The sequence below is a fragment of the Streptomyces sp. NPDC107581 genome (genome assembly GCF_055657175.1).
Window position 1 is genome coordinate 636,651 of the sequence record NZ_JBVKBH010000003.1, and the last position, 56,709, is coordinate 693,359.

Annotated in this window: 47 protein-coding genes (2 of these 47 running past the window's edge); 18 read left to right on the forward strand and 29 right to left on the reverse strand. The window is 72.3% G+C overall.

The window, feature by feature from the left end; genetic code table 11:
• Positions 1 to 774, forward strand: partial view of a glycoside hydrolase family 26 protein gene (locus ACZ7P3_RS09560; protein WP_472080181.1) — the 3' portion only. It extends 561 nt beyond the left edge of the window; only the last 774 of its 1,335 coding nucleotides appear in the window; its start codon lies off the left edge, out of view; it ends in the stop codon at positions 772 to 774.
• Positions 775 to 971: 197 nt separating this feature from the next.
• Here ACZ7P3_RS09560 and ACZ7P3_RS09565 read toward each other — a convergent pair whose 3' ends face one another.
• From ACZ7P3_RS09565 to ACZ7P3_RS09600, 8 genes are all read right to left on the reverse strand, one after another.
• Positions 972 to 2,084, reverse strand: a complete 1,113-nt coding sequence (locus tag ACZ7P3_RS09565; RefSeq protein ID WP_472080183.1) for a GNAT family N-acetyltransferase — start codon at positions 2,082 to 2,084, stop codon at positions 972 to 974.
• Positions 2,081 to 2,746, reverse strand: a complete 666-nt coding sequence (locus ACZ7P3_RS09570) for a YveK family protein (protein ID WP_472080185.1) — start codon at positions 2,744 to 2,746, stop codon at positions 2,081 to 2,083. Before ACZ7P3_RS09570 ends, ACZ7P3_RS09565 begins: the two co-directional genes overlap by 4 nt.
• A gap of 7 nt (positions 2,747 to 2,753) precedes the next feature.
• Positions 2,754 to 3,884, reverse strand: a complete 1,131-nt coding sequence (locus tag ACZ7P3_RS09575; RefSeq protein WP_472080187.1) for a glycosyltransferase — start codon at positions 3,882 to 3,884, stop codon at positions 2,754 to 2,756.
• Positions 3,881 to 4,672, reverse strand: coding sequence for a polysaccharide deacetylase family protein (locus ACZ7P3_RS09580; protein WP_472080189.1), 792 nt, complete (start codon positions 4,670 to 4,672; stop codon positions 3,881 to 3,883). Before ACZ7P3_RS09580 ends, ACZ7P3_RS09575 begins: the two co-directional genes overlap by 4 nt.
• A complete protein-coding gene (gene murJ, locus ACZ7P3_RS09585; protein WP_472080191.1) occupies positions 4,662 to 6,434 on the reverse strand; it encodes a murein biosynthesis integral membrane protein MurJ in 1,773 nt (590 codons plus the stop codon). The genes ACZ7P3_RS09580 and murJ overlap by 11 nt, the downstream gene beginning before the upstream one ends.
• 314 nt (positions 6,435 to 6,748) lie before the next feature.
• Positions 6,749 to 8,053: an O-antigen ligase family protein gene (locus ACZ7P3_RS09590; protein ID WP_472080338.1), complete on the reverse strand. Its 1,305-nt coding sequence runs from the start codon at positions 8,051 to 8,053 to the stop codon at positions 6,749 to 6,751.
• Positions 8,054 to 8,092: 39 nt separating this feature from the next.
• Complete coding sequence (locus ACZ7P3_RS09595; RefSeq protein ID WP_472080193.1) at positions 8,093 to 9,562, reverse strand: exopolysaccharide biosynthesis polyprenyl glycosylphosphotransferase; 1,470 nt, start codon at positions 9,560 to 9,562, stop codon at positions 8,093 to 8,095.
• Positions 9,559 to 10,743 carry a glycosyltransferase family 4 protein gene (locus tag ACZ7P3_RS09600; RefSeq protein WP_472080195.1) on the reverse strand — a complete coding sequence of 395 codons (1,185 nt, stop codon included), beginning with the start codon at positions 10,741 to 10,743 and terminating at the stop codon, positions 9,559 to 9,561. The genes ACZ7P3_RS09595 and ACZ7P3_RS09600 overlap by 4 nt, the downstream gene beginning before the upstream one ends.
• A gap of 450 nt (positions 10,744 to 11,193) precedes the next feature.
• Between ACZ7P3_RS09600 and ACZ7P3_RS09605 the strand changes: the two genes are divergently transcribed.
• Positions 11,194 to 11,493 (forward strand): hypothetical protein, encoded by a 300-nt coding sequence (locus tag ACZ7P3_RS09605; RefSeq protein WP_472080196.1) that lies wholly within the window; start codon positions 11,194 to 11,196, stop codon positions 11,491 to 11,493.
• Positions 11,494 to 11,806: 313 nt separating this feature from the next.
• Here the strand turns inward: ACZ7P3_RS09605 and ACZ7P3_RS09610 are convergent, their stop codons facing one another.
• The 6 genes from ACZ7P3_RS09610 to ACZ7P3_RS09635 form a co-directional block, all read right to left on the reverse strand.
• Entirely contained in the window at positions 11,807 to 12,124 is a 318-nt protein-coding gene (locus tag ACZ7P3_RS09610) for a hypothetical protein (RefSeq protein ID WP_472080197.1), read from the reverse strand.
• Positions 12,125 to 12,208: 84 nt separating this feature from the next.
• Positions 12,209 to 12,526: a hypothetical protein gene (locus ACZ7P3_RS09615; RefSeq protein WP_472080199.1), complete on the reverse strand. Its 318-nt coding sequence runs from the start codon at positions 12,524 to 12,526 to the stop codon at positions 12,209 to 12,211.
• Between the two features lie 65 nt (positions 12,527 to 12,591).
• The gene (locus tag ACZ7P3_RS09620; protein WP_472080201.1) at positions 12,592 to 12,780 is read right to left on the reverse strand and encodes a hypothetical protein; all 189 of its coding nucleotides are present in this window, start codon (positions 12,778 to 12,780) and stop codon (positions 12,592 to 12,594) included.
• 570 nt (positions 12,781 to 13,350) lie between these two features.
• Positions 13,351 to 13,770 (reverse strand): hypothetical protein, encoded by a 420-nt coding sequence (locus ACZ7P3_RS09625; RefSeq protein ID WP_472080202.1) that lies wholly within the window; start codon positions 13,768 to 13,770, stop codon positions 13,351 to 13,353.
• A gap of 244 nt (positions 13,771 to 14,014) precedes the next feature.
• The gene (locus ACZ7P3_RS09630) at positions 14,015 to 14,878 is read right to left on the reverse strand and encodes an ABC transporter permease (protein ID WP_472080203.1); all 864 of its coding nucleotides are present in this window, start codon (positions 14,876 to 14,878) and stop codon (positions 14,015 to 14,017) included.
• Positions 14,875 to 17,472, reverse strand: a complete 2,598-nt coding sequence (locus tag ACZ7P3_RS09635; RefSeq protein ID WP_472080340.1) for a CocE/NonD family hydrolase — start codon at positions 17,470 to 17,472, stop codon at positions 14,875 to 14,877. Before ACZ7P3_RS09635 ends, ACZ7P3_RS09630 begins: the two co-directional genes overlap by 4 nt.
• A 232-nt stretch (positions 17,473 to 17,704) precedes the next feature.
• Between ACZ7P3_RS09635 and ACZ7P3_RS09640 the strand changes: the two genes are divergently transcribed.
• Complete coding sequence (locus tag ACZ7P3_RS09640; RefSeq protein ID WP_472080204.1) at positions 17,705 to 18,121, forward strand: GNAT family N-acetyltransferase; 417 nt, start codon at positions 17,705 to 17,707, stop codon at positions 18,119 to 18,121.
• 3 nt (positions 18,122 to 18,124) lie between these two features.
• Here ACZ7P3_RS09640 and ACZ7P3_RS09645 read toward each other — a convergent pair whose 3' ends face one another.
• A complete protein-coding gene (locus ACZ7P3_RS09645) occupies positions 18,125 to 19,531 on the reverse strand; it encodes an APC family permease (protein ID WP_472080205.1) in 1,407 nt (468 codons plus the stop codon).
• A 430-nt stretch (positions 19,532 to 19,961) separates the two neighbouring features.
• Here ACZ7P3_RS09645 and ACZ7P3_RS09650 point away from each other — a divergent pair, with 430 nt between their 5' ends.
• Positions 19,962 to 20,795, forward strand: coding sequence for an SCO4651 family lipoprotein (locus tag ACZ7P3_RS09650; RefSeq protein ID WP_472080206.1), 834 nt, complete (start codon positions 19,962 to 19,964; stop codon positions 20,793 to 20,795).
• A gap of 54 nt (positions 20,796 to 20,849) precedes the next feature.
• Here ACZ7P3_RS09650 and mmsA read toward each other — a convergent pair whose 3' ends face one another.
• From mmsA to iolC, 5 genes are read right to left on the reverse strand one after another with little or no spacing between them, the layout of a single operon-like run.
• Complete coding sequence (mmsA, locus tag ACZ7P3_RS09655) at positions 20,850 to 22,352, reverse strand: CoA-acylating methylmalonate-semialdehyde dehydrogenase (protein ID WP_472080207.1); 1,503 nt, start codon at positions 22,350 to 22,352, stop codon at positions 20,850 to 20,852.
• A gap of 16 nt (positions 22,353 to 22,368) precedes the next feature.
• Positions 22,369 to 24,255 carry a 3D-(3,5/4)-trihydroxycyclohexane-1,2-dione acylhydrolase (decyclizing) gene (iolD, locus tag ACZ7P3_RS09660; RefSeq protein WP_472080208.1) on the reverse strand — a complete coding sequence of 629 codons (1,887 nt, stop codon included), beginning with the start codon at positions 24,253 to 24,255 and terminating at the stop codon, positions 22,369 to 22,371.
• Positions 24,252 to 25,076 carry a 5-deoxy-glucuronate isomerase gene (gene iolB / locus ACZ7P3_RS09665; RefSeq protein ID WP_472080210.1) on the reverse strand — a complete coding sequence of 275 codons (825 nt, stop codon included), beginning with the start codon at positions 25,074 to 25,076 and terminating at the stop codon, positions 24,252 to 24,254. The genes iolD and iolB overlap by 4 nt, the downstream gene beginning before the upstream one ends.
• 7 nt (positions 25,077 to 25,083) lie before the next feature.
• Complete coding sequence (locus ACZ7P3_RS09670; protein WP_472080342.1) at positions 25,084 to 25,968, reverse strand: Cgl0159 family (beta/alpha)8-fold protein; 885 nt, start codon at positions 25,966 to 25,968, stop codon at positions 25,084 to 25,086.
• A 59-nt stretch (positions 25,969 to 26,027) separates the two neighbouring features.
• Positions 26,028 to 26,978, reverse strand: a complete 951-nt coding sequence (iolC, locus tag ACZ7P3_RS09675) for a 5-dehydro-2-deoxygluconokinase (RefSeq protein ID WP_472080211.1) — start codon at positions 26,976 to 26,978, stop codon at positions 26,028 to 26,030.
• A gap of 124 nt (positions 26,979 to 27,102) precedes the next feature.
• Here iolC and ACZ7P3_RS09680 point away from each other — a divergent pair, with 124 nt between their 5' ends.
• Positions 27,103 to 28,017, forward strand: a complete 915-nt coding sequence (locus ACZ7P3_RS09680) for a sugar phosphate isomerase/epimerase family protein (protein WP_472080213.1) — start codon at positions 27,103 to 27,105, stop codon at positions 28,015 to 28,017.
• A gap of 509 nt (positions 28,018 to 28,526) precedes the next feature.
• Positions 28,527 to 28,727, forward strand: coding sequence for a helix-turn-helix transcriptional regulator (locus tag ACZ7P3_RS09685; protein WP_472080215.1), 201 nt, complete (start codon positions 28,527 to 28,529; stop codon positions 28,725 to 28,727).
• Positions 28,728 to 28,764: 37 nt separating this feature from the next.
• On the opposite strand, the gene ACZ7P3_RS09690 is transcribed toward ACZ7P3_RS09685, so the two are convergent.
• Both ACZ7P3_RS09690 and ACZ7P3_RS09695 read right to left on the reverse strand, forming a co-directional pair.
• Entirely contained in the window at positions 28,765 to 29,808 is a 1,044-nt protein-coding gene (locus ACZ7P3_RS09690; RefSeq protein ID WP_472080216.1) for a zinc-dependent alcohol dehydrogenase family protein, read from the reverse strand.
• A gap of 30 nt (positions 29,809 to 29,838) precedes the next feature.
• Entirely contained in the window at positions 29,839 to 32,055 is a 2,217-nt protein-coding gene (locus ACZ7P3_RS09695) for an MMPL family transporter (protein ID WP_472080217.1), read from the reverse strand.
• Between the two features lie 169 nt (positions 32,056 to 32,224).
• On the opposite strand from ACZ7P3_RS09695, the gene ACZ7P3_RS09700 reads away from it, so the two are divergent.
• The 4 genes from ACZ7P3_RS09700 to ACZ7P3_RS09715 all read left to right on the forward strand — a co-directional run bounded on the left by ACZ7P3_RS09700 (position 32,225) and on the right by ACZ7P3_RS09715 (position 36,815).
• Positions 32,225 to 32,968, forward strand: a complete 744-nt coding sequence (locus ACZ7P3_RS09700) for a TetR/AcrR family transcriptional regulator (protein WP_472080218.1) — start codon at positions 32,225 to 32,227, stop codon at positions 32,966 to 32,968.
• A gap of 89 nt (positions 32,969 to 33,057) precedes the next feature.
• Positions 33,058 to 34,008 carry a PrsW family glutamic-type intramembrane protease gene (locus ACZ7P3_RS09705; protein WP_472080219.1) on the forward strand — a complete coding sequence of 317 codons (951 nt, stop codon included), beginning with the start codon at positions 33,058 to 33,060 and terminating at the stop codon, positions 34,006 to 34,008.
• A gap of 74 nt (positions 34,009 to 34,082) precedes the next feature.
• The gene (locus ACZ7P3_RS09710; RefSeq protein ID WP_472080220.1) at positions 34,083 to 34,322 is read left to right on the forward strand and encodes a heavy-metal-associated domain-containing protein; all 240 of its coding nucleotides are present in this window, start codon (positions 34,083 to 34,085) and stop codon (positions 34,320 to 34,322) included.
• Between the two features lie 231 nt (positions 34,323 to 34,553).
• Positions 34,554 to 36,815 (forward strand): heavy metal translocating P-type ATPase, encoded by a 2,262-nt coding sequence (locus ACZ7P3_RS09715; protein ID WP_472080222.1) that lies wholly within the window; start codon positions 34,554 to 34,556, stop codon positions 36,813 to 36,815.
• 572 nt (positions 36,816 to 37,387) lie between these two features.
• On the opposite strand, the gene ACZ7P3_RS09720 is transcribed toward ACZ7P3_RS09715, so the two are convergent.
• Positions 37,388 to 38,677: a citrate synthase gene (locus tag ACZ7P3_RS09720; RefSeq protein ID WP_472080224.1), complete on the reverse strand. Its 1,290-nt coding sequence runs from the start codon at positions 38,675 to 38,677 to the stop codon at positions 37,388 to 37,390.
• 240 nt (positions 38,678 to 38,917) lie between these two features.
• On the reverse strand, positions 38,918 to 41,173 hold the full coding sequence (recD2, locus tag ACZ7P3_RS09725) for an SF1B family DNA helicase RecD2 (protein ID WP_472080226.1): 2,256 nt from the start codon (positions 41,171 to 41,173) through the stop codon (positions 38,918 to 38,920).
• A 168-nt stretch (positions 41,174 to 41,341) separates the two neighbouring features.
• Here recD2 and ACZ7P3_RS09730 point away from each other — a divergent pair, with 168 nt between their 5' ends.
• From ACZ7P3_RS09730 to rbsD, 5 genes are all read left to right on the forward strand, one after another.
• Positions 41,342 to 42,379 (forward strand): LacI family DNA-binding transcriptional regulator, encoded by a 1,038-nt coding sequence (locus ACZ7P3_RS09730; RefSeq protein WP_472080227.1) that lies wholly within the window; start codon positions 41,342 to 41,344, stop codon positions 42,377 to 42,379.
• On the forward strand, positions 42,376 to 43,896 hold the full coding sequence (locus ACZ7P3_RS09735; RefSeq protein ID WP_472080228.1) for a sugar ABC transporter ATP-binding protein: 1,521 nt from the start codon (positions 42,376 to 42,378) through the stop codon (positions 43,894 to 43,896). The genes ACZ7P3_RS09730 and ACZ7P3_RS09735 overlap by 4 nt, the downstream gene beginning before the upstream one ends.
• The gene (locus ACZ7P3_RS09740; RefSeq protein WP_472080229.1) at positions 43,886 to 45,835 is read left to right on the forward strand and encodes an ABC transporter permease/substrate-binding protein; all 1,950 of its coding nucleotides are present in this window, start codon (positions 43,886 to 43,888) and stop codon (positions 45,833 to 45,835) included. Before ACZ7P3_RS09735 ends, ACZ7P3_RS09740 begins: the two co-directional genes overlap by 11 nt.
• 221 nt (positions 45,836 to 46,056) lie before the next feature.
• Positions 46,057 to 46,959, forward strand: a complete 903-nt coding sequence (locus tag ACZ7P3_RS09745; protein WP_472080230.1) for a ribokinase — start codon at positions 46,057 to 46,059, stop codon at positions 46,957 to 46,959.
• Positions 46,956 to 47,345: a D-ribose pyranase gene (gene rbsD, locus ACZ7P3_RS09750; RefSeq protein ID WP_472080231.1), complete on the forward strand. Its 390-nt coding sequence runs from the start codon at positions 46,956 to 46,958 to the stop codon at positions 47,343 to 47,345. Before ACZ7P3_RS09745 ends, rbsD begins: the two co-directional genes overlap by 4 nt.
• 195 nt (positions 47,346 to 47,540) lie before the next feature.
• Here rbsD and ACZ7P3_RS09755 read toward each other — a convergent pair whose 3' ends face one another.
• Genes ACZ7P3_RS09755 through ACZ7P3_RS09765 form a run of 3 tightly spaced genes read right to left on the reverse strand, consistent with a single transcriptional unit; the run spans position 47,541 to position 50,772 of the window.
• A complete protein-coding gene (locus ACZ7P3_RS09755; protein ID WP_472080344.1) occupies positions 47,541 to 48,341 on the reverse strand; it encodes a sugar phosphate isomerase/epimerase family protein in 801 nt (266 codons plus the stop codon).
• Positions 48,342 to 48,373: 32 nt separating this feature from the next.
• Complete coding sequence (locus tag ACZ7P3_RS09760; RefSeq protein WP_472080232.1) at positions 48,374 to 49,624, reverse strand: dihydrodipicolinate synthase family protein; 1,251 nt, start codon at positions 49,622 to 49,624, stop codon at positions 48,374 to 48,376.
• Complete coding sequence (locus ACZ7P3_RS09765) at positions 49,621 to 50,772, reverse strand: Gfo/Idh/MocA family protein (RefSeq protein WP_472080233.1); 1,152 nt, start codon at positions 50,770 to 50,772, stop codon at positions 49,621 to 49,623. The genes ACZ7P3_RS09760 and ACZ7P3_RS09765 overlap by 4 nt, the downstream gene beginning before the upstream one ends.
• Positions 50,773 to 51,015: 243 nt before the next feature.
• Between ACZ7P3_RS09765 and ACZ7P3_RS09770 the strand changes: the two genes are divergently transcribed.
• Entirely contained in the window at positions 51,016 to 52,062 is a 1,047-nt protein-coding gene (locus ACZ7P3_RS09770) for a LacI family DNA-binding transcriptional regulator (protein WP_472080234.1), read from the forward strand.
• A gap of 375 nt (positions 52,063 to 52,437) precedes the next feature.
• On the opposite strand, the gene ACZ7P3_RS09775 is transcribed toward ACZ7P3_RS09770, so the two are convergent.
• Positions 52,438 to 53,862, reverse strand: coding sequence for an alkaline phosphatase family protein (locus ACZ7P3_RS09775; protein WP_472080235.1), 1,425 nt, complete (start codon positions 53,860 to 53,862; stop codon positions 52,438 to 52,440).
• Between the two features lie 237 nt (positions 53,863 to 54,099).
• Between ACZ7P3_RS09775 and ACZ7P3_RS09780 the strand changes: the two genes are divergently transcribed.
• Positions 54,100 to 55,032 carry a bifunctional helix-turn-helix transcriptional regulator/GNAT family N-acetyltransferase gene (locus ACZ7P3_RS09780; protein ID WP_472080236.1) on the forward strand — a complete coding sequence of 311 codons (933 nt, stop codon included), beginning with the start codon at positions 54,100 to 54,102 and terminating at the stop codon, positions 55,030 to 55,032.
• A gap of 17 nt (positions 55,033 to 55,049) precedes the next feature.
• On the forward strand, positions 55,050 to 55,850 hold the full coding sequence (locus ACZ7P3_RS09785; RefSeq protein ID WP_472080237.1) for a sugar phosphate isomerase/epimerase family protein: 801 nt from the start codon (positions 55,050 to 55,052) through the stop codon (positions 55,848 to 55,850).
• 351 nt (positions 55,851 to 56,201) lie between these two features.
• Here ACZ7P3_RS09785 and ACZ7P3_RS09790 read toward each other — a convergent pair whose 3' ends face one another.
• Positions 56,202 to 56,709, reverse strand: the 3' portion of a protein-coding gene (locus ACZ7P3_RS09790) for a hypothetical protein (protein ID WP_472080238.1). The gene runs 146 nt beyond the window's last position; the window shows 508 of its 654 coding nt (coding positions 147–654); its start codon lies off the right edge, out of view; the stop codon is at positions 56,202 to 56,204.

Here is a 56,709-nt window from a genome sequence, read left to right on the forward strand (position 1 = left end):
GCCCTGGCCCAGCACCTCGTCGACCTGGGGGCGCCGGACACGATCCTCGTGCTCGGCTGGGAGATGAACGGCGTCACGTACACCCACCGCTGCGGCCCCGATCCGGAGAGCTGGAAGACGTACTGGCGGCGCATCGTCACCGTCATGCGCGAGGTGCCCGGGCAGAAGTTCAGGTTCGACTTCGCCCCCAACCGGGGCGCGGACGCGGTGCCGTGGCCCGAGTGCTATCCCGGTGACGACGTCGTCGACATCATCGGGATGGACTCCTACGACCAGCCGCACGGAATCACCTTCGACAAGCAGGTGTCCGAGCGCTACGGCCTCCAGTACCAGGTCGACTTCGCGAAGGAGCACGGCAAGCCGACCTCGTACCCCGAATGGGGCCTGTACCGCAACGGCGACAACGTCCCGTACATGCTGCGGATGCTCGCATGGATGGACGAACACCCGCCGCTGTACAACTCGATCACCGACTACTGCCCGCACGGCGTGTGGCTGTGCTCCGACAACCCCCGGGCGTCCGCCCTCTACCACGCGGCACTGGCCGGCCGTCAGGCGCCGGACCCGCAAGCGGATCCACAACCGGTTCCGTCCCTTCCGACGCCGCCGACGCTTCCGTCGGACCCGTCGGACCCGTCCCCGCCCGCGCCCACGACCCCCCTCGCGCCGCAGCCGACGCCCAATCCGACACCGGCACCCACGCCCCCGGCAACGGCCACGCCCGCCCAGCCGGCCCGCTGTCCGTGCGGCACGCCGCACGGACTCCCCCGCTAGGCGCACCGCTCGGGCCGAGGGCAGGTTCGCCCTCGGCCCGAGCGGGGACAGCACAGCGGGACGACGACACAACGGGAGGACAGCGCGAACGGAGGACAGCGCCACCGGAGGACAGCGCGTTCGGGAGCCGGCGCTGGCGGGACCCGGCGCGCGCGGGAGCCGGCGCTAGTGGGAGTCGGCGCTAGTGGGAGTCGGCGCTAGTGGGAGTCGGTGGTGGCGCCCCGGCGCAGGACCTTCTTGGCGCAGCCGCGCGCGGCGGCCTCGCCGACGGCGGCCGCCAGCAGCGGCGCGGTGCGGCGACGGGCCAGCAGAAGACGCTGGTTGACGACGCTCTGCGGGCACCACCGGTACTTGTACGGCTCGGTGCCGCGCAGCAGGCTCAGGGTCTGGCGCTCGCCCTCGGCCGCGAGATGCTCGGTGGAGGCCCGCAGCAGCATCGCCGCCACATCCGCCTTGCGCTCCCGCAGCTGCGGGTCGACGCCGTACAGATACAGGCCCGCCACCCTCCTCGACATCAGCGTCAGATCGAGCGCGACCACCGCTCCGTCGAGCACGAACTCCCTGACGACCGCCTCGCCGGAGCGGACCATCGGGCCCGCCGAGCGGACCAGGTGCTCCAGGAACCGCGGCCGCAGGTGCTCCGCCGTCACCTTCCGGCCCTGCCACTGCAGCCGGTGCAGTTCAAGGAGGCGGCGCAGCGCGTCGTCGGTCTCGTCGTGGCCCACGAGGTGCCACTCGACGCCGAGCCGGGTGAGCTTGTTCATCTTGTTGCGGATCCGCTGGGCGCGCGCCGTCGGCAGCCGCCCGATCAGCTGGTCCATGGGGAGGGCGGGCAGCTCCAGGCACTCGGAGTCGGGCACCCGGTGACGCGGGCCGCGCCAGCAGCGGTAGATCCGCTCCACCGCCCCGCCCGGCCGCACCTCGCGGAAGTCGATCAGAGCGGTGCGGGCCAGGTCGGCCAGGGCGTCCGCCAGCGCCACGGCACCCCGGGCGGCCGCCGTCTCGTCGAGGAGCACATCGCCGAAGTCGGAGATGGCGCCGCCGATCGGTACCAGCGCCGGCAGCGGGTGGTGCACGCGCATCAGCGGGGCGGCGGCCACCAGTTCACCGTGCTCCCGCACCAGCACGAGCCGCAGCCCGCCCGGCGTTCCGTACGACAGCCACCACGAGTGCAGCCAGGCGTGGCTCTGGAACGGCGTCGCCGACCGGCAGGCCCGGTGCAGGCGTCCCCACTCCCCCGCCAGCTCCGCGAACGCGTGCTCGTCGGTGCACACCTCCACCGACAGCGGGCGGGCGACCACGGTGGTCACAGCACCCCCTGGGCGTCGGCGGCGGGAGCCGGGCCGGGCAGCTGTGCCCGGCCCGGGTCGCCGTCCGCCGCCCGCCGGGGCCGGACCAGCAGCACAAGGCCGCCCAGCAGGCCGCCGGCGCCCGCCCCCACCAGCGTGGTCAGCGCCGGGGACGCGGACGACGGCTCGGTGGGCCTGAGGGCGGCGGACAGCCGCACCAGCTCGACACCGGTGGCCTTCACGGACCGTGCGGCCTGCAGGGTCACCGCGCCGGTGACGGCATTGGCGATGGCGGCGGCCTGGCCGGGGCGTCCGGAGGTCGCCGTGATCGCGATCATCGGTGCGTCGGGGGAGGTCGCGGCCCGCACACTCCTGCGCAGCTTCTCCACCGGTACGCCGGCCCGTTCCTCCGCCTGCCCCAGCACGGCGAGCTGCGTCACCACCCGGCCGTACGCCTGCGCGAAGCCGAGGGCCGCCGCGTGGTCGGACTTCGATTTCTCGGCCGGTACGGCGATGACGTAGCTCGTGGCCGAGTACTGCGGCGGCTTCATCACTCCGTACCCGCCTCCGGCCGCGGCGCCGAGCAGTGCGCCGGCCGGGATCAGCCACAGCGGGGACAGCCGCGACACGCGCGCGCGGACGCGGCGGTGCAGTGGCACGCGCGGTGTGGGGGTGTCGGTCATCAGGGACTCACTTCCAGGTCGTGCCGGACAGGGCGGCCGTGTACACGTCCATCAGCTGCCGGGCGGTGCGGTCGATGCCGTAGTGCCGCACGGCGTCCGGCACGGTTCGCTCGCCGGGTCCTGCCGCGCGCAGCCGCAGCACTTCCGGCGCATAGGTCTCGGCGCCGCCGGTGAGCCGCCGGGCGCCCGGCGCCGCGTCCGGTGGCAGGTCCTCCAGGGCGGGGGCGGTCGTGTACAGCACGGGCAGCCCGGCCGCGAGCGCCTCCAGCACGGCCAGGCCGAACGTCTCGTCCGTGCCGGGCGCGGTGAGCACGTCCATCGCGGACAGCAGCGCGGGGAGGCCGGGCGTGTCGCTGCGGGGGTCCGGCAGGTAGGGCAGCTCGCCGGTGAGCACCACCCGGTCCGCGATGCCCAGTTCGCGCGCGGTGCGCCGCAGCGTCTCCTCCTCGGGCCCGGAGCCGGCCAGCAGCAGCCGTACGTCGCCGGGCAGCCGGGCCACCGTGCGCAGGACCACGTCGAAGCGCTTGGCCGGGACGAGGCGGCCGACGCCGCCCATCACGAACGCGTCCTCGGGCAGTCCGAAGTACGCGCGGGCCTCCTTGCGGCGCACCTCGTCGAACCGGAAGCGGGTGGCGTCGATGCCGTTCGGGACGACACGGATGCGCTCGTCGGGCACGCCCCAGCCGCGCAGCAGCCCGGCGACCGTCGGGGAGACGGCGACCGTCACCCGGCCGAGGCGTTCGGTGGCCAGGTACAGGGCGCGGATGCCCGCGTTCAGCCTCCGGCCCTCCAGCTTCGTCGCGCACAGCGAGTGCTCGGTGGCCACCACGGCCCGGACACCGGCGAGGCGCGCGGCGATCCGGCCGTACACGCACGCCCGGTACAGATGGGTGTGCACCACGTCGTAGCGGCCGGCGCGGATCCGTCCGGCCAGGCGGAGGAGCGCGCCGAGGTCCCGGTTGCCGCGCATGCCGAGGTCGGTGACGCGGACACCGTCGGCTGCCAGCCCGTCGGCGACCTGGCCGGGATTGGTCAGGGTGAGCACGTCGCACTGCGCGGGCAGCCGGCTCACCAGCAGACGCAGTTGCTGCTCGGCTCCCCCCACGCCGAGGCCGGTGATGATGTGCAGGACTCTCATGACCCCTCCAGGGCGCGTCCCCAGGCGCGGGCGAGCCGCCGCTTCAGCTCCAGCCGCGGTGCCGTGTCGGCCTGCCCGATGTGGATGCGGGGCAGCGCGAGGTCACCGGCGTCCTCGGAGGCGGGGGCGATGGCGCAGGCGTAGCCGTAGCCGGCGTCGTGCACGGCGGCCCTGGCACGCGCGTCGACCGTGCCGTACGGATAGCAGAAGCCCTGGATCTCCTGGCCGGTGATCTCGGCGAGCAGGGCGCGGCTGTCGCGGACTTCGGCGTGCAGCACGGCGTCCGGGACCTGGGTGAGGTCGACGTGCGTGAGACCGTGCGAGGCGACCTCGACGCCCGCGGCCACGAGGTGGCGGATGTCGTCCGCGTCGAGCAGCCGCTTGCGCGGGCCCGAGACCTCCCACTCGTTCTCCCCGCCGAGCCGCCCGACCACCGGGAACACGGTGGCGCTGCACTGCCGGCGGCGCAGCACGGGCAGCGCGACGGTGCGGAAGTCGGCGTACCCGTCGTCGAAGGTGAGCCCGACCAGCCCGCGCTCCTCGCCCCGGGCCCGGGCGGCGAGCAGCTCGCGCATGCTCACCCCGCGCAGACCACGGCTGCGCAGCCAGGCGAGCTGGCCGTCGAGACGGGCCGCGGTGACGGTGACGTTGAACGGGTCCTGCGGGCAGTCCGAGACGGAGTGGTACATGGCCACCCAGGCTGCGGGACCCCGCCGGGGCCGTTCCCGTACGAACGGTTCGCAGGCCGGTACGGCCGCGGAGGGAGGTTCGGAGGTGTCAACGACCATGTGAGTGCTTTCGTGTGAGGGAGCATCGGTGGGTGAGGAAGGCCAAGGGGGCCAGCGACCTGGCGCCCGCCACGTCGAGGACCCGGGCCAGCAGCAGGTAGACGGCGGTGACGCCCAGGCAGCCCGCGCCGACGGCGGCCAGGGGCGAGGCGAACTGGTGCGCACAGACGAAACCGGCCGCGGCGGCACCCACGGCCGCGCCCACCGGCTTGGCCAGTTCGGCGACGACGGGGCGGACGCGGACGGCGAGGCTGCGCCGTCCCAGCCCGCGCAGCAGGAGCAGTGCGGTGAGAGTGATGCCGACCGAGTTGGCCGCGGCGATGCCGCACGCGCCCCAGGGCCCCACGGCCCAGGCGCCGATGACGGCGGTGGCGACCATGCCCACGGCCATCACGCCCGTGGGATACCAGGTGGCGCGGCCCGCCGAGAAGTACGACCGCACCAGCGCGCCCACCAGCGTGTGGCCGAGCAGCCCGAGCGTGTACACCCGCAGCACGGCGGCGGTCGCGGCGGTGTCCCCGGCCGTGAAGGCGCCGCGCTGGAAGAGCAGCTGGACGATCTGCGGGGCGCACGCCATGATCGCGGCGGCGCCCAGCAGCGCGATGCCGGTCACCGTCACCAGATCCCGCTCGATACGGTCCCGGGCCCGCCGTGTGTCGCCCCGGGCGATGGCCTGTGCCACCACGGGGAAGGTGACCACGCACAGCATCAGCGCCAGGGACATGGGCAACTGCCCGATCTTCTGGGCGTAGTTCAGGTGCGAGATGGCGCCTGCGGGCAGCGCGGAGGCGTAGTGGCGCTCGATGAGCACCTGCGACTGGCGGCACAGGGCGAAGAGCAGGACCGCGGAGACGAGGGAGAAGGTGAGCGGCCGGTCGCCGTCCGCGCCGCGCGCGGCGGCGGGCCGGTCGGGCCGCTCGGCGAGCCGCCGCCACAGGGACGGCACCTGCACGGCGGCCATCAGACATCCGCCGACGGCGACGCCGAGGGCCGCGGACCGCACGCCCCAGCGCTCGCCGAGGACGAACATCGTGGCGATGATCGCGATGTTGTACGCGACGTAGATCGCCCCCGGGGCGAGGTACGTGCGGTGGGCCCGCAACGCGGCGCTGCAGTACCCGGCCAGCCCGAAGCTCAGCACGCAGGTCGCGGTCAGCCGGGTGCAGGACACGGCGAGGGAGGGGTCGGACAGGCCGGGCGCGAGGACGCCGACCAGCATCGGTGCCCCGGCCGCGAGCACGGCGGCCACGACGGCGAAGGCCAGGCACAGCCGCGGCAGCGAGGCGGCGACCAGCGCGCGTACCGGGTCGTGGACGCCGTCCCCGGCCGTCCGCCGCGCCAGCGCCACGCTGAACGCGGGCACGAGCACGAACGCCATCCCGTCCTCGATCAGCAGCGTCGAGGCCATCTCCGGCAGGGTCCAGGCCACGAGGAACGCGTCGGTGCCCGCACCGGCACCGAAGAGATGCGCGAGCGCCTGGTCCCGTCCGAGTCCGAGCAGCGATCCGGCCACGGAGAGCAGGGCGGAGACGAACGTCGCCCTCGCGAGAAAGCCGCCCGAGGGAGCACCCGTCCGGTCGGCGGAGGGCGGTGCCGGGGCCAAGGCCGGGGCGGGGTCCGGGGCGGGGGCCGGGCGCCGGGCGACCGAGCGGAGGCGGTCCGCACCGGTCGGGGGGTCGGACGCGGCCGCGGTCGTGGGACCGGACGCGGCCACGGACGTGGGACCGGACAGGGCCGAGGCCGCGGGACCGGATGCGGCCACAGCCGCAGGGCCGGACACAGCAAACGACGTGGCACCGGACACCGCCGAGGCCGCGGGACCGGACGCAGCCACAGCCGCAGGACCGAAGACAGCCACGGCCGCAGCACCGGACACCGCCGGAGCCGCCGGACCGGACGCGGCCACAGCCGCGGAGCCGGACACAGCCAGGGACGTGACCGACGCGTCTGTCGACGTGGCCGACGCGTCCCCGGTCGTGGCCGAAGTGCCCCTGGACGTGGGTGAAGTCCCCCCGGCCGTGATGGAGGTGTCCCCGGGTGTGGTGGAAGTGTCCCCGGGTGTGGTGGGGGTGGGTCTCATCGCGCACCCGCCTGCCCTGCGGTGGCCGGCGTCGCGTCGCGTGCCAAGGCCCACCAGGCGGCGACGCCGAAGACCACGGCCGTCAGGATGGTCGAGGGCCCGCCGATGTCGGCGTAGAGGAAGTCCACGAGCTGCCACAGCAGCAGCCCGCAGGCCGCGATGGCGCAGTCCCGGGCGCGCCCGGCCCGGCGCAGCCGCCGCAGCGCGCAGACCAGCAGGGCCAGCCAGCTGCCCGCCACCGTGAGCAACCCCAGCAGACCCTGCTCGCTGAGGACCAGCAGGTACATGTTGTGCGGGGAGAGCAGCGGCTGGCGCCGGTAGGTCCAGCCCGCTCCTTCCGTGTCGCTGCCCGACGACAGCGCGAGCGAGGCGTGTCCGTCCCGGTGTTCGGGGAAGGCCTTCAGCCCGACGCCCGTCACCGGGTGCCCGCGCCACATGTCGGTGGCCGCCGCCCACAGGCTGTAGCGGTCGACGACCGACTGGTCCGGTGCGGCGGCGACCTGGGTGATGCTGGTCAGCCGCTCCTGCAGCACCGCGGTGCCGGCACCGAGCCCGCCCACCAGCACCACCGAGGCCGCGGCCGCCGCCGCCAGCACGATCGCCGCCCGCCGCACCCCGGCGAACAGCAGCTGCGCCCCGCATCCGACGGCCGTGGCGATCCAGGCACCCCGGCTGAAGGACAGCGCGAGCGGCACGAGCAGCGCCAGCGCGCACCCGGCCGCCACGGCCCGCTGCCGCCGCTCCCGCGCCCCGAGGGCCAGACCGGTCGCCACCACCAGCCCGAACGCGACGACCGTCGCCATCCCCATCACGTCGGTCGGCCCGAACGTGCCCACGGCCCGGATGTAGGCGCCCTGGTACGAGGCACCGGTTCCGGTGAGGTACTGGTGCACCCCGACCGCGCCCTGCCACAGTGCGAGGCCGACCAGCGACCACAGCAGCAGCCGGGCGTCGCGCCGGTCCCGCACCAGCAGCACCACCGCGATCGGGACCAGCACGAACACCTGCAGGTAGCGGGCCAGTCCGGTGAGGGCGTCGCCGGGTGTCGCGGCCCCGCTCGCGGCGACCGCGAGGCCCACCACAGGCAGCCCGAGGACGACCGCCGCCGTGCGCGTGAGCGGGCGCCGCGCCTGCCGGACGGTGTACAGGACGGCCCACAGCACGACCAGCCCCGAGGCCGCGTCGGCGGGTGTGGCCCTGCTGTCCGGCGCGATCGGCAGCCCCAGCAGGACGAGTACGGCCACCACGGGCAGGACGGGCAGGACGGAGCCGGTCCGGCGCAGCGCCGGCAGCGGCAGCATCAGCGGGCGCGAGGCTGCCGTGGGAGTGCTCACCGGTGCTCAGCTCCCCGTCGGCCGGAGGAAGAGGGCGGCCGTGCGCGCCAGGATGCAGACGTCCTGCCACAACGACCAGTTGTCGATGTAGGCGTTGTCGAAGCGACACCGGTCCTCGATCGAGGTGTCGCCGCGCAGCCCGTGGATCTGGGCCAGTCCGGTGATCCCGGTCCGCATCCGGTGGCGCGCCGGGTAGCCCGGGTGGGCCTGGCTGAACTTGGTGACGAAGTAGGGCCGTTCGGGCCTCGGTCCGACCAGGCTCATGTCACCGCGGAAGACGTTCCACAGCTGGAGCAGTTCGTCCAGCGAGGTGCGGCGCAGGAACTGGCAGAAGCGGCCCATGTCCTGCGCGTCCGCCACGCTCCAGCGGGTCGCGGCCTCGTGCGCGCTGGCGGGGCGGTGGGTGCGGAGCTTCAGCATCGTGAACGGCCGTCCGTCCTTGCCGATCCGCTCCTGCCGGAACACCACGCCCGGCCCGTCGACGGCCCTCAGTACGACCGCGCACACCAGCAGCACCGGTCCGGCGAGCAGCAGGAGCGTGCCGGAGAGGACCACGTCGAGCATCCGCTTGCCCACGCTGCCGCGCCGGCGGCCCGCGCACAGCAGCCTGCGGGAGAAGCCCGCGAGATGCCCCGCCCGCGCATGCGGCTCGGGCAGGCCGTAGGACGGTGCGTCCGCGTCGAGTTCCCACAGCACGCATCCGAATGCGGCCAGGTCCCGCAGCAGGGAGGCCTTCTGCACGCGGGTCGCGGCCCCCACGACGAGCACCGTCTCCACACTGTTCTGGATGAGCGCGCGGTACGCCTCCTCACCCGTGGTCAGCACCGGCAGTGCGGGTCCGTCACCGGGGTCGAGGACGGAGTCCGGGGCGTCGCCGACGATTCCCACCGGCCGCACCCCGCAGTCGGGGCAGCGCTGCAACGCGGCCGCGACCCGCATGGCCGCCGGGACCGGACCGACCACCAGAGCGGGACGGGGCTGGTGCTGCAGCGCCCTGCGGCGACGCCCGTGCACCGCCCCGCGGCCCGCGCAGGCCACCAGGCAGTGCACCGCGCACGCGGTGGCGAGCACGGTCATCGGCAGCGGCCGCAGCGGGGAGAACGCCGCGACCACCGCCCAGCCGACGACGACCCGTCCGCAGACGGCGGGCAGTTCGTCGAGCGCACCGGGGACGACCGAGGTGTCGTAGAGCAGGGCCTGCCGGTTCAGGCCGATCACGCACAGGGCCAGGAAGGCGATGAACAACGGGTATCGGTGCGCGCCGGGCACGAGCAGGGCGCCCAGCAGGATGCCGCTGCCGTCGACGATCAGCAGCGGCGTCCATGAGGTCAGCCGCAGACGACGGGATCCCCGTCCGGAGGGCAGCGTCCGGCCGGCGGCGGTGCCGGGCGGTTCGAGGACGGAGACGGCGCGCCCCGCCGCCCGATGCTGCCCGGCAGGAGGGGGAACGGTTCGTTCCGCTCTTTCCGCACTCATGTGGTGATGGACTCCCTGCTCTGGTTGGGGACGACCAACGGTCTGGGGACAACGCCGAGCAGTTCGCGGTACACGCCGGTCACCGCATCCGCGGCCCGCCGTACGTCGTGGGCGGCGAGCACATGGGCACGGCCCTGTGCGCCCAGCGCCGCGCGCAGCGGCGCCCGGCGCAACAGCTCCGTCAGCGCCCGCGCCAGTGCGTCCGGGTCCTCCGGCGGCACCAGGCAGTACGGCAGGTGGCCGGGCGGCAGGCTCTCGCGCGCTCCGTCCACATCGGTGACGAGGACCGGCCGGCCGCACGCCATGGCCTCCAGGGGGACGAGTGCCATGCCTTCCCAACGGGACGGGAGGACCACGACATCGGCGGCCCGGTACCAGGGAGCGGCGTCGAGCGCCGGGCCGGCGAACTCCACCGAGGCGGGCGAGCCGGCGTACAGCCGGCTCGCGTCCGGACCGTCACCGACCAGCACCAGCCGGGCGGCGGGCATCTGCCGCTCGACGGCGGGCCAGGCCTTGAGGAGCACGTCCTGGCCCTTCTGCCGGCACAGCCGTCCCACGCACACCACAAGGGGACCGGATCCGGGCCGGGCGCTGTTCCCCTCCGGCCGGAACCTGCGGGTGTCGACGCCATTGGGCACCACGTGCCAGCGGGCGGTGATGCCGTGCTGTTCCCCGGTGCGTCGTTCCGCCTCGCTCACGCACAGGACACGCGCCGCCCAGCGCGCCCCGAACCGCTCCCAGCGCAGGGCCGCGTGGGCCATGGCACCGTCCACCGCCTCGAACGACCAGGCGTGCGGCTGGTAGACGGTCGGGACCCGGCCGCGCACCGCGAGCCGTGCCGCGAGCCCTGCCTTGGCGCTGTGCGCATGCACCACGTCGGGCCGTACGTCGCGCACGAGCCGTGCCAGGCGCCGTACTTCACCCGGCAGCCAGGGCCCCGGGGCACGGGTCGCCCGCCAGGGGAGCACGTTGCAGCCCACCGCGCGCAACGCGTCCGTCAGCGTGCCGCCTTGCGGGCAGGCGACGGTGACGTGCAGCCCTGCGGCGAGCTGTGCCGCCGCCAGGTCCGTCACGAACCGGGCGACACCGCCCTCGACCGGCTGGGCGACGTGCAGGACGTGCGGCTCACGTGCAAGGAACGGCGTCGCATGGTGCTGGACGGGACCAAGGGGAATGCGCATGACCGAGGCTTCCCTTCCGAAGAAAGATTCCGAACCCAGCGCACGGTGTGCGGTCGTGGGTTCGATAAGAAATGCGTCGGATTCAGGAGACAACACTAGCCTCTTATCCGTAAGTATCCGCGGAGCCGTCAACTGTGTCGGAATGACGCCCTTCACCCGAGGCCATTTCTCGCATGAGATCACCCACTTGGAGGCACGGCACACCAATGGCGGATGGCATTACAGATAATCCGATGAAAATTCCTGCGACGGCATTCCGGATAAGCGGCCGGTCCCGCCACGTCCCTGATCAACAGGTCTTTTCGTATGAGTTCCGGGAACTTGCCGTCAGCGGAGTTTCCCGTGGTGTCCCTGTCTCGTTAGCCCGGAAGAACCGAGATCCCAGGTACTCGCGGCGTCCTGAGGCGAAAGCCCCCTCCGGCGGCCCGGGTTACGGAAGAAAGGAACACGATGAAGAAGCTGAAGGCTGCCGCCGTCCTGGTCGGGACCCTCGCCATCGCGACCGCCGCGGCCCCCGCCCTGGCGGCGGACATGCCGGCACAGGGCCTGCTCGAGGACGGGAAGACGATCGCCCACACGCTCCCCGGTGCGACCGACGTCCCTGCGGGCGCCCTGGCCAACGACATCAGGACCACCGCGCAGGGCGTGAAGCAGTCGGGTGTCGTGAAAACGCCCGTCTTCGGCGGCACCCTGCCCAATCCCCTCAACGGCAAGCCTGCCGCCGCACTGCCGATCGGCAAGAAGAAGTAGGGACGCATACCGGCTGGGTGATTCGGGTCGGCTCCGCGCAGTTCTCGGAGCCGACCTTCGGCGTACTCGGGGCCGATCACGAAGGTTCAAAAGCGTTTTGCTGCCCAGCACAGCAGGAGACGACACCGGCATCCATCGAGACGGAACTCCGGCCGAGACGAGACGGAACTCCGGCTGGGACGGAACTCCGGCGCCCCGTGGGATGCAATGCCGGGGCGCCCAGCGCGAGGCTTCGGGGCAGAAATGTTTCGTCATGCAAAAACGCCGATGGCGGCCCGCCGACACTCGGCGGGCCGCCCGGCTGGAGAACTGCTCAGAACAGCAGGCCGCCCGTGTACGGGGCCAGCTGCGACTGGTCGACCATGGCCGTGTTGCACGCGGCGTAGTGCGAGTTCGGCGCGACGACGCCGCCGAGGACGGCACCGTTCGACCACGGCGCGATGCAACGGCCGTCGACAAGGGCACCGTTGACGACGGCGATCCCCTGCTGCGGGGCGTTCACGACGATCGGCGACTCCGAGAAGCCGTTGCCGCCGGTGACGGTGGTGTTGTTGTCGGCCGCAGCGGTGCCGGCGGCCGCGAGAACGATGCCCGCGGCCAGGGCGGAGAGGGCCGTAACCTTGTTACGCATGATGCGCCTTTCGAATGGGGGGCGGGTTGCGGGCGGACGTCGAGGACGTCCGCCCTACTCCGAAGCGATCGGAGCGCGAGGGGGTCAGAAGAGCAGGCCGCCCGCGTACGCGGCCTTCTGCGACTGGTCGACAGCCGCCGTGTTGCACGCGGCGTAGTGCGAGTTCGGCGCGGCGACACCGCCGAGGACGGCACCGTTCGACCACGGCGCGACGCAGCGGAGGTCGACGGCGTCGCCGTTGGCGACGAGCACGCCCTGCTGCGGGGCGTTCACGACGACCGGGGACGACGAAAAGCCGTTGCCGCCGGTGACGGTCGTGCAGTTGTCGGCCGCGGCGGTGCCGCCGGCCGCCAGGACGATACCCGCGGCGAGGGCGGAGATGGCCGTAACCTTGTTACGCATGAGATGGCCTTTCCGGGCTGCGTTTCGAGGGGGTTCACCTGCTCGGAATTACTCGGAGCAGGGGGTCAGAAGAGCAGGCCGCCCGCGTATGCGGCCTTCTGCGACTGGTCGACGGCCGCCGTGTTGCAGGCGGCGTAGTGCGAGTTCGGCGGAACGACGCCGCCGAGGACGGCACCGTTGGACCACGGTGCGATGCAGCGGCCATCGACGAGCGTGCCGTTGACGACGACAACACCCTGCTGAGGGGCGTTCACGACAACCGGGGACGACGCGAAGCCGTCACCGCCAGTGGCGTTGGTTGTGTTCGAGTGAGCGGAGGCAACGCCAGCGCTGCCGCAGACAGCGCCAAGGGCGAGTGCAGTGATGACCGCGAGCTTCCTGGGCAACTCGGTTCCTTCCTGAATTCACGGTAGGCCACGCTTACATAGCAAGAAACCGAAATATGCGGTGAAAAGTCACGCGGACACCGCCCCTACGGGGTGGATTCCACCGGATGGCGGAACGACCACCAAGTTGGAATCGGTGCGGCGCCTTTCGACCGGGCCACAAAGGGCCGATGGAGTGAATGCAGACATGCGTCCGGCCCACTGGCAAGGAGGGGTCCAGTGGGCCGGACAGGCTTAAAGGCGGGCTCCCGGCACGGCTTCGGGCGCCGAGTGGGTGCGGAGCTGCTGGTCCGGATCCAGGCTCTGGGCCTGCGCCTTCGAGGCACCGGACGGGGTCGAACCAGGGCCGCCGCCGGGGGACCGTCCCGCGCGGTGGCGGTACAGGTCTCCGGCCGACGAGAACCGGATCAGAGTGTCAGAATTCCGAGCTTTTTCGTGTCACGCCTGGTTGAGCAGGCTGCCGAGTCCGGCACTGGTCGGCCCATTCAGCGGGTGAACCTGAACGGCCCCGGTGCCGACCGGGTTCTTCACCGGAATTGCGGGCTTCGCGGTGCTGCCGCGGCCCATACCGTCCAGATATACGCCGGAGATTTTCGCCGGCTTGTACGTTCCGGAGACTTTCGCCGACTGGTTCTGGTCGAACGCACTGCCCTTGGTGATGTTGCCGTTTCGGGCCACTCGCATCACGGTGTCGGCCGCGGGCACGAGAGCCGGAGCCACCTCGGTCTGGGACATGAGTCCGAGCGGTCCGGTTTCGCTGACAGGTGCCTTGGCAGCGGCCGAGGCCGCCACGGCGGAGCCACCCACAAGACCCGCACCGATAGCCAACGCCGCAGTTGTGAAAACTGCCTTCTTCATGATTCACCTCACTTGAAAGTTACCTCTGATCCGACAGATGGAGAACATAGCAGTCCGCAGTCGGCCCAAAGCGATGCGCTACTCCATACGCATGAATGCCACAGGAGTGAAACAACGCATTGCTCAGGTTTATCCAGAGGTATTCGCATCTGGTCGGCGAATCAATTGATCGTATGGTGCGTCAAGCGCGAGACGGCCATATGCTCAAATGAAAGGGGAATTGCACCGGCGCTTACGCACCGCCCTACGACACCACGTCCTTGCGGGCGAACCCCCGGAAGGCGAGGGCGAAGAGCACCAGGGCGTAGGTCACGGAGATCGCCGTGCCCTGGAGCATGCCGGACCACTCGGGGTGCGGCTGGACGGCGTCGGCCCAGGCGAACTGCCAGTGCGCGGGCAGGAAGTCGCGCCAGTGGCCGAGGGCCGTGACGGCGTCCAGGACATTGCCGACGATGGTCAGGCCGACCGCCCCGCCGACCGCACCCAGCGGGGCGTCCGTCCGTGTCGACAGCCAGAACGCCAGCCCGGCGGTGACCAGTTGGGCCACGAAGATGTACGCCACGACCACCACGAGCCGCTGGGCCGCCGTACCCGGGGCCAGTGCGCCGCCGGTGGGGATCTGCAGCGGGCCCCAGCCGTAGGCTGCCGTGCCGGCCACAAGGGCCACCACGGGCAGCAGCACCATCGCGGCGAGGCTGAGCCCGAGCGCCACGACGAGCTTGGACCACAGCAGGCGGGCCCGGGGCACGGGCGCCGCGAGCAGATAGCGCAGCGAGGACCAGCTCGCCTCCGAGGCGATCGTGTCCCCGCAGAACAGGGCGACCGGGATCACCAGGAGGAAGCCCGCGGAGACGAACAGGTTCACCGCGGCGAAGTTGGCGCCGGACGCGGTGGCCGTGTCCATCAGCGTGACCTGGCCGTTGCGCCCCGCAGGGTCGCCGCCGATCGCGAAGGCGATCAGCAGCACGAACGGCAGGGCGGCCAGGATCCCGCCCATGACCAGCGTGCGGCGCCGCTTGAGCTGCCGGGCCAGCTCGACGCGCAGGGGCAGGGTGCGGGCCGCGCGGTAGCCGGAGGCGACCTCGACGGGCTCGGTGAGCGCGCTCATGCGGAACCTCCGATCAGGGTGAGGAAGGCGTCTTCCAGGCGCCGGTGGGGGCCGACCGAGGCGACGGGCACCTCCAGGCGCACCAGCTCCACGACCAGGTTCTCGGCCGTGCCGCCGGGTTCGAGACGGACCAGCAGCCCGTCCTCGGCGCGTACGGCGGAGGCGACGCCGGGCAGGGCGGCGATCTTCTCCACGACCGGTTCCTCCACGGGCGTGCCGGTGCCGACCAGCAGCGTGTCGCCGGAGCCCACGATCTCCCGCACCGGACCGGCCTGCACGAGCCGGCCGCGGTCCATCACCACCAGGTGGGTGCAGGACTGCTCGACCTCGGCGAGGAGATGGCTGGAGACGATCACCGTGCGGCCGCCGGCCGCGTAGCGGATCATCACCTCGCGCATCTCGCGGATCTGGGGCGGGTCGAGGCCGTTGGTGGGCTCGTCCAGGATGAGCAGGTCGGGCAGGCCGAGCATGGCCTGGGCGATGGCGAGGCGCTGGCGCATGCCCTGGGAGTAGGTGCGCACCGCGCGGGCGAGGGCGTCGCCGAGGCCGGCGATCTCCAGGGCCTCGGCCAGGTGGGCGTCCTCGGGCGGGCGGCCGGTCGCCCGCCAGTACAGCTCCAGGTTCTCCCGGCCGGACAGGTGCGGCAGGAAGCCCGCGCCCTCCACGAAGGCGCCGACCCTCGACAGCACCGGCGCGCCGGGCCGGATGGCGTGGCCGAAGACGCGGATCTCGCCGCCGTCCGGCTTGATCAGGCCCATCAGCATGCGCAGGGTGGTGGTCTTGCCCGCGCCGTTGGGCCCGAGCAGGCCGAGGACCTGGCCCTTCTCCACGCGGAACGACAGCTCGCGCACCGCGTACCGGTCGGCCGACTTGGCGTAGCGCTTGCTCAGGTCCGTTATCTGCAGGGGGACTTCGGCGAGCTGCGGGTCGGGCGCGGGGGCGGTCGTACGGCGGCGTCCGGCCACCAGCAGGGCGAGCGCCGCGGCGGCACCGGCCAGGGGCAGCCACCACACCCAGGCGGGCAGGGGCGCGGCCGCGGTGGTGACGGCGGGGGCCGTGGGCACGCTCAGGGCTCCCTTGAGGGAGACGGTGTAGGTCGCCGGGGCGGCCGGGGAGGCGTAGCCGAGGTCGGTGGAGGCGAGGACCAGGCGGAGCCGATGGCCCTTCTGCACCTCGTGGTCGATCGCCGGGAGGGTGATCGTGACGTCCTTGCCGGTCCTGGCGCCGGTCACCCGCAGGGGTGCGACGAGCTGGGAGGGCAGCACCTGCCGGGTGCCGCCGGGGCCGACGTCGTAGACCTTGCCGAAGAGGACGGCGTCCTGGGTGGTGGAGGTGACATGGGCGGTCACCGTCGGCGAGCCGGTGACCGTGAGGTCGGCGGCGACCGGGGCGGAGTCGAACTTCGCGTACTGGCCGGGGAAGTCGAGGGAGACGCCGACGCCGAGCGCGGACAGCTGGGCGAGGCCGCCCGTGCCGCCGAGGCCGGGCAGGGCGGAGACGCCGGGCGGGCTGGCGCCGGCCGGGTTGGCGAAGCGCTGCTCGCCGCCGGTCAGGGCGATGGCGCGCTGGTGGTCGTGCAGGCCGGGATAGCTCTTGGCGCTCGCGCCGCGCATCTGGGCGGCGCCGGTGGTGGAGTCGACGCCTCCGGTGCGGGTGATGCGGAAGGCCGGGCCGGTGTCGGCGGACCTGTCGTCCTTGAGGTAGCGGTCGAACCAGGCCTCCACCCGGCCCTGCACCCGGGCGTTCTCCAGGTCGCCGCCGTCGTGCCCGCCCGCGATCCAGTCGACGTCGACCGGGGCGCCGCCCGCGCGGACGGCCTTCGCGGCCGCGTCGGACTGGGCGAGGGTGAACAGGGAGTCGGTCTGGCCCTGCACCAGCAGGGTGGGCACCTTGATGCGGTCCGCGACCGCGGACGGCGAGCGCTCCTCCAGCAGCCTGCGGGCGGCGGCGTCCGGGGTGCCGGACTCGGCGACGCGGTCGTACATCCGGCACAGGTCGGGCTCGAACCTGGCGCAGCCGCCCCCGGTGTTGAAGAAGATGCCGGCCCAGAGCTTCTTGAACACGCCGTTCGGGAACAGGGCGTCGGCCAGGTTCCAGTAGGTGATGGCCGGGGCGATGGCGTCGACCCGGTGGTCGTATCCGGCGGCGAGCAGGGAGATCGCGCCGCCGTAGGAGCCGCCGGCCATGCCCACGCGCGGGTCGCCCGGCTTGTCGAGGCGGACCTGGGGCTGCTTCGCCAGCCAGTCGATGAGCCGGGAGACGTCGGCGACCTCGTGCCGCGGGTCGTTCAGCCCGATCTTCCCGGTCGAGTGCCCGAAGCCGCGTGCCGACCAGGTCAGCACCGCGTATCCGGCACGGGCGAAGTCCTCGGCCTCCTCGCGCACGTCGTCCTTGGTGCCGCCGAAGCCGTGCCCCAGCAGGACCGCGGGGCGGCGTCCGGCCCGGGCGCCGGTGAAGTAGGAGGTGTCGATGCGCGTCCCGTCGGCCATGGTCATGACCCGGTCGCTGCGGTGCACCGGCGGTGCCTCGTCGGAGGCGACGGCCGTCCAGGTGCCGGCGCCGGCGAGCACCACGACGGCGGCCACGGCGGCCATCAGCCGGCGCGGCCCCTTCAGCAGTCCTCGCAGCGCGGGCACGCCCCGCGCCCTTCGCCCCCGGAGGGGCGCCTCGGCCGGTGCGCGCCCCTCCGGGGGCCGGTGAAGATCCATGCCTCCCACGGTACGGGCCGCCGCCGACAACGGATGCGGCCGCCGGGCTGAACCCCGGCCCCTCCTTGGGGAGTACGGCTCTGCCGCCGCGTACTTCGAACGTGGTACGAGAGACCCCATGGAGATTCGCCGAGCCACGTCCGTCACCGAGGTCGCCGCCGCCGGCCCGCTCTTCGACCACCCCGTGCGCACCGAGTGGGCGGAGCGCTTCCTCGGCACCGCAGGGCACCATCTGTTCCTGGCGTACGAGGACGGCGGGGACGTTCCGGCCGGTTTCGTCAGCGGGGTCGAGACCGTGCACCCCGACAAGGGCACCGAGATGTTCCTGTACGAGCTGGCGGTCGCGGAGCCGTACCGGCGCCGTGGGATCGGGCGGGCGCTGGTGCTGCGGCTGGCCGGCCTGGCCCGGGAGCGCGGCTGTTACGGCATGTGGGTCGGGGTCGAGGCCGGGAACGACGTCGCCCTTGCCGCGTATCGCAGTGCGGGCGGCAAGGACGACGGGACGTGCACGGTGGTGACGTGGGACCTCGGCTGACCGTCAGGCCTGCGCGTCCTCCGGGATGGACACCAGCCAGCGGGTGTCGCGGCGCGGGCGGAGGTAGAAGGCCCAGTAGAGCGTGGCGACCGCGGTGATGCCGCCGGTCCACAGCAGGTAGCTCGCCTCCTGCTGGGTGAGGATGTAGCCGAGGACCGCGATCAGCAGGACCGGCATCGCGGGCCACAGCGGCATCCGCCAGGCCGGCGTGTGCTGGTGGGAGCCGCGGCGGGCCAGCAGGGCGGCGACCGCGACCAGCAGGTACATGCCGGTCACCGAGACGCCGGTGACGCCGTAGAGGGTGTCCAGGTTGACGAAGCAGAGCAGCGCGCCGGGGACGCCGACCGCGAGCGTGGCGACCCAGGGGGAGCCGAAGCGGCCGAGCTTGGAGAAGACACTGTTGACCGGGCCGGGCCAGGCCTTGTCGCGGGCGGAGGCGAACAGGACGCGGGAGTTCTGGATGACCATGACGATGCCCGCGTTGATGATCGCGAGGGCCACGCAGAGGCTGACGAAGGTGCCGACCGCGGAGTTGGACCAGGCGGTGACCATGGAGCTGATGTCGCCGCCGGTCAGTTCCTTGAGGTCGGAGGCGCCCATGGTGATGGCGGCGACCGGGACCAGGATGATCACGGTGGAGATGGCGAGGGTGGCCAGCACCGTGCGGGCCACGTTGCGGCGCGGGTGCTCCAGTTCCTCGGAGAGGTAGACGGCGGTCGAGAAGCCCTGGGTGACGAAGAGGGCGATGGCGAGCCCGGAGACGACCAGCATGGCCGTGACGGTGTCGGTGTGGCCGTTCGAGCCGGCCACCTGCATGGAGACCAGGCTGCCGACGCCGCGGTGGCTGTGCGTGAAGCCCAGCATGGCGACGACACCGGCGGCGATGACCTCCAGGACCAGGAAGATGCCGGTGATCCAGGCGTTGGCGCGCAGGTCGAGCAGGCCGGCGAGGGTGGCGAGCAGCATCACGCCGGCGCCGGTCATCGACGGGTCGAGGTGGACGATGGGTGACAGGTAGTCCGCCGTGCCCATCGCGATCACCGGCGGCACGATCATGACGACCAGCAGGGACAGCACGAAGACCAGCCAGCCGGCGAGCCGTCCGGCCATCGTCGACACCATGGCGTACTCGCCGCCCGCGCTGGGGATGAGGGTGCCCAGCTCGGAGTAGCAGAACGCCACGGCGATACAGAGGAGGGAGCCGATGGCGATCGTCAGGGCGGTGGCGGTGCCGAGCGAGCCGAACAGGTCGGGGACGACCACGAAGAGCGTGGAGGCGGGCGTGACGCACGAGAGCGTGAGCAGGGTGCCGCCGACCACGCCGATGGATCGCTTGAGCTTCTGAGGGCTGTCAGAAGCCACAGAGGCATCCAGGACGGCTGTCTCGACAGGGCGGAGCGTGTCGGTCATGCGGCGGTTCCGATCGACTCGTGCGACTGAGATGGGGGTCGGGAGCGCTATCGCCTCCGGCGGCTCGTCGTACGTTCGTCTCGTCCGCTCCCGGCGCTGCATAGAGAACCCCGACGAAAACCGCCGCGTCAATGGCCGTTTACCTTCGGAATCCGCACCTCGGGCACGCGCTGCGCGGCATCACTTTCACAGGCCACGACGCCCTGTAAGTGCATCCATCAAGCCCCAAGGGAAGGTGACCTTGCTTTTGAAGGTCATTTTGATGTAGCCCCTTCGTCACCCGTTTCATCCCGCCTGAACGGGAACCGCAGCCAAGGCGTCAAAAAAATGTCAGGACGTCCGGTATCCGGACGTCAAAACCGGTCGCATACATGTCAGTGGCCCCCGATAGAGTCACGGCCGCAACAGACACGGCACTTGGGGTGGGGACATGAAGATGCGGCACACGGTCGCCTGGGCGGGGTTCACGGCGGCGGCGCTGCTGGCGACGTCCGGATGCGGCACACAGGACGCGAGAACGGCGGTCAAGGCCGCGGACGGCGCGCGCACGATCATGGCGGCGCTGGCGCGGGCGACGGACCGCACGGAGGACTACGGGTCCGCCGAGGTGCGGATGACGGTCTCGAACGGTACCGGCAAGCCGATCGGGATGGAGGGCACGTACTCCTGGGGGCACGGGTACGCGTTCGACATCGAGATGGACACCAGCGCCGCGCACATGCAGGCGCTGCAGCCCTCCTCCAAGATCCACTGCCTGTTCGTCGACGGCGCCTACTACTACAACGTCGCCATGCCGGCCAGGGGCCCGTACAAGGGCAAGGAGTGGATCAAGATCGACGGCTCGGCCGTGTTCGGGGAGAAGGGCGCTCAGGCCTTCACCGGGAGCGGCGGAAGCCCCTCGGCGTCGATGAAGGGCCTGAAGTACGCCGACGACGTGGAGAACCTCGGCACCCGGACCGTGGACGGGAAGCGCACGACCCACTACCGCGCCATGGTCGACCAGGCGCACATGGGCGCGTTCACGGACGCCTACGGCAAGGGCAGCGCGCTGAGCGAGGCGACCGGGGGGACCTCGATCGCCGTGGACGTCTGGGTCGGCTCCGGTGACCTTCCGGTGCGGCTGAAGGAGAAGATGGGCACCATGACGGTCACCATGGACTTCGAGAAGTTCGGCAGGACGGCCGCGGTGAAGGCCCCGCCCGCCGCGCGGACCGCCGACCTCACCGAGGTGCTCAAGAAGCAGCAGAAGCAGCAGCAGGGCTGAACGCGCCGGTGCCCCGCCCTCTCCCAAGGGGAGGGCGGGGCACCGCGGGGCGCGTCAGTGGTTGCGCGGGAACCCGAGGTCGACGCCCGCGGGGGCCTCGGACGGGTCCGGCCAGCGGGTCGTGACGACCTTGCCGCGGGTGTAGAAGTGCGTCCCGTCGTTGCCGTAGATGTGGTGGTCGCCGAAGAGCGAGTCCTTCCAGCCGCCGAAGGAGTGGTAGCCGACGGGGACCGGGATCGGGACGTTCACGCCGACCATGCCGGCCTCGACCTCCAGCTGGAAGCGGCGGGCCGCGCCGCCGTCCCGGGTGAAGATCGCGGTGCCGTTGCCGAACGGCGAGGCGTTGATGAGGGCCAGGCCCTCCTCGTAGGTGTCGACGCGCAGCACGCACAGCACCGGGCCGAAGATCTCGTCCTGGTAGGCCTTCGCGCTGGTCGGCACCTTGTCGAGCAGCGAGATGCCGATCCAGTGACCGTCCTCGAAGCCCTCGACCGTGTAGCCGGTGCCGTCGAGCACGACCTCGGCGCCCTCGGCCGCCGCGCCCTCGACGTAGGAGGCCACCTTGTCCCGGTGGACCTTGGTGATCAGCGGGCCCATCTCGGAGGCCGGGTCGTTGCCGGGACCGATCTTGATCTTCTCGGCGCGCTCGCGGATCTTGTCGACCAGCCGGTCGCCGATGGCGCCGACCGCGACGACGGCCGAGATGGCCATGCAGCGCTCGCCCGCGGAGCCGTAGGCGGCGCTGACGGCCGCGTCCGCCGCCGCGTCCAGGTCGGCGTCCGGGAGGACCAGCATGTGGTTCTTGGCGCCGCCCAGGGCCTGGACGCGCTTGCCGTTCGCGGAGGCCGTGGTGTGGATGTAGCGGGCGATCGGGGTCGAGCCGACGAAGGAGACGGCCTTGACGTCCGGGTGGTCCAGGAGGCGGTCGACGGCCACCTTGTCGCCGTGGACGACGTTGAAGACGCCGTCGGGCAGGCCGGCCTCGGACAGCAGCTCGGCGATCTTGATGGCGGCGGAGGGGTCCTTCTCGCTCGGCTTGAGCACGAAGGTGTTGCCGGTCGCGATGGCGATCGGGAACATCCACATCGGGACCATCGCCGGGAAGTTGAAGGGCGTGATGCCCGCGACGACGCCGAGCGGCTGGCGCAGGGACGAGACGTCGACCCGGTTCGCGACCTGCGTGGACAGCTCGCCCTTGAGCTGGACGTTGATGCCGCAGGCCAGATCGACGATCTCCAGGCCGCGCGCGACCTCGCCGAGCGCGTCGGAGTGCACCTTGCCGTGCTCGGCGGTGATCAGCTCCGCGATGGCGTCCCGGTTGGCGTCCAGCAGCGCCCGGAACTTGAAGAGGATCGAGGTGCGCTGCGCCAGCGAGGACTGGCCCCAGGTCGCGAAGGCGTCCTTGGCCGTCGCGACCGCCGCGTCCACCTCCTCGACCGACGCGAACGCGACCTTGGTGGTGACCGCACCGGTCGCCGGGTCCGTGACCGGCCCGTACGTACCCGACGCGCCTTCGACGGTCTTGCCGCCGATCCAGTGGTTGACGATCTTCGTCATGCCCAGAGACTCCTTATTACAGATGGCGGCGTCGGGTCGAGACGTGCCGTTCGTACAGCTCACGTGCCTTGACCGCGGACGATCGGGTCGCGGTCTCGGCCACAGGAACATCCCACCAGGCCTGCGCCGGAGGCGCGCCCGACACAGTGTCGGACGTTTCGGTCTCCACGTAGACACATGTGGGAGTGTCGGCGGCCCGCGCCTCGGCGAGCGCCGCGCGCAGGTCCCGCACGGTCCTCGCGCGCAGCACGCGCATGCCGAGGCTGGCCGCGTTGGCGGCGAGGTCGACGGGCAGCGGGGCCCCGGTGAAGGTGCCGTCGTCGCACCGGTGACGGTACGCCGTGCCGAACCGCTCACCGCCCACCGACTCCGACAGACCGCCGATCGAGGCGTACCCGTGGTTCTGCACGAGCAGCATCTTGATCGCGACGCCCTCCTGGACGGCGGTCACGATCTCCGTCGGCATCATCAGATAGGTGCCGTCGCCGACCAGCGCCCACACGTTCCGCTCGGGCGCGGCGAGCTTCACGCCGATCGCGGCCGGGATCTCGTAGCCCATGCAGGAGTAGCCGTACTCCAGGTGGTACTGGTCCCGGGATCGGGTGCGCCACAGCTTGTGCAGGTCGCCGGGGAGCGAGCCGGCCGCGCCCACGATGATGTCCGTCTCGTCCACCAGGGCGTCCAGCACCCCGATGACCTGCGGCTGTGTGGGACGTATGTCCGGCTCGTCGGCCTCGAAGCAGGCGTCGACGCGCTGCTCCCAGCGCTCCTTGTCCTCGGTGTACTCGGTGACGTAGGAGTCGGCGGCCCGGTGCCCGTGCATCACCAGCGCCTCGGTCAGCTCGCCCAGCCCGCTGCGCGCGTCGGCGACCAGCGGCAGCCCGGCCAGCTTGTGGCCGTCGAAGGGGGCGATGTTGAGGTTCAGGAAACGCACGTCCGGGTTCTCGAAGAGGGTGCCGGAGGCGGTGGTGAAGTCGGTGTAACGGGTGCCCACACCGATCACCAGGTCCGCGGTGCGGGCCAGCTCATCGGCGGTGGCGGTGCCGGTGTGGCCGACACCGCCGGCGTCCTGCGGGTGGTCGTGGCGCAGGGAGCCCTTGCCGGCCTGGGTGGAGGCGACCGGTATCCGGGTGGCTTCGGCGAACTCGGCGAGTGCCTCCTCGGCGCGGCTGTGGTGGACGCCGCCGCCCGCGACGACGAGGGGCCGCCTCGCGGCCCGGACCGCCCGGACGGCCTCGGCCAGCTCGGTGGGGTCCGCGCCCGGACGCCGCACGGTCCACACGCGCTCGGCGAAGAAGTCCTCGGGCCAGTCGTACGCCTCCGCCTGCACGTCCTGCGGCAGGGCGAGGGTGACCGCGCCCGTCTCGACGGGGTCGGTGAGGACCCGCACGGCCTGCAGCGCGCCGGGGATCAGCGCCTCGGGCCGGGTGATCCGGTCGAAGAAGCGCGAGACCGGGCGCAGGGTGTCGTTGACCGACACATCGCCCGCGTACGGCACCTCCAGCTGCTGGAGCACCGGGTCGGCGGGGCGGGTGGCGAAGACGTCGCCGGGCAGGAGCAGGACCGGCAGGTGGTTGATGGTCGCGAGGGCGGCGCCGGTGACGAGGTTCGTCGCGCCGGGGCCGATCGACGTGGTCACCGCGTGCGTGGACAGGCGGTTGGACTGGCGGGCGTAGCCGACCGCCGCGTGCACCATGGACTGCTCGTTGCGGCCCTGGTGGTACGGCATGACGTCGGCGTACTCGATCAGCGCCTGGCCGAGCCCGGCCACATTGCCGTGCCCGAAGATGCCCCAGGTCGCGCCGATCAGCCGCTGCCGCTCGCCGTCGCGCTCCGTGTACTGGGCGGCGAGGAAGCGTACGAGTGCCTGTGCGACCGTGAGCCTCGTCGTCGAGGTGGTCATCGGTACCCCCCACTGCTTTCTACGTGGTCCGGGTGGAAGCAGATCCGCCACTCCCGTGTCGCGCCGGGCCCGGCCATGACGTTGAGGTAGTACATGGTGTGGCCGGGCTGGGCGATCGACGGGCCGTGCCAGCCGTCCGGGACGAGGACGGCGTCGCCGGAGCGGACCTCGGCGAGGACGTCGGTCCCGCCCTCGCGTGAGGGGAATACGCGCTGATAGCCGAGACCGTTCGGTCCGTCGATCTCGAAGTAGTAGATCTCCTCCAGCTCGGACTCCTCGCCCGGCCGGTGCTCGTCGTGCTTGTGCGGCGGGTACGAGGACCAGTTGCCGCCGGGGGTGATCACCTCCACGGCGATCAGCTTGTCGCAGTCGAAGGAGTCGGCGGAGGCGAAGTTGCGCACCTGGCGGGCACAGGTGCCGCTGCCGCGGTGCTCGACGGGGACCTCCGGCGCGGGGCCGTAGCGGGCGGGGAGTCGTCGCTCGCACTTCGCTCCTGCCAGGGCGAAGCGGCCTCCCGCGCCGGAGGCGATCAGGACCCGGGTGTCGCGGGGCACATACGCGAAGTCGGAAGCCGACGCGAACACGCTTTCCCGGCCCAGGAGTTGGAACTCGTCTTCCTCGATTCGCACGGTACATCCGCCTTCCAGCGGAAGCACGATCCACTCACTGTCCCCGGCGGTGAACGTATGCGTACCGCCCGGTGACAACTCCACGATGCGCAGGCTGCTGTGCGCCCAGCCGGCCCGCTTCGGGTCGATGTCGAGGGCGTACGGGGCGTTCGCGGTGGCGCCCCGGGGCAGATGCAGGTCGGTGCTGGTCATGCGGCCCTCACAGCAGTCCTACGGCGGTGTCCACGGCGGCGGCCACATCGCCGTCCGCCGGGTACAGCAGCGAGCGGCCGACCACCAGGCCGCGCACGGTGGGCAGTTGCAGCGCGCCGCGCCACTTCTCGTACGCGGCGACCTGCTGCTCGGGGGAGTCGCCGATGTCGCCGCCGAGCAGCACGGCCGGCAGGGTCGAGGTCTCCATGACCCGCGCCATGTCGTCGGGGTTCTCGGTGACCGGCACCTTCAGCCAGGTATAGGCCGAGGAGCCGCCGAGGCCCGAGGCGATGGCGATGGACTTGGTGACCGCCTCGGCGCTCAGGTCGTTGCGCAGCCGTCCGTCGGGGCCGCGCCGGCTGATGAACGGCTCCACGAAGACGGGCAGCCGGTGCGCGGCCATCGCGTCGATGGCACGGGCGGTGGACTCCAGGGTGGTCAGGGAGCCCGGGTCGTCGTAGTCGATGCGCAGCAGCAGCTTGCCGGCGTCGAAGCCGAGCCGCTGGATGTCCTCGGGGCGGTGGCCGGTGAAGCGGTCGTCCAGCTCGAAGGTGGCGCCCTGCAGGCCGCCGCGGTTCATCGAGCCCATGACCACCTTGTGGTCGAGGGCGCCGAGCAGGAGAAGGTCGTCCAGGATGTCGGCGGTGGCGAGGACGCCGTCGACGCCCGGCCGGGACAGCGCGAGGCACAGCCGTTCCAGCAGGTCGGCGCGGTTGGCCATGGCGAGCTTGCGGTCACCGACGCCGAGCGCTCCGCGGGCGGGGTGGTCGGCGGCGACGATCATCAGCCGGCCGTTCTCGTCGAGCAGCGGGCGGCGGGCCCGTCGCTGCGCGGCCTCGGCGATCGCCTCGGGGTGGTGGGTGCGGGTGCGGACCAGCGCGGAGACGTCCACGCGGGGCTGCCGGGCGGTGTCCCCGCCCTCGGTGTGCGTGCCAGCCACGCGACCGGCCCTCACAGCACCGCTCCGGCCTCGAGCGCGGCGGCCACCTCGGCGGGGGTGGGCATCGCGGAGGAGCACTCCAGGCGGGAGGCGACGATGGCACCGGCCGCGTTGGCGTGCCGCATGATCGTCTCCAGGTCGCAGCCCGTTAGCAGACCGTGGCACAGGGAGCCGCCGAAGGCGTCCCCGGCGCCCAGTCCGTTGAGAACGGTGACCGGGAGCGGCGGGACCTCGGCCGACTCGCCCTTGCTGTTCACGGCGAGGACGCCCTTGGGGCCCTGCTTGACCACGGCGATCTCGACGCCGGCGTCGAGGAGGGCGCGGGCTGCGGCGTGCGGCTCGCGCACCCCGGTGGCGACCTCCACCTCGTCCAGGTTGCCGACGGCGACGGTGGTGTGGCGCAGGGCCTCGGCGTAGAAGGGGCGGGCCGCACCCGGGTCCTTCCAGAACATGGGGCGCCAGTCGAGGTCGAAGACCGTCGTGCCCGACTTCGCCCGGTGGGCGAGGGCCGCGAGGGTGGCGCTGCGGCTGGGCTCCTCGCTCAGGCCGGTGCCGGTGACCCAGAAGATGCCCGCCTCGCGCACGGCGTCCAGATCCAGGTCGCGGGGGTCGATCTCCAGGTCGGGTGCCTTGGGCTGCCGGTAGAAGTACAGCGGGAAGTCGTCCGGCGGGAAGACCTCGCAGAAGGTGACCGGCGTGGGCAGCCCGGCCACCGGGGTGACCCAGCGGTCGTCGACGCCGAAGCCGCGCAGCGCCTCGTGCAGATAGGCGCCGAACGGGTCGTCGCCGGTGCGGGTGATCACGGCGGTCCGCCGGCCGAGCCGGGACGCGGCCACCGCCACGTTCGCCGCCGACCCGCCGAGGAACTTGCCGAAGGACGACACCTGCGCGAGCGGGACACCGGTCTGCAACGGATAGAGGTCCACTCCGATCCGCCCCATGGTGATCAGGTCGTACGCCATCGGCTTCCCTTCGTCAGGCTCTCCCCGGATTTCTAGTCCTGTCCGTCGAGCCCTGTCAATATTTTGTCCGGACATTCGGACGAGACCTTGACACCCCTTTCCACGGCCCCGCACGCTGACGGCCATGACGTCCTTGTCACCCTCCTCACTTTCCCGTATCCGGATCGGATCGGCGCCCGACTCCTGGGGCGTGTGGTTCCCGGACGACCCGAAGCAAGTCCCCTGGCAGCGGTTCCTCGACGAGGTCGCCGACTCGGGCTACGAGTGGATCGAGCTGGGCCCCTACGGCTATCTGCCGACCGACCCGGCCGTGCTCGCCGAGGAGGTCGCCCGGCGCGATCTGAAGGTGTCGGCGGGCACGGTCTTCACCGGCCTGCACCACGGCGCGGCCGTGTGGGACAAGACCTGGGCACACGTCTCGGACATCGCCGCCCTGACCCGGGCGATGGGCGCCCGCCATCTGGTCGTCATCCCGTCCTTCTGGCGCGACGACAAGACGGGCCGGGTGCTGGAGCCGTCCGAGCTGACCCCCGAGCAGTGGCGGAATCTGACCTCACTGACCGAGCGCCTCGGGCACGAGGTGCGGGAGCGGTACGGCCTGACGATCGTCGTCCACCCGCACGCGGACACCCACATCGACACCGAGGAGAACGTCACCCGCTTCCTCGACGGCACCGACTCCGCGCTGGTGTCGCTCTGCCTGGACACCGGGCACTACGCCTACTGCGGCGGGGACAGCGTCAAACTGATCGAGACCTACGGCGAGCGGATCGGGTATCTGCATCTGAAGCAGGTGGACCCGGAGATCCTGGCCGACGTGCACGCGAAGGGCACGCCGTTCGGCCCGGCGGTCGCCCAGGGCGTGATGTGCGAGCCCCCTGCCGGAGTGCCCGCGCTGGGCCCGGTCCTGGAAGCGGCGCAGAAGCTGGACACCGACCTGTTCGCGATCGTCGAGCAGGACATGTACCCCTGCGAGCCGAGCACTCCCCTTCCGATCGCCCGCCGGACGCGGGCGTTCCTCAGGTCGTGCGGGGCGTAGGGACGCCCACGGACATGGCGGGGGCGCCGGCTGTGCGGGGCCCGGACCCCCGCGGGAGGCGGGGGCCCGGGCGGCCCGGCAGAGGGGGAGCCGAGACGATCAGGGCCGAGCGGTCACCGCAGATGCGGCGAAGCCGACGGGCCGGGCTCGGCACAGCGGGTCCCGGCCCGCCCTCCCTCGGCGCGCGGGTTCCGGCCCGCCCTCCCTCGACGCGCGCCACCGGCAGTTCCCTGCGCCGCACGCGCCTACGCGCTTCCGGGCCGTCCGGTCGACCCACGCCACCCCCGTGCCGGCGCGCCCCATTGCTGCGGCCGCGTCACAAACACCTCCAGCGTGTAACGCGCGTCACATCCGTACGCACGGTCCGTCACACTAGGTCAACAGACGCTTTCCGGCAGTCACCGCGCATCGTTCACCGGGCACACGCTTGGTGATCGCCAGCGCAGCGCCCGGCTCCCCCGACGGCCGCCCACGGCCGCCGCCGCGGCGCGCGCGGGGAGGTGCAACCCATGACCGACCGAAGGCTCTGGTCCTACAAAGAGATCGCGGCGCACATCCGGGTGCAGCCCGACACCGTACGGTCCTATCGCAAGCACGGTCTGCTGCCGCCGCCCGATCACGTGGAGGGCGGCAAGCCCTTCTGGTACGCCGACACCGTCCGGGCCTGGGTCGCCACCCGGCCGGGCAACCGGGGCCGAAGAGCCGACTGATCCGACGCCCCGAACGGTCCCGGCCGACGGACAGCGGTCAGCTCCACGGCTCGATGACCGTGACCCCCGCTCCCGGTGCCGTCCCCATGGCCGCGAGAGCCGCCGGGGCCGCGTCGAGCGTGATGGTCCGCGTCACCAGCAGGTCCGGGCGCAGCGCCCCGGACCCGACCAGCTCCAGCATCCCCGGATAGGCGTGGGCGGCCATGCCGTGGCTGCCCAGGAGTTCGAGTTCCAGCGCTGTGGCACGGGCCAGCGGGACGGGGGTGGTGCCGTCCGGTGAAGGCAGCAGGCCCACCTGGACGTGCCTGCCGCGGCGACGCAGGCAGTCGACGGAGGCCGCGCAGGTGACCGGCGAGCCGAGCGCGTCCAGGGAGAGACGGGCGCCGCCGCCGGTCAGCTCGCGCACGGCCGCCGCCGTGTCGCGCACCCGGGCCGCGTCCACGCAGTGCACCGCGCCGAACTTCCGCGCCAGGTCCAGCGCCCGGGGCGATACGTCGACGGCGACCACCCGCGCCCCCGAGGCCGCCGCGATCATCACCGCCGACAATCCGACCCCGCCGCAGCCGTGCACCGCCACCCACTCCCCCGCCGCCACCCGGCCCTGCTGCACCACCGCGCGGAAGGCGGTGGCGAAGCGGCAGCCGAGGGCGGCGGCCGTGGCGTACGTCATCCCGTCCGGTATCGCGACCAGGTTCACATCGGCGTGGCCGAGGGCCACGTACTGGGCGAAGGAGCCCCAGTGGTGGAAGCCGGGCTGGGTCTGGCGCTCGCACACCTGCTGGTCGCCGGCCGCACAGGACGGACAGCTGCCGCAGGCGCAGACGAACGGCACGGTGACCCGGTCACCGGCCCGCCATCCGGTCACCCTGGCCCCCACCGCCTCGACGACACCGGCGAGTTCGTGCCCCGGCACGTGCGGCAGCGTGATGTCCGGGTCGTGGCCCTGCCAGCCGTGCCAGTCGCTGCGGCACAGCCCGGTCGCCTCGACCCGCACCACCACCCCGTGCTCGGCGGGCACCGGATCCGGCACCTCCCGCACCCCGGCCCGCTCCCCGAACTGCTCGAACACCACGGCTCTCATCCGCTCACCCTGCCACGGCGGCCGGCGGCTTCACACCGCTGCCGTCTCCTTCACCTCGGCGGGCGCGGCCGGCTCGCCCTCGCTCAGGCCGAACCGCTGGTGGAAGCGGCGCAGCGGTGCCGGGGCCCACCAGGTGGCACGGCCGGTGAGCCGCATGATCGCCGGAACCAGGAGGCTGCGCACGACCATCGCGTCCATCAGCACCGCGAGGGCGATGCCGAGGCCCAGCATCTTGGTGTTGGTCACCCGTGAGGTGCCGATGGCGACCATCACCACCGCGAGGATGACCGCCGCCGCGGTGATCAGCCCGCCGGTGCGCTGAAGTCCGTGGCGGACCGCCTCGCTGTGGTCGCCGGTGCGCTCGTACTCCTCCTTGATGCGGGAGAGCAGGAACACGCCGTAGTCCATGGAGAGGCCGAAGGCCACGCAGAACATCAGCACGGGCAGTGTGGTCTCGATCGAGCCGGGGCTGGTGAAGCCGAGCGCGCCGGACAGATGGCCGTCCTGGAAGACCCAGACCACCGCGCCGAACATCGCCGTGAGGCTGAGTGCGTTGAGCACCACCGCTTGCAGGGGTATCACCACGCTGCCGGTGAGCAGGAAGACCAGCAGCAGGGTGACGATCGCGATGAACGCCGCGGCCCAGGGCAGGCGTTCGCCTATCGCGTGCTTGGAGTCGACCAGGACGGCGGCCGTGCCGGTCACCTTGGTGTCGAAGGGGGCCTTCAGCGAGCGCAGGTCACCGACCAGGCGCTGGGCGGCGGTGTCGACGGCCTCGCCCTCCGGCTGCACCGTGAAGTAGGCCGAGTCGCCCCTGACCAGCGGGCCCTCCACCCGGACCACCGCGGGCAGGGCGGCCACCCGCTGCTTGTAGGCGGCGTACTGCGCGGCGGTGGCCCTGCCCTCGGCGAAGACCTCCAGGTCGCCGCCGGGGCTGCCCGGGAAGCCGTCGCGAAGGTGCTGCTGCACCACGTGCGACTCGGCGCCCGAGGGCAGCTGGCGGTCGTCGGCGGTGCCGAACTTCACGCCCATGAAGGGCAGCCCGAGGATGACCAGCAGGGCGGTGGTGCCGAGTGCGAAGAGCGGGGCGCGGCGCATCACCAGCGAGGCGGTGCGCGCCCAGGCGGTCCCCTCGGCGCCGGAGGGCTTCGGGGTCCGGCGGAAGAGGCGGCGCAGGTCGAGGGAGTTGACCCGGTGGCCGAGCAGGATCAGGGCCGCCGGGAGCAGGATCAGGGCGGCGGCCGCGGCCAGCAGGACCACCGCGATGCCGGCATAGGCGAAGGAGCGCAGGAAGTACTGCGGGAAGACCATCATGGCGGCCAGGGAGACCGCCACGGTGAGGGCGGAGAAGAGCACCGTACGGCCGGCCGTGCGCAGCGTCGTACCGACGGCGGTCAACGGGTCGGCTCCGGTGGACAGTTCCTCGCGGTAGCGGCGCACGATGAACAGGGCGTAGTCGATGGCGAGGCCGAGACCGAGGGCGGTGGTGAGGTTCAGCGCGAAGACCGAGACGTCGGTGAAGGACGTCAGGCCGCGCAGCACCGCGTTCGTGCCCAGGATGGCGACGATGCCGATGCCCAGCGGCAGCAGGGCCGCGATCGCGCTGCCGAAGACCATCACCAGCAACAGCAGCGTGATCGGCAGGGCGATCATCTCGGCGCGGGTGAGGTCCTCCTTGATGATCGTCTGCATCTCGTGCCGCACCGCGACGATGCCGCCGATCTTCACCTGGAGCGGGCCGTGCGTGCCCCGGTAGTGGGGGGCTATCCGGTCCAGGGTCTTGCCCATGGCGTTCTCGTCGCCGGTGATACGGGCGGCGATCAGTGCCTCATGGCCGTCCTTGGCACGCAGGCCGGCGGACGCCGGGGGCGCGGCCTGCCAGTAGGAGCCGACGCCGGTCACCCCGGGCTCCGCGGCCAGCCGCTCGGCCAGGTCGCGGGCTCGGGCCGCGACCGCCGGATCGTCGACCGAGGCGCGGCCGGAGTCCACCAGGAGCAGGAGATTGGGCTGGGAGTCGGGGAACGCCCGCTCCAGCGCCTTGGTCGCATACGTCGACTCGGCGGCCGGGTCCTCCCAGCCGCCGCTGCCCAGACGGTCCGCGACGCCGCTGCCCGCCAGCACGGCGAGCGCGGTCAGTACCAGGGCCACCAGCAGCGACAGACGCGGGCGGGCGGTGACGAACCGCGTCCATCCGCCGGGCCGAGGCGGCCCGTCCTCCGTGTGCGCCGCCTTGTTGACTTCGGTCATCGTGCGGTGTCCCCTTCACCTTGTTCACCTGGACCCATGTCCGGTCAGCCAGGCAGCACGGGTCGGTCATTGCCATAGACTGGCAAACACGAGAGATCGCTCGCGTTTCTCAAGAATGCGAGCGACCACTCGCATTTGTCAATCGCCTTCGGAGAGCTGGGGATAACGCGTGTCCGAGACCTCGGAGAAGGGGCGGCCGGAGAAGGAGCCGACCACGACGGAGCGGACCGGGAAGGAACAGCCGCGCCGCCGTCAGGCACGGGGCGAACGCCGCATCGCACAGCTCCTCGAGGCCGCGGCCCAGGTCTTCTGCACCACCGGCTACACCGCCGCGAGCACCAACGCCATCGCCCGCGAGGCCGGCGTCTCGCCGGGCACGCTCTACCAGTTCTTCCCGAACAAGGAAGCGATCGCGATCGAGCTGGGCGAACGGCTCGTGCACGAGATGCGCGAGACCTACGGCGAGGCGCTCGCCCCCGTCGCTCCGGACACCCCGCTGGAGGAGGCCGTCGGCTCGGCGGTCGACCGGTTCATGGCCTTCAACACCGAGCACCCGGTGTTCTTCGCGCTGATGCACGGCCCCGACATGCCGGGCGGCATCACCGAGGCGCACGACCAGCTGCACGCCACCCTGATCGTCCGCATCGAGGGCCTGCTCGCCTCCCTGATGCCCGGCACCTCCCCGGCCGACGTCACGCGCACGGCCCATGTCAGCTTCGGCATCTACAAGGCCGGCCTGGAGCTGGTCCTCGCCCACGAGGGCGCCGAGCGCGCCGCATACGTCCAGGAGGTCAAGGACGTACTGATCCGCTATCTCGCCCCCATGGTGGGCGACCGGCCGGGCCGCGCACCCGTGGCGGGCGACCGGCCGGACCGCGCACCCGTGGCGGGCGACCGGCCGGGCCGTATGTGACGCCGCGGAGTCCTCCGGACTGCGACACAGGGCGCATCTGCCTAAAGTGCGGATAGATCGCCCAGCAGGAGCCCGAGGGGACCCCCGCCGTGACCCACTCTCCGCCGCCCGGCATGCCCCGGGCCCGTATTCCCGGCCCGCAGCAGCCTCCCCCGCCGTATCCGCGCATCGGCGCCGGCCTGTGGAAGCGCTGCCTGGCCGCCGGGCTCGCCCTGTGGGTACTGGCCGCACTGGTGACGTACGCGACGCGGAACACCGCGCTGCTGCCCACGCTCATCCTGCTCGGCGGTTTCCTGGTCCCCGTCGTCTTCGTCCTGTGGGCGTACGAGCGGCACGGCCGCGACCTGGGCGTCAGCGCGGTCCTCGGCTGCTTCCTGACCGGCGGCGCGCTCGGCGTGCTGGGCACCGCGCTGGCGGAGCCCTCCGTGCTCCGCCCCTCCCCCGGGATGTCCACCGGCGTCGGACTGATCGAGGAGGCGGCCAAACTGGGCGGGCTGATGTTCGCGCTGCGACGGCAGCCGGGCATCCGCGGGACGCGGGCCGGGCTGGTGCTCGGTGCGGCCGTCGGCTTCGGCTTCGCGGCCCTGGAGAGCTGCGGCTGCGCCTTCGGCGCGGTCGTCCTTGCCGACGGCACCGACCTGCGGACGCTGCTGGAGACGGAGCTGCTGCGCGGACTGTTCGCCCCCTTCGGACACGGCCTGTGGACGGCGATCGCGGGCGGCGTGCTGCTCGCCCACCGCCGTCCGAACGGGCACTTCCGCCTCGCCACGCCGGTCGCCGCCGCCTGCCTCGGCGTCTGCCTGCTGCACGCTCTGTGGGACGCCACGCACGGCATCGCGATCTGGCTGGCGGCCCGCCTCTCCGGCGCCGGCGTGGGCACGGAGCCGTTCGCGCAGGGATACCTCCCGCGGCCCAGCGCCGTGCAGGAGCACCTGTTCACGCTGTTCTCGGTGGGCGGCCCGGCACTCGTCACCCTGCTCGGTTTCGCCTGGATGCGCTCGCTGGCACACCGGGGCACCTCTTGGAGAAATACCCCCTAGGGGTATAACCTGAGAAAGGTGTGGGACCCACGTGGGCCCCATCGGCCCCGTACGCCACGACGAGGAGCAACGACATGACCGTCCAGATCGACACTTCGGACTCCGTCACCACCGTCTACAAGGTGACCGGCATGAGCTGTGGCCACTGCGAGGGCTCCGTCTCCGGCGAGATCTCCCAGATCCCCGGCGTCAGCTCGGTCAAGGCCGTCGCGTCGACCGGCGAGGTGACCGTCGTCTCCGGGGCGCCGCTCGACGAGGAGGCCGTGCGCGCCGCCGTGGACGAGGCCGGTTTCGAGCTCGCCGGCAGGGCCTGAGCGCAGAATCCCGAGAAACCCCGGGAAACCAGCCCCGGCGAACCGGGCTCGGAGCAGGGCCCGGGAAACCGGCCCTGGAGCAGAGCCCGGGACACCGGGCCCTGAGCAGGACCCGAACGTCCGGGCCCGCCCCCGTGCGTGGGCCCCGAAACCTTTCCCCGACCGGGCCGGGCCGGGCCGACCAGCTGATACTGGATCCGTGCGGCCCGGTCCGATGTCTGGAGTCCGGACATGACCAGCACCATCGCAGAGACCGGGACAGCGAGCGCGATAGCCGGCGCGTCCGGGGTCGAGCTGCTCATCGGCGGGATGACGTGCGCCTCCTGCGCCGCCCGCGTGGAGAAGAAGCTCAACCGCATGGACGGCGTGAGCGCCACCGTGAACTTCGCGACCCAGAAGGCGAAGGTCAGCTACGCCGAGGGCGTCCGGGTCGCCGACCTGATCGCGACCGTGGTGAAGACCGGGTACACCGCCGAGGAGCCCGAGCCGCCGGAGCCCGAGCCGAAGCCCGGACCGGAGTCCGGGGCGGCCACCGGACAGGACCCCGAACTCACCGCACTCCGGCACCGTCTGCTGGTCTCCGCACTGCTCGCCGCCCCCGTCGTCCTGCTCGCCATGGTGCCCTCACTGCAGTTCGACAACTGGCAGTGGCTCTCGCTCACCCTGGCCGCGCCGGTCGTCGTCTGGGGCGGATGGCCGTTCCACCGGGCCGCCTGGACCAACGCCCGGCACGGCGCGGCCACCATGGACACCCTGGTCTCGGTCGGCACGCTGGCCGCGTTCGGCTGGTCGCTGTGGGCGCTGTTCTTCGGCGACGCGGGCATGCCGGGCATGCACGACGCGTTCCGGTTCACCGTCTCGCGCATGGACGGCGCCTCGGTCATCTACCTCGAAGTGGCCGCCGGGGTCGTCGCCCTGATCCTGCTGGGGCGCTACCTGGAGGCCCGCTCCAAGCGCCGCGCGGGCGCGGCCCTGAGGGCACTGATGGAGCTGGGCGCCAAGGACGCGACCGTGCTGCGGCACGGGCGCGAGGAGCGGGTGCCGGTGAGCGCCCTGGCCGTGGGCGACCGGTTCGTCGTACGGCCCGGCGAGAAGATCGCCACGGACGGCACGGTCGTCGAGGGCGTCTCCGCGGTGGACGCGTCCATGCTGACCGGCGAGTCGGTGCCGGTGGACGTCGGCCCCGGCGACCGGGTCGCCGGCGCCACCGTCAACGCGGGCGGGCGGCTGGTGGTGGAGGCGGGCCGGGTCGGCGCCGACACCCAGCTCGCCCGGATGGCGAGGCTGGTGGAGGACGCGCAGAACGGCAAGGCCGAGGTGCAGCGTCTGGCGGACCGGATCTCCGCCGTCTTCGTCCCCGTGGTCATCCTCGTCGCCCTCGCCACCTTCGGCGCCTGGCTGGGGATCACCGGGGACACCGCCGCCGCGTTCACGGCCGCCGTCGCCGTCCTGATCATCGCCTGCCCCTGCGCCCTGGGCCTGGCCACACCGACCGCGCTGATGGTCGGCACCGGCCGGGGCGCCCAGCTCGGCATCCTCATCAAGGGCCCCGAGGTGCTGGAGTCCACGCGGCGGGTCGACACCGTCGTCCTGGACAAGACCGGCACGGTCACCAGCGGCCGGATGACCCTCCAGGAGGTGTACGCGGCCGACGGCGAGGACGAGCAGGAGGTGCTGCGGCTCGCGGGCGCCCTGGAGCACGCCTCCGAGCACCCCGTCGCCCGGGCGATCGCCGCGGGCGCCGAGAAGCGCACCGGCGCCCTGCCGGGGGCCGAGCACTTCGAGAACGTCCCCGGGCGGGGCGTGCGCGGGCGCGTGGAGGGCCGCCAGGTGGCGGTGGGGCGGCTGTTCGACGCGGTCCCGGAGGAGCTGGCCGACGCCCGGCGCCGGGCCGAGCAGGCGGGCCGTACGGCCGTGACGGTCGGCTGGGACGGGCGGGCCCGCGGGGTCCTCGCCGTCGCCGACGCGGTCAAGGAGACCAGCGCCGAGGCGGTGCGCGAGCTGCGTGCCCTCGGGCTCACACCGGTGCTGCTCACCGGGGACAACCGGACGGTCGCCGAGGCGGTCGCTCGGACCGTCGGCATCGACGAGGTGATCGCCGAGGTGCTGCCCGAGGACAAGGTGGACGTCGTACGGCGGCTGCAGGGCGAGGGACGGACCGTGGCCATGGTCGGCGACGGCGTCAACGACGCGGCCGCGCTGGCCACCGCCGATCTGGGGCTCGCGATGGGGACCGGCACGGACGCCGCGATCGAGGCGGGCGATCTGACCCTGGTGCGCGGCGACCTGCGGGTGGCCGCGGACGCCATCCGGCTCTCCCGGCGCACCCTCGCCACCATCAAGGGCAACCTGGTGTGGGCCTTCGGCTACAACGTGGCCGCGCTGCCGCTGGCCGCCGCGGGTCTGCTGAACCCGATGATCGCGGGCGCCGCGATGGCCTTCTCCTCGGTGTTCGTGGTGACCAACAGCTTGCGGCTGCGCAGCTTCCGCTGAAGTCCCCAGGGGTTACCGGGGGTTAGCCGGAACCGAAGTAAGAGTCCCTCTAGAGTCGGACGCGAGCCTCACATAAGCTCTTCACAAGGCTCGCGCATCATCCTTACGCTTGGGCACCGATCGCAGTATCGGGGCTCTTGCGCACCTAAAGGACATATGCAAGAGACGCAGATCACAGTGATGCGAACGTAACCATCGAAGGGGTTCGAAGGTCTAAGTTGACGATGTCGGACCAGCGTCTTGGGGGGCGCTGACCGGCATCTGGGGATGTCTTGGGGGACTTCCTCAGAGATGCGTTGCCGGGACACGTACACAGGGAAGCTTTGAGCGGCCCTCCCAGCGTGCTTGTCCCGGCAGATCGCACCGCATCACTGGAGTACGACGGGTTGTGTTCGTCGTGCTCAGACAGCGAATTCAGGCGCTGTCCTCTCCAAGCGCCCGGCCGGATCCCGTGGGGGGAATCCGTACCGGGACATGGGAAGGCGCCCTGGTCGTCGGCCCGTGGGGGGACCGGCGCTCCAGGGCGCCTTCTTCTTCGGCCCTATCGCCTCTTCAGGCTGTGCCGACCGGGCTCAGCGCTCCTCGACCGGCACGAAGTCGCGCTCCACCACACCGGTGTAGATCTGGCGCGGGCGACCGATGCGGGAACCCGGCTCCTTGATCATCTCGGTCCACTGGGCGATCCAGCCCGGCAGCCGGCCGAGGGCGAACAGGACCGTGAACATCTCGGTCGGGAAGCCCATGGCGCGGTAGATCAGGCCGGTGTAGAAGTCGACGTTCGGGTAGAGGCTGCGCGAGACGAAGTAGTCGTCGGAGAGCGCGTGCTCCTCCAGCTTGAGCGCGATGTCCAGCAGCTCGTCGGACTTGCCGAGGGCGGAGAGGACGTCGTGCGCGGCGGCCTTGATGATCTTGGCGCGCGGGTCGAAGTTCTTGTAGACCCGGTGGCCGAAGCCCATCAGGCGGACGCCGTCCTCCTTGTTCTTCACCTTGCGGATGAAGGAGTCGACGTCACCGCCGGAGGCCTGGATGTCCTCCAGCATCTCCAGGACGGACTGGTTGGCGCCGCCGTGCAGCGGGCCCCAGAGGGCGGAGATGCCGGCCGAGATCGACGCGAACATGTTGGCCTGCGAGGAGCCGACCAGTCGGACCGTGGAGGTCGAACAGTTCTGCTCGTGGTCGGCGTGCAGGATCAGCAGCTTGTCGAGCGCGGCCACCACGACCGGGTCCAGCTCGTACTCGTCGGCCGGGACCGAGAAGGTCATGCGCAGGAAGTTCTCGACGTAGCCGAGGTCGTTGCGCGGGTAGACGAACGGGTGGCCGATCGACTTCTTGTACGCGTACGCCGCGATCGTCGGGAGCTTGGCGAGCAGGCGGATGGTGGAGAGGTTGCGCTGCTTCTCGTCGAACGGGTTGTGGCTGTCCTGGTAGAAGGTGGACAGCGCCGAGACGACCGAGGACAGCATGGCCATCGGGTGGGCGTCGCGCGGGAAGCCCTTGTAGAAGTTCTTGACGTCCTCGTGCAGCAGGGTGTGCCGCGTGATGTCGTTCTTGAACGTCGTCAGCTCATCGACCGTCGGCAGCTCGCCGTTGATCAGCAGGTAGGCCACCTCGACGAAGGAGGAGCGCTCGGCCAGCTGCTCGATGGGGTAGCCGCGGTAGCGGAGGATGCCCGCCTCGCCGTCGAGGTAGGTGACAGCGGATTTATAGGCGGCCGTGTTGCCGTAACCGCTGTCCAGAGTCACCAGACCGGTCTGGGCGCGGAGCTTCCCGATGTCGAAGCCCTTGTCGCCGACGGTGCTGTCGACCACCGGGTAGGTGTACTCGCCGTCGCCGAACCGCAGTACTACAGAGTTGTCGCTCACGTCTTCCCTCACCGACGTAGTGCCTCATCTTCGAGGTGCCCTGACTGTCTCTACCATCCCCCATTTGGCTCAGGAGAGTGCACTCGGGGTCGACCATTGGGCCTATTGGCGGCACTCAGTGCCGCCAACCTGCTCATCCTGCCCCCTTTGACCATCATCTGGAAGTGCTCTGTGACCTTCACGACTCATTTGATCGATCATTTTTTGTGATGCAGGTCGCCGCGCCTGCCCATGGGCCGGTCAGGAGCCGTGCAGCCGGAAGTCCAGTGCCGTGCAACGCCGTCCCGCGGACACCGTGCGCACCGCCTGCCCGATCGCCTTGCGTGAACCGACGAGGACGACCAGCCGCTTCGCGCGTGTCACCGCCGTGTACAGCAGATTCCGCTGCAGCATCATCCAGGCTCCGGTGGTGACGGGGATCACCACGGCGGGATATTCACTTCCCTGCGAACGGTGGATGGTGACCGCGTACGCGTGCGCCAGCTCGTCCAGTTCGTCGAAGTCGTACGGAACCTCCTCGTCCTCGTCCGTCAGCACCGTCAGGCGCTGGTCGACCGGATCGAGCGAGGTGACCACGCCCACGGTGCCGTTGAAGACGCCGTTCTCCCCCTTCTCGTAATTGTTGCGGATCTGGGTGACCTTGTCGCCGACCCGGAAGACCCGGCCGCCGAACCGCTTCTCCGCCAGGTCGGGCCGGCCGGGCGTGATGGCCTGCTGGAGCAGGCCGTTGAGCGCGCCGGCGCCGGCCGGGCCGCGGTGCATGGGGGCGAGCACCTGCACGTCCCGGCGCGGGTCGAGGCCGAACTTCGCCGGGATGCGCCGGGCGGCCACGTCCACCGTGAGCCGGCCCGCCTCCTCGGTGTCGTCCTCGACGAAGAGGAAGAAGTCCTTCATGCCGTCCGTGATCGGGTGCTGCCCGGCGTTGATCCGGTGCGCGTTGGTCACCACGCCCGACTGCTGGGCCTGCCGGAAGACCTGGGTGAGCCGCACGGCCGGGACCGGGCTGCCGTCGGCCAGCAGGTCGCGCAGCACCTCCCCCGCGCCGACGCTGGGCAGCTGGTCCACGTCGCCCACGAAGAGCAGGTGGGCCCCCGGCGGCACCGCCTTGACCAGCTTGTTGGCGAGCAGCAGGTCCAGCATGGAGGCCTCGTCCACGACCACCAGGTCGGCATCGAGCGGGCGGTCCCGGTCGTAGGCAGCGTCGCCGCCGGGCCTGAGCTCCAGCAGCCGGTGGACGGTGGAGGCCTCGGCGCCGGTCAGCTCGGCGAGCCGCTTGGCCGCGCGGCCGGTGGGGGCGGCGAGCAGCACCTTGGCGCGTCTGGCGCGGGCCAGCTCCACGATCGAGCGGACCGTGAAGGACTTGCCGCAGCCGGGGCCGCCGGTGAGCACCGCGACCTTCTCGGTCAGCGCGAGCTTCACGGCGGCCTCCTGCTCGGGGGCGAGGTCGGCGCCGGTACGGGACTTCAGCCAGCCGAGCGCCTTGTCCCACTGCACGTCCCGGAAGGCTGGCATCCGGTCCTCGGGCGTGCGCAGCAGGCGCAGCAGCTGGGCGGACAGGGACAGCTCGGCCCGGTGGAAGGGGACCAGATAGACGGCGGTCACGGGCTCCGCGGCGCCGTCGGGTCCGGGCACCTTCTCCCGTACGACCCCCGGGTCGGTGCCGTCCTCGGCAGGCTCGGCCAGCTCCGCGAGGCACTCGATGACGAGGCCGGTGTCGACCTGGAGCAGCTTGACGGCGTCGGCGATCAGCCGCTCCTCCGGCAGGAAGCAGTGCCCCTGGTCGGCGGACTGGGACAGCGCGTACTGCAGGCCGGCCTTCACGCGCTCGGGGCTGTCGTGCGGGATGCCGACGGACCGGGCGATCCGGTCGGCGGTCAGGAAGCCGATGCCCCAGACGTCGGCGGCCAGCCGGTACGGCTGCTCCTTCACGACGGAGATGGACTCGTCGCCGTACTTCTTGTAGATCCGCACCGCAATGGACGTCGACACCTCGACGGTCTGGAGGAAGAGCATGACCTCCTTGATCGCCTTCTGCTCCTCCCAGGCGTCGGCGATCTTCTTGGTGCGCTTGGGGCCGAGGCCGGGCACCTCGATCAGCCGCTTGGGCTCGTCCTCGATGATCGTCAGCGTGTCCAGGCCGAAGTGCTGGGTGATGCGGTCGGCGAAGACCGGGCCGATGCCCTTGACCAGCCCGGAGCCGAGGTAGCGGCGGATGCCCTGGACGGTGGCGGGCAGGACGGTCGTGTAGTTCTCGACCAGGAACTGCTTGCCGTACTGGGGATGGGACCCCCAGCGCCCCTCCATCCGCAGGGACTCCCCCACCTGGGCGCCGAGCAGCGCTCCGACCACCGTGAGGAGATCGCCCGCCCCTCTTCCGGTGTCGACGCGGGCGACCGTGTAGCCGTTCTCCTCGTTCGCGTAGGTGATTCTCTCCAGTACGCCTTCGAGGACGGCCGGCCGCCGTTCGCCCGTGGAGTTCCCCGCCTGTTGAGCCATGACCCGACGGTACCGGTGGGGTCCGACATCACGATCCGGTCTCAGGACCCCGCCGGGGGGTTGCCCCACACCCGTGTAATCGATTCCAATCCTCCGTACACAGCGATGTAATCGATTCCAGGAGCTTCCACGAGGCTCCGGGCCATCCACGAGGAGGTGGAGCGGCGCATGGCGAGCATCAAGGACGTCGCCGCGGCGGCGGGCGTCTCCGTCGCCACGGTCTCACGCGTCCTGAACGGGCATCCGTCGGTCAGCGCGGACGCACGCACGCGCGTCCTGGCCGCCGTCGAGGCACTGGGCTACCGCCCCAACGCCGTCGCCCGTTCCCTGCGCACCGACCAGACCCGCACCCTCGGCCTGGTCATCAGCGACGTGCTCAACCCGTACTTCACCGAGCTGGCCCGCTCCGTCGAGGAGGAGGCCCGCGCGCTCGGCTACAGCGTCATCATCGGCAACGCCGACGAACGCCCGGATCTGCAGGACCACCATGTGCGGACGCTGCTGGACCGCCGCATCGACGGGCTGCTCGTGTCCCCGACCGACGGCGGTTCCCCGCTGATGCTGGACGCCGCGCGCGCGGGCACTCCGATGGTCTTCGTGGACCGGTGGATCCCCGGGGTCGACGTGCCCGTCGTACGGGCCGACGGGGCCGAGGCCGTGCGGGATCTCGTCGCGCATCTGCACGGGCTCGGGCACCGCCGGCTCGCGATCATCGCGGGACCGGCGGCCACCACGACCGGCAGCGAACGCGTCGAGGCCTTCCGGCAGGCCCTGGCGGAGTACGGTCTGCCCCTGCCGGACGCCTACACGGGACAGGGCGACTTCCAGGCCGAGAGCGGCCGGCGGGTCACCGAGGGCTTCCTCGACCTGCCCGAGCCGCCCGAGGTCGTCTTCGCCGCGGACAACCTGATGGCACTCGGTGCCCTGGACGCGATCCGCGCGCGCGGGCTGCGCGTCCCGGACGACATCGCGCTGGCCGCGTTCGACGACATCCCGTGGTTCGTGCACACCGATCCGCCGATCACCGCGATCGCCCAGCCCACGGGCGAGCTGGGCCGGGCCGCCGTACGGGCCCTGGTGGACCGCATCGAGGGGCGGCCCCCGGCGTCCGTCACCTTCGCCGCCCGGCTCGTCGTACGCCGCTCGTGCGGCGAGTCCCCCATCCCCTCGCAGTCCCCCTCCCCAGTGCAAAGGAGCACGTCGTGAGCGACCCGGACGAGTTGCTGCGCATCGAGGGCATCCGCAAGACCTTCCCGGGCGTGGTGGCGCTGGACGGCGTCGACTTCGACCTGCGCCGGGGCGAGGTGCATGTGCTGCTCGGTGAGAACGGCGCCGGCAAGAGCACCCTCATCAAGATGCTCTCCGGTGCCTACACGCCCGACGCGGGGCGGATCCTGGCCGGCGGCGAGGAGGTGCGCATCCACGGGGCGCAGGACTCCGAGCGCCTCGGGATCGCCACCATCTACCAGGAGTTCAACCTCGTACCCGATCTGACGGTGGCCGAGAACATCTTCCTGGGCCGCCAGCCGCGCCGCTTCGGGATGATCGACCGCAGACGGATGGAGGCCGACGCCGAGGTCCTCCTCGCACGCGTGGGCGTGAACGTGTCGCCGCGCGCGCGGGTGCGCGAACTCGGCATCGCACGGCTGCAGATGGTCGAGATCGCCAAGGCGCTCAGCCTGGACGCGCGCGTGCTCATCATGGACGAGCCGACCGCCGTGCTCACCACGGAGGAGGTCGACAAGCTCTTCGCGATCGTGCGCTCGCTGCGCGCGGACGGCGTCGGGATCGTGTTCATCACGCACCATCTGGAGGAGATCGCCGCCCTCGGCGACCGGGTCACCGTCATCCGGGACGGCAGGAGCGTCGGGCAGGTCCCCGCCGCCACCCCCGAGGACGAACTGGTACGGCTCATGGTCGGCCGCTCCATCGAGCAGCAGTACCCGCGCGAACGGGCCGGGACGGGTGCCGCGGTGCTCTCCGTCGAGGGGCTCACCCGGGACGGCGTCTTCCACGACGTGAGCTTCGAGGTGCGGGCCGGTGAGGTCGTCGGCATCGCCGGGCTCGTCGGGGCGGGCCGTACCGAGGTGGTCCGGGCCGTCTTCGGCGCGGACCCGTACGACAGCGGAGCCGTCAAGGTCTCCGGCACCGGGCTGAAGCGGCACGACGTGAGCGCGGCCATGGCCGCCGGGATCGGACTCGTGCCCGAGGACCGCAAGGGCCAGGGGCTGGTGCTGGACGCCTCCGTCGAGGAGAACCTCGGCCTGGTGACCCTGCGGTCGGCGACCCGGGCCGGGCTGGTCGACCGCCGGGCGCAGCATGCGGCGGCCGAGCGGATCGCGGGGCGGCTGGGCGTGCGGATGGCCGGGCTCGGCCAGCACGTGCGGACCCTGTCCGGCGGCAACCAGCAGAAGGTCGTCATCGGCAAGTGGCTGCTGGCCGACACCAAGGTGCTGATCCTCGACGAGCCGACGCGCGGCATCGACGTCGGCGCCAAGGTCGAGATCTACCAGCTCGTCAACGACCTGACGGCCGCCGGTGCCGCCGTCCTGATGATCTCCAGCGACCTGCCCGAGGTGCTCGGCATGAGCGACCGGGTGCTGGTGATGGCCCAGGGCCGGATCGCGGGCGAACTCGCGGCCGGCCAGGCCACCCAGGACACGGTGATGTCCCTCGCCGTCAGCAACCCCACGACCGAAACGGAGGCCGCTCGTGGCCACTGACACGCTCAAGAGCACACCGGGCACGAGCGGCGCCCCCGGCGGCCTGCGCCGCCTCCTGCTCGACAACGGCGCGCTGACCGCGCTGATCGTCCTGGTCATCGCCCTGTCGGCGCTCTCCGGTGACTTCCTGACGGCGGACAACCTGCTCAACGTCGGCGTCCAGGCGGCCGTGACGGCGATCCTGGCCTTCGGCGTGACCTTCGTGATCGTCTCCGCGGGCATCGACCTGTCGGTCGGCTCGGTGGCCGCGCTGTCCGCGACCGTGCTGGCCTGGAGCGCCACCCAGCACGGCGTGCCGGTCGTGCTCGCGGTCCTGCTCGCGGTCGCCACCGGCGTCGTCGCCGGCCTGGTCAACGGCTTCCTGATCGCCTACGGCAAACTGCCGCCGTTCATCGCGACGCTCGCCATGCTGTCGGTCGCGCGCGGCCTGTCCCTGGTGGTCTCCGGGGGCATCCCCATCCCCTTCCCGGACTCGGTCTCCCACCTCGGGGACACCCTCGGCGACTGGCTGCCGGTGCCGGTGCTGGTCATGGTCGTGATGGGGCTGATCGCGGCCTTCGTGCTCGGCCGGACCTACATCGGCCGGTCCATGTACGCGATCGGCGGCAACGAGGAGGCCGCGCGGCTGTCGGGTCTGCGGGTGAAGAAGCAGAAGCTCGCGATCTACGCCCTGTCCGGCGTGTTCGCGGCCGCCGCGGGCATCGTGCTGGCCGCCCGGCTGTCCTCGGCACAGCCGCAGGCCGCCGACGGCTACGAGCTGGACGCGATCGCCGCGGTCGTCATCGGCGGCGCCTCGCTGGCCGGCGGCACGGGCAAGGCGTCCGGCACGCTGATCGGCGCGCTGATCCTCGCGGTCCTGCGCAACGGCCTCAACCTCCTGTCCGTGTCGGCCTTCTGGCAGCAGGTCGTCATCGGTGTCGTCATCGCGCTGGCGGTGCTGCTGGACACCGCGCGCCGCAAGGCGGGGGCGGGCGCGCCGGCCGCCGGCCCGGGGGGCGGCAAGGGCAGGCAGGCGGTGACGTACGCGCTCGCGGCCGTGGTCACCGTGGCGGTCGTCGGTGCGACCTCCCTCCTGCACGGCGGCTCCTCCTCCTCGACGACCCCGAAGATGGGCCTGTCGCTGTCCACCCTCAACAACCCCTTCTTCGTGCAGATCCGGGCCGGTGCCCAGGCCGAGGCGAAGCGGCTGGGCGTGCACCTGACCGTCACGGACGCCCAGAACGACGCCTCCCAGCAGGCCAACCAGCTGCAGAACTTCACCAGTTCGGACGTCGGCGCGATCATCGTCAACCCCGTGGACTCCGATGCGGCCGGCAACTCGGTGAAGGCCGCCGACAAGGCGCGGATCCCGGTCGTCGCGGTCGACCGGGGCGTCAACAAGGCCACGGTGGACGCCCTGGTGGCCTCCGACAACGTCGCCGGCGGCGAGCTGGCCGCCAGGACGATCGCCGAGAAGCTGGGCGGCCACGGCAGGATCGTGATCCTGCAGGGCCAGGCGGGCACCTCCGCGGCCCGCGAGCGGGCGGAGGGTTTCGCCAAGGGTCTGAAGGCCTACCCGGGCATCGAGGTCCTGGCCCAGCAGCCCGCCGACTTCGACCGCACCAAGGGGCTCGACGTGATGTCGAACCTGCTCCAGGCCCACCCCGACGTGCAGGGCGTCGTCGCCGCCAATGACGAGATGGCCCTCGGTGCCGTCAAGGCGCTGGGTTCCAAGGCCGGCAGGTCCGTCCAGGTCGTCGGCTTCGACGGCACCCCGGACGGCCTGACGGCGGTCAAGGACGGCACGCTGTACGCGTCGGTGGCACAGCAGCCGACCCAGTTGGGGAGGATCGCCGTGGACAACGCGCTGAAGGCGGGGCGGGGCAAGAAGGTGGAGCCGACGGTGAAGGTGCCGGTGAAGGTCGTCACGAAGGACAACGTGGCGGGCTTCAGCGGCTGACGGTGGCGGCTTCGGCGTTCTCGGGGGCAGGCGGGCGGGCGGTCGTGCACAGTGGGTGGCGACCGCCCGCCTCGGGCCGTCCCGCACCGGGGCGTCCCCGCCTCGGGCCGTCCCGCACCGGACCGTCCCGCACCGGGACGTCCTGCATCGGGCCGTCCCGCACCGGGGCTGCCGACGGGTCTTGATCGGGTCATCTCTTGGGTCTTAGGGGAGTCAATTCCATGTACGACTACGACCTCCTGGTCGTGGGTTCGGCCAATGCCGACCTGGTGATCGGCGTCGAGCGGCGGCCGGCCGCCGGCGAGACCGTGCTCGGCGGAGACCTCGGCGTCCACCCGGGCGGCAAGGGCGCGAACCAGGCGGTCGCGGCCGCCCGGCTCGGGGCGGGTACGGCGCTGCTGGCCCGGGTCGGTGACGACGCGCACGGCCGCCTGCTCCTCGACTCGTTGCGGGCGGCCGGGGTGGACACGGTGGGCGTGCTGGTGGGCGGGGCGCCGACGGGCGTCGCGCTCATCACCGTCGACCCCTGCGGGGACAACAGCATCGTGGTGTCCCCCGGTGCCAACGCCCGGCTGACGCCCGCGGACGTCCGGGCCGGCGTCAGCCTCTTCCTCGCCTCGCGGGTGGTGTCGGCGCAGCTGGAGATCCCGCTGGAGACCGTCGTGGAGGTCGTGCGCAACCTCGCGGAGGACAGCCGGTTCGTGCTGAACCCGTCCCCGCCGCGACCGCTGCCCACCGAGGTGCTGGCGGCCTGCGACCCGCTGATCGTCAACGAGCACGAGGCCCGGGTGATCCTCGGCGACGCCTGCGTGAGCGAGGAACCGGACGACTGGGCGCGGCTGCTGCTGGCCAAGGGCCCGCGCTCGGTGGTGGTGACGCTGGGCTCTCAGGGGGCGCTGGTGTGCGAGGCCTCCGGCGTGACACGGGTCCCGTCGGTGACGGTGGACGCGGTGGACACCACGGGCGCGGGCGACGCGTTCACGGCCGCCCTGGCCTGGAAGCTGGGTTCGGGCTCCGGCCTGGCCGAGGCGGCGGCCTACGCGGCCCGCGTCGGCGCGGCCGCGGTGACCAAGCGGGGGGCGCAGGAGTCGTACCCGTCGCCGCACGAGGTCGAGGCTCTGTGAAGAGGGCGGGCATCCTCAACCGTCATCTCTCCGGTGCGCTCGCCGAGCTGGGGCACGGCGACGGGGTGCTGGTGTGCGACGCTGGCATGCCGATACCGGACGGGCCGCGGGTGGTGGACCTGGCCTTCCGCGCCGGTGTCCCGTCCTTCGCGGAGGTCCTGGACGGGCTGCTGGCCGAACTGGTGGTGGAGGGGGCCACGGCGGCGGCGGAGGTGCGGGGCGCGAATCCGGCGGCGAGCGGGCTCCTGGACGCCCTCTTCCCGGAGCTGGCCCTGGTCCCGCACGACCGGCTGAAGGAGCTGTCGGCGGGTGCGCGGCTGGTGGTGCGGACGGGGGAGGCCCGGCCGTACGCGAACGTACTGCTGCGGTGCGGGGTGTTCTTCTGACCCGCGCCGCGCGCCGTGCCGCCCCCGTACCCGGTGTTCCGAACCGCGTGCTTGCCCCCCGTACCGGGTGTTCCGAGCCGCGCGCTTGCCCCCCGTACCGGGTGTTCCGAACCGCGCGCTTGCCCGCCCGTGCCCGGTGTTTCGCACCCGGTGCTCCACACCCCGCGGGTCCGCACCCCTCGAACCGTCCGTGCCTCATCCGGCGACGTGCGTCACGAACCGCTGTGCCGTCTCCGCCAGCACCTCCCGCCCGTCGCGGGCCCACAGTCCCTCGTTGAACAGCTCGACCTCGATCGGCCCGGTGTAGCCGGCCGCCTCGACGTACCCCTTCCACTCCCGCATGTCGATCGAGCCGTCCCCGATCTGGCCGCGGCCGTCGAGGACGCCCTCGGGCAGCGGGGTGGTCCAGTCGGCGAGCTGGAAGGTGTGGATGCGGCCCGCCGCACCCGCGCGGGCGATCTGCGCGGGGGCCCGGTCGTCCCACCAGACGTGGTACGTGTCCACGGCCACGCCCACCTGGTGCGCGGGGAAGCGCTCGGCGAGGTCCAGGGCCTGGGCGAGGGTGGAGACCACACAGCGGTCGGACGCGTACATGGGGTGCAGGGGCTCGACGGCCAGGCGCACACCGTGCTCCTCGGCGTACGGGGCGAGTTCCGCGAGCGCGTCCGCGATGCGCTCGCGGGCCGCCCCCAGGTCCTTGGAGCCGGGCGGCAGGCCGCCGGCGACCAGGACCAGGGTGTCCGTGCCGAGGGCGGCCGCCTCCTCGACCGCGCGGCGGTTGTCGGCCAGCGCCGCCGCCCGCTCCGCGGAGCCGGCCGCCGTGAAGAAGCCGCCGCGGCACAGGGTCGTCACGGTCAGGCCCGCCTCGCGCACCAGCCCGGCGGTGGCCTCCACGCCGTACGACCGGACCGGCCCGCGCCACAGGCCCACCGCGGGCACGCCCAACTGCACGCAGGCGGCGACCAGTTCGGGCAGTGACAGCTGCCTGACCGTCATCTGGTTGATGGAGAGGCGTTCGAGTCCGGTGCTCACTGGTCCACCCCGTACAGCGACAGCAGGTTCTTCATGCGTTCCTCGGCCAGTTTCGGGTCCGGGAACAGGCCGAGGCCGTCGGCGAGCTCGTAGGCGCGCACGAAGTGCGGCAGGGAGCGGGCCGACTGGAGACCGCCGATCATCGTGAAGTGGCTCTGGTGGCCCGCGAGCCAGGCCAGGAAGACCACGCCGGTCTTGTAGAAGCGGGTGGGGGCCCGGAAGAGATGGCGGGACAGTTCGACCGTCGGGTCCAGCAGCCGGCGGAAGCCGTCCGTGTCACCGGTGTCCAGGACCCGTAGCGCCCGGGCCGCCAGGGGGCCCAGCGGGTCGAAGATGCCGAGCAGGGCGTGGCTGAAGCCCTTCTCGTCGCCCGCGATCAGCTCGGGATAGTGGAAGTCGTCGCCCGTGTAGCAGCGCACGCCCCGCGGGAGGCGGCGGCGCAGGCCGATCTCGCGCTGCGCGTCCAGGAGCGAGACCTTGACGCCGTCGACCTTGTCCGGGTGCGCGGCGATGACCTGCAGGAAGGTGTCCGTGGCCGCGTCCGGGTCCGACGAACCCCAGTAGCCCTCCAGCGCCGGGTCGAACATCGGGCCCAGCCAGTGCAGGATCACCGGCTCGGCGGTCTGGCGCAGCAGTTGGCCGTAGGTCTCCAGGTAGTCCTCGGGGCCCCGCGCCGCACGGGCGAGCGCGCGCGAGGCCATCAGGACGGCCCGGGCCCCTGCCCCCTCGACGACCGCGAGCTGTTCCTCGTAGGCCGCCCGCACGCCGACGAGAATCCCGGTGGCGGTCCGGCCGGTGCCGATCCCGTCGGTGGCGGTCCGGGCGGTGCCGATCCCGTCGGTAGCGGTCCGGGCGGTGCCGATCCCGTCGGTGGCGATCTGGTCGGTGCCGGCGCCGCAGACGATACGGCCGCCCACGCTGCGGGCCTCGGCCGCAGACCGGCGGATCAGCTCCGCCGCGCCCGCCCAGTCCAGGCCCGTCCCGCGCTGGGCGGTGTCCATCGCCTCGGCGACGCCGAGCCCGTGGGACCACAGATGGCGGCGGAAGGCGAGGGTGGCGTCCCAGTCGACGGCGGCGGGCGCGTCGGGGGCGGTGTCGGCGAGCGGGTCGGCCACGACGTGCGCCGCCGAGAAGACCGTACGGGAGGTGAAGGGGGTGGCGGGGGTGGCGGGGGTGGCGGCGAGCGGTTCGGTGCGGGGCTCGTAGGTCCGCACACCGCCGCCCGGGACGGGAAGCCGGACGGTCACAGCGCGACCTCCGGTACGTCGAGACGGCGGCCCTCCGCCGAGGACTTCAGGCCAAGCTCGGCGAGCTGGACGCCACGGGCGCCGGCCAGCAGGTCCCAGCGGTACGGCGCATCGGCGTAGACGTGCCTCAGGAACAGCTCCCACTGGGCCTTGAAGCCGTTGTCGAACTCCTGGTTGTCCGGGACCTCCTGCCACTGGTCGCGAAAGACCTCGGTGGCGGGGACGTCCGGGTCCCAGACCGGCTTGGGGGTGGCGCCGCGGTGCTGGACCCGGCAGTTGCGCAGGCCGGCGACGGCGGATCCCTCGGTGCCGTCCACCTGGAACTCCACCAGTTCGTCGCGGTGGACGCGCACCGCCCAGGAGGAGTTGATCTGGGCGACGGCGCCGCCTTCGAGTTCGAAGACGCCGTAGGCGGCGTCGTCCGCCGTCGCGTCGTAGGGCTTGCCGTGCTCGTCCCAGCGCTGCGGGACGTGGGTGGTGGCCAGGGCCTGGACGGAGGTGACCCGGCCGAACAGTTCGTGGAGCACGTACTCCCAGTGCGGGAACATGTCGACGACGATGCCGCCGCCGTCCTCGGCGCGGTAGTTCCACGAGGGGCGCTGGGCGGGCTGCCAGTCGCCCTCGAAGACCCAGTAGCCGAACTCGCCCCGGACGGACAGGACCCGGCCGAAGAAGCCGCCGTCGACCAGCCGCTTCAGCTTGCGGAGGCCGGGCAGGAAGATCTTGTCCTGGACGACGCCGTGCCTGATGCCCTTCGCCTGGGCCAGACGGGCGAGTCCGAGGGCGCCCGCCAGCCCGGTGGCCGTGGGTTTCTCGGTGTAGATGTGCTTGCCGGCCGCGATCGCCTTCCTGATCGACTCCTCGCGGGCCGAGGTGACCTGGGAGTCGAAGTAGATGTCGACGTCCGGGTCGGCGAGGACGGCGTCCACATCGGTGCCGACGTGCTCCAGGCCGTGCCGGCCGGCGATCTCCCTGAGGGCGTGCTCCCGGCGGCCGAGCAGGATCGGCTCGGGCCACAGCACGGTGCCGTCGCCGAGGTCGAGGCCGCCCTGCTCGCGCAGGGCGAGGATCGACCGGACGAGGTGCTGGCGGTAGCCCATGCGCCCGGTCACGCCGTTCATGGCGATCCGCACCGTCTTGCGTGTCACGTCAGTCCCCTTCGGCTCGTGCCCAACTCGCGCAGCAAGCGCTTTCTACCTCTGAGAAGCTAGCGTCTGACCGAGGAGTGCGACAAGGTCTGGTCCCCCGGAATTGTTCGAGGGGGCGAACAAACCGGGTGGTTGGCCTTATGGTCTGCTCGGCGCCGGACGGAACCGCGACCCTGCCCGGCCTGTCTACGAGGACGTACGAGCACCGATGCACGACCAGAAGCGCGACCGGAGGACGACTAGATGACGGTGACCCTTGCGGATGTGGCGGCCCGTGCACGAGTCTCCCCGGCGACGGTGTCGCGCGTGCTGAACGGCAACTACCCGGTGGCGGCCTCCACGCGCGAACGGGTGCTGCGGGCGGTGGACGAGCTGGACTACGTCCTCAACGGCCCGGCCAGTGCCCTCGCCGCGGCCACCTCCGACCTCGTCGGCATCCTCGTCAACGACATCGCCGACCCCTTCTTCGGGATCATGGCGAGCGCGATCCAGGCCGAGATAGGGGGCCCGGGCGGCCGGGCGGGCGGCGAACGCCTGGCGGTCGTGTGCAACACGGGCGGGTCGCCGGAGCGCGAGCTGACGTATCTCACCCTCCTGCAGCGGCAGCGGGCCGCCGCCGTGGTGCTGACCGGCGGGGCCGTGGAGAGCGCGCCGCACGCGGCGGCGGTCGCGGCGAAGCTGCGCAGGCTGGCCGGCGCCGGGACCCGGGTGGTGCTGTGCGGGCGGCCGCCGGCGGCGGACACCGAGGCCATCGCCCTGACCTTCGACAACCGCGGCGGTGCCCGTGCGCTGACGGAGCACCTCCTCGGCCTCGGCCACCGCCGCCTCGGCTACATCGCCGGGCCCGAGGAGCGCACGACGACCCGGCACCGCCTGGAGGGGCACCGCGCCGCGCTCCGGGCGGCCGGCATCGAGGAGGACCCGGGCTGGACGGTGCACGGCCGCTACGACCGCCGGTCCGGCTACGAGGCGACGCTGGAGCTGGTGCGCCGGGATCCGTCCCTGACGGCGATCGTGGCCGCGAACGACTCCGTCGCCCTCGGCGCCTGCGCCGCCCTGCGCGAGTCCGGCCGGCGCATCCCCGAGGACGTCTCGGTGGCGGGCTTCGACGACCTGCCCTTCAGCGTCGACGCGGTGCCCTCCCTGACGACGGTGCGCCTGCCGCTGTCGGAGGCGGGCGCCCGCGCCGGACGCATCGCGATGGGCCGCGAGGAACCGCCGCCCGGGAGGATCGCCTCGGTGCGCGGGGAACTGATGGTCCGCGGGTCCACGGGGGTGCCGCGGGGGTGACCTCGGGGCCGCGGGGCCATGGGGGTGCCGCGGGGGGTGACCCCAGGGCCGCGGGCCCACGGGAGTGCCGCGAGGGTGACCCCAGGTCCGCCCGCCCAGGCCCCGCCCGGCGGAGCGTGCCCCCTCACGACTCCGGCACACGCACTCCCCCACGACCTCGTGGACGTGGGTGGCGCCCCTGGCCCCCGGCCGCGCCGGCACGTCCGCCGCCGTTCCGCGGCCAAGGGGCACCGCCAGCCCTCCAGCCCCGCCGGCATCGACCGCCGCCGCTCCGCGACGCAGGGGTGCCCCCGGCCGCGCCGACGTCGCCCCCCGATGTTCCGCGACGCGGAGCCACTCCCGGCCACCGGCCGCGCCGACGTCGGCCGCCGCCGTCTAGACGTGCGGGCGGTGTCCCCGCTCCTGGTGCGGGAAGGTCTGGTCCGCGCCCGGCAGCGTCGGCTTCGGCAGGGTCGCCACCTCCTCCTTCGCCCGCTCCAGCTGCTCCGCCGTGTCGTGCGGCAGCCGGGGCGGCCGCGGCCGGGTGTCGGAGAAGCGGAACGCGCTGGTGAAGTCGCCGAAGGTGGTGCGCCGCCAGTCGCTGACGTTCGGCTCCTCGACCCCCGTGAAGCTCTCCAGGAACTGCAGGGCCGAGGTGTGGTCGAAGGTCTCCGAGGCGACCCAGCCACCCACGGTCCAGGGCGAGATGATGATCGCCGGGACCCGGAAGCCACCGCCGATCGGGAGGCCGCCGACGAACTCGTCCGCGGTTCCGGCGGGTGGTGTCGGCGGGGCCACATGGTCGAACAGGCCGTCGTTCTCGTCGTAGTTGAGGATGAAGGCCGTCTTCCGCCACACCTTCGGGTTGGCCGCGATCGCCTCGATCTTCGAGGCCACGAAGTCGGCCCCGGCAGCGGGCAGGTAGTCGGGGTGCTCGGACTGGTAGCTCGTCGGCATGATCCACGACACGGCCGGCAGCCGGTCGTTGCGGGCGTCGTCCTCGAAGGTGCCCTCGGGCTGCGGGCGCACACCCCGCTCATAGAGGTCGGAGCCCGGCCGGGCGTTCCTGAAGGCGGCGAACTGCTCCAGCATGTTGCAGCCGTAGTCGTCGTCCTGCTGGTACACCTTCCAGCTGACCCCGGCCGCCTGGAGCCGCTCGGCGTACGTCGTCCAGCGGTACGGCGTCGGCGCCACGTTGCTGGTGATCGGGCCGCCCAGGGTGCCGCCCGGGTCGATCGAACCGGTCATCCACATCAGCCGGTTGGGCCAGGTGGGGCCGAAGACCGAGCAGAAGTAGTGGTCGCAGACGGTGAAGGTCTCGGCGAGCGCGAACTGGAACGGGATGTCCTCGCGCGTGTAGTAGCCCATCACGTACGGGCCGTTGACGCCGTCGGCCTTGCGGTGGGCCGGCAGCCACTGGTCCATCTTGCCGCCGTTCCAGGCCTGGTGCTGCACGGACCAGGCGTGGCTGGTGGAGGGGATGGCCTGTGCGCTGGACCGGTGCGTGTCGAGGTGGAAGGGGAGGAGGTATCCCCTGGGGTTCTGGGCGTCCGGCTGGTAGAAGACGCTGCGCCCGCTGTCGAGCGTGAGGGCGTCGGGGTCGGCGAAGCCGCGCACGCCGGACAGCGTGCCGAAGTAGTGGTCGAACGAGCGGTTCTCCTGCATCAGCAGGACGACGTGCTCGATGTCGCGCAGTGAACGATGCCTGGGCGGCTCGGCGGCGACCGCCTTCTGGACGCTCGGCGGGAGGAGGGAGAGGGCCGTCGCGCCACCCAGCGCGGCGGCCGAACCCAGGAGTCTACGGCGCGTCAACTCGGCCATGTTTGCCCCTTCTTGAGCATGCTCGCGGAGTGGACCGCGGCCACTCTGCGCCCGGGCGGCAGCCGGCATCAGGGGGCGGACGGTGAACATGTGGGCAACGTGCGGCATGAGCTTGGCCAAGCCGTGACCGTCGCGGCCGGCCCGTTGCCCGCGCGTTGCCGTGTCTTCACGCGGGCCCGGGCCGCGGCGTACGCTCGAAAGGACACCTCTGACCGGGTCAGACATCCGGAGGCGATCATGACCGTCCACGACGTCCGCGCCTTCAACCGCTTCTACGCCGGCGTCATCGGCGCCCTCGACCACGGCCGCCACCTGTACGCGCCGTACACCCTCACCGAGGCCCGTGTGCTCTACGAGCTCGCGCACGCCCCGCAGCTGGACGCGGCCGATCTGCGCGGCCTGCTGGCGCTGGACGCCGGCTATCTGAGCCGCATCCTGAACAGGTTCGAGGAGGCGGGGCTGGTCGAGCGCGGGCCGTCCGCGGCGGACCCGCGGCGCAGGAGCGTCACGCTCACCGCGCGCGGACGCGAGGCCGCCGGGCTGCTGGACGAGCGGGCACGGAAGACGGTCGGGGCGCTGCTGGACACCGTGGCCCCGCAGGACCGGCCGCGGCTGGCGGAGGCCATGCGGACCATCCGGGGCATCCTCGGGGACGAGCGGGCGCCGGGTGACGGGGAGGTCGTCCTGCGTGCGCCCGGGCCCGGCGACCTCGGCTGGATCGTGCAGCGCAACGCCGCCCTGTACGCGGCCGAGCACGGCTGGAACGCCGACTACGAGGGCCTGGTGGCACGCATCGTCGCCGACTTCGCCGAGGACCACGACCCGCATCTGGAGCGGGTGTGGATCGCGGAGTCGGACGGGCGGCCGGTGGGGTGTGTGATGTGCGTGCGGGACGACGTGCCCGGCACCGCGCGACTGCGCCTGCTGCTGGTGGAGCCCGAGGCGCGCGGGCGGGGCGTCGGCGACCGGCTGGTGCGGGCCGTGGTCGACTTCGCGCGCGGGGTCGGCTACCGCGACCTGGTGCTGTGGACCAACGACGTGCTCGGCAGCGCCCGTCACCTCTACCGGCGCCACGGCTTCGGCCTCGTCGCCGAGAAGCCGCACCGCTCCTTCGGCAAGGATCTGATCGGCCAGGACTGGCGATTGGATCTGCACCGATCGGGCGCGTGACGAGTAGGGTCCGGAACATGAAGCTGGCCTTCTCCACTCTCGGTGTCCCCGGCCTGCCCGTCCCCGAGGTCCTGGCCCTGGCGACCGCGCACGGCTACCACGGCGTCGAACTGCGCGCGCATCCCGAGGAGCCCGTGCACCCGGGCCTCGCTCCTGCCGCGCGGGCCGAGACGGCCGCGCTGTTCAAGGCGGCCGGGATCGACGTCCTGGGTCTCGCCGGATACGCGCGCGTCGCCTCGCCCGGCGACGACGCGCCCGTCCTGGAGGAGATCCGTGTGCTCCTCCAGCTGGCCCATGACCTGGGTGCCCCGTTCGTCCGGGTCTTCCCCGGCGCCGACCCGGACCGCCCCCGCGAGGAGTCCGACGCGGTCGCCGCCCGGCGGCTGGGCGCCGCCGCCGAGGACGCCTCCGCGCTCGGCGTGCGGATCCTGCTGGAGACCCATGACTCGCACCGCACCGGCGCCGACGCGATCCGCGTCCTCGGTCCGGTCGGCCACCGGCAGGTGGGCGCGCTGTGGGACGTGATGCACACCTGGCTGGGCGGCGAGCAGCCCTCGGACAGCTATGCGGCCCTCGCCCCGCACCTCGGCTACGTCCAGGTCAAGGACATCGCCTCGGCCGAGGACACCGCCCCGCTCCCGCTCGGCGCGGGTGTCCTCCCGCTCACCGAGTGCGTGGACGTCCTGTGCCGGAACGGCTGGGACGGCTGGCTGTGCTGGGAGTACGAGAAGCGCTGGTACGAGTCGGCGCCCCCGCTTCCGGGCCTGCTGACCGCGGGCCGGGACCATCTCGTCCGGCTGCTGGGCGAGGCGGCCTGACCGCCGGCCCGGTGTCCGTCGCCTCCCCGAGGTGGCGGACCGGGTCCCGGCGGGTGCGGACGGAGCGGCGGATCAGCGGGTGGTGTATCCGCCGTTGACGAGCAGGGTCTGACCGTTGGCCCACCAGCCGTCGGTGAGCAGGTGGCGCACCCAGAGGGCCGCGAGGGCGGACCGGTGAAGGGCGCGGAGCGGTATCGGGGCCGCGCAGCGGCAACTGCGGCCGGGGCAGCAGCGACTGCGACCGACAGCGGCAACTGCGCGGGCCGGGGCGGCCGGCAGCGGGCAGAGTGACCGGCCGCGGCTGAGGGGCCCTTACAGCCGGCGGAGTGACCGGCTGCGGCCGCGGGTCCCTCACAGCCGGCGGGCGCAGCCCACCGGATCGTTTCCGCCCAGGCGGACGAACAGGGCCGTCGAGGCGGGGCAGAGGTCGCGGTCGGTGACCGCCTTCGTGACCCGGTACTGGGGCGCGCGGCGGCCGGAGCCGTCGCAGGCGGTCTCGCGTACCTGGCCGTCGCCCGAGGCGTAGACGCAGTCGCCGGGGATCGTGCGCGGGCCGCCGCCTCCTCCGGGGTCACCGGGGTGCGGGGGCTCCAGGTTACGCATGCAGGCGTAGCCCTGGGAGATCGCGCCGTCGCCGTCCTCGTCGCCCTGGGGGCGCTGTTCGCTGATGTGCAGGACGAAGTCGGCGCGCGGCGGGCACAGGGGGCCGTCGGCGGCCGCACCGTCGTAGCGGGCGACGACCCGGGCCGCGGCCCGCTCGCTCGCGCAGGGCACCTCGGTGAAGCTGGTGGTGCCGAAGGAGCTGCACTCGCCGACCGCGAAGAACTGGGCGCCGTAGCCGGACGGGCGCGCGGAGGTG

Excerpts from the sequence above, each read along its gene's own strand:
- ACZ7P3_RS09570 (WP_472080185.1), bottom strand. The coding sequence starts at position 2,746 with ATGACCGACACCCCCACACCGCGCGTGCCACTGCACCGCCGCGTCCGC.
- ACZ7P3_RS09575 (WP_472080187.1), bottom strand. The coding sequence starts at position 3,884 with ATGAGAGTCCTGCACATCATCACCGGCCTCGGCGTGGGGGGAGCCGAG.
- ACZ7P3_RS09580 (WP_472080189.1), bottom strand. The coding sequence starts at position 4,672 with ATGGTCGTTGACACCTCCGAACCTCCCTCCGCGGCCGTACCGGCCTGC.
- ACZ7P3_RS09590 (WP_472080338.1), bottom strand. The coding sequence starts at position 8,053 with ATGCTGCCGCTGCCGGCGCTGCGCCGGACCGGCTCCGTCCTGCCCGTC.
- ACZ7P3_RS09595 (WP_472080193.1), bottom strand. The coding sequence starts at position 9,562 with ATGAGTGCGGAAAGAGCGGAACGAACCGTTCCCCCTCCTGCCGGGCAG.
- ACZ7P3_RS09600 (WP_472080195.1), bottom strand. The coding sequence starts at position 10,743 with ATGCGCATTCCCCTTGGTCCCGTCCAGCACCATGCGACGCCGTTCCTT.
- ACZ7P3_RS09605 (WP_472080196.1), top strand. The coding sequence starts at position 11,194 with ATGAAGAAGCTGAAGGCTGCCGCCGTCCTGGTCGGGACCCTCGCCATC.
- ACZ7P3_RS09610 (WP_472080197.1), bottom strand. The coding sequence starts at position 12,124 with ATGCGTAACAAGGTTACGGCCCTCTCCGCCCTGGCCGCGGGCATCGTT.
- ACZ7P3_RS09615 (WP_472080199.1), bottom strand. The coding sequence starts at position 12,526 with ATGCGTAACAAGGTTACGGCCATCTCCGCCCTCGCCGCGGGTATCGTC.
- ACZ7P3_RS09625 (WP_472080202.1), bottom strand. The coding sequence starts at position 13,770 with ATGAAGAAGGCAGTTTTCACAACTGCGGCGTTGGCTATCGGTGCGGGT.
- ACZ7P3_RS09630 (WP_472080203.1), bottom strand. The coding sequence starts at position 14,878 with ATGAGCGCGCTCACCGAGCCCGTCGAGGTCGCCTCCGGCTACCGCGCG.
- ACZ7P3_RS09635 (WP_472080340.1), bottom strand. The coding sequence starts at position 17,472 with ATGGCCGCCGTGGCCGCCGTCGTGGTGCTCGCCGGCGCCGGCACCTGG.
- ACZ7P3_RS09640 (WP_472080204.1), top strand. The coding sequence starts at position 17,705 with ATGGAGATTCGCCGAGCCACGTCCGTCACCGAGGTCGCCGCCGCCGGC.
- ACZ7P3_RS09645 (WP_472080205.1), bottom strand. The coding sequence starts at position 19,531 with ATGACCGACACGCTCCGCCCTGTCGAGACAGCCGTCCTGGATGCCTCT.
- ACZ7P3_RS09650 (WP_472080206.1), top strand. The coding sequence starts at position 19,962 with ATGAAGATGCGGCACACGGTCGCCTGGGCGGGGTTCACGGCGGCGGCG.
- mmsA (WP_472080207.1), bottom strand. The coding sequence starts at position 22,352 with ATGACGAAGATCGTCAACCACTGGATCGGCGGCAAGACCGTCGAAGGC.
- iolD (WP_472080208.1), bottom strand. The coding sequence starts at position 24,255 with ATGACCACCTCGACGACGAGGCTCACGGTCGCACAGGCACTCGTACGC.
- iolB (WP_472080210.1), bottom strand. The coding sequence starts at position 25,076 with ATGACCAGCACCGACCTGCATCTGCCCCGGGGCGCCACCGCGAACGCC.
- iolC (WP_472080211.1), bottom strand. The coding sequence starts at position 26,978 with ATGGCGTACGACCTGATCACCATGGGGCGGATCGGAGTGGACCTCTAT.
- ACZ7P3_RS09680 (WP_472080213.1), top strand. The coding sequence starts at position 27,103 with ATGACGTCCTTGTCACCCTCCTCACTTTCCCGTATCCGGATCGGATCG.
- ACZ7P3_RS09685 (WP_472080215.1), top strand. The coding sequence starts at position 28,527 with ATGACCGACCGAAGGCTCTGGTCCTACAAAGAGATCGCGGCGCACATC.
- ACZ7P3_RS09690 (WP_472080216.1), bottom strand. The coding sequence starts at position 29,808 with ATGAGAGCCGTGGTGTTCGAGCAGTTCGGGGAGCGGGCCGGGGTGCGG.
- ACZ7P3_RS09695 (WP_472080217.1), bottom strand. The coding sequence starts at position 32,055 with ATGACCGAAGTCAACAAGGCGGCGCACACGGAGGACGGGCCGCCTCGG.
- ACZ7P3_RS09710 (WP_472080220.1), top strand. The coding sequence starts at position 34,083 with ATGACCGTCCAGATCGACACTTCGGACTCCGTCACCACCGTCTACAAG.
- ACZ7P3_RS09715 (WP_472080222.1), top strand. The coding sequence starts at position 34,554 with ATGACCAGCACCATCGCAGAGACCGGGACAGCGAGCGCGATAGCCGGC.
- recD2 (WP_472080226.1), bottom strand. The coding sequence starts at position 41,173 with ATGGCTCAACAGGCGGGGAACTCCACGGGCGAACGGCGGCCGGCCGTC.
- ACZ7P3_RS09730 (WP_472080227.1), top strand. The coding sequence starts at position 41,342 with ATGGCGAGCATCAAGGACGTCGCCGCGGCGGCGGGCGTCTCCGTCGCC.
- ACZ7P3_RS09745 (WP_472080230.1), top strand. The coding sequence starts at position 46,057 with ATGTACGACTACGACCTCCTGGTCGTGGGTTCGGCCAATGCCGACCTG.
- ACZ7P3_RS09755 (WP_472080344.1), bottom strand. The coding sequence starts at position 48,341 with ATGACGGTCAGGCAGCTGTCACTGCCCGAACTGGTCGCCGCCTGCGTG.
- ACZ7P3_RS09770 (WP_472080234.1), top strand. The coding sequence starts at position 51,016 with ATGACGGTGACCCTTGCGGATGTGGCGGCCCGTGCACGAGTCTCCCCG.
- ACZ7P3_RS09775 (WP_472080235.1), bottom strand. The coding sequence starts at position 53,862 with ATGGCCGAGTTGACGCGCCGTAGACTCCTGGGTTCGGCCGCCGCGCTG.
- ACZ7P3_RS09780 (WP_472080236.1), top strand. The coding sequence starts at position 54,100 with ATGACCGTCCACGACGTCCGCGCCTTCAACCGCTTCTACGCCGGCGTC.
- ACZ7P3_RS09785 (WP_472080237.1), top strand. The coding sequence starts at position 55,050 with ATGAAGCTGGCCTTCTCCACTCTCGGTGTCCCCGGCCTGCCCGTCCCC.